At 65.6% G+C, this 57,671-nt stretch carries 43 protein-coding genes and 1 pseudogene (1 of these 44 running past the window's edge); 21 read left to right on the top strand and 23 right to left on the bottom strand.

Annotated elements, in window-relative coordinates; genetic code table 11:
* Window positions 1-287 carry the 3' portion of a VOC family protein gene (locus tag AB0T83_RS15570; RefSeq protein ID WP_366194140.1) on the top strand. Its footprint begins 136 nt before the window's first position, so the window shows 287 of its 423 coding nt (coding positions 137-423); its start codon lies off the left edge, out of view; the stop codon is at window positions 285-287.
* 408 nt (window positions 288-695) lie between these two features.
* On the opposite strand, the gene AB0T83_RS15565 is transcribed toward AB0T83_RS15570, so the two are convergent.
* The 4 genes from AB0T83_RS15565 to AB0T83_RS15550 all read right to left on the bottom strand — a co-directional run bounded on the left by AB0T83_RS15565 (window position 696) and on the right by AB0T83_RS15550 (window position 6,049).
* On the bottom strand, window positions 696-1,499 hold the full coding sequence (locus AB0T83_RS15565) for a glutathione S-transferase family protein (RefSeq protein WP_366194139.1): 804 nt from the start codon (window positions 1,497-1,499) through the stop codon (window positions 696-698).
* 355 nt (window positions 1,500-1,854) lie between these two features.
* A complete protein-coding gene (locus AB0T83_RS15560; RefSeq protein ID WP_366194138.1) occupies window positions 1,855-3,003 on the bottom strand; it encodes an acyltransferase family protein in 1,149 nt (382 codons plus the stop codon).
* A gap of 5 nt (window positions 3,004-3,008) precedes the next feature.
* Entirely contained in the window at window positions 3,009-4,562 is a 1,554-nt protein-coding gene (locus AB0T83_RS15555) for an O-antigen ligase family protein (protein WP_366194137.1), read from the bottom strand.
* A 65-nt stretch (window positions 4,563-4,627) separates the two neighbouring features.
* The gene (locus AB0T83_RS15550; RefSeq protein ID WP_366194136.1) at window positions 4,628-6,049 is read right to left on the bottom strand and encodes a mannose-1-phosphate guanylyltransferase/mannose-6-phosphate isomerase; all 1,422 of its coding nucleotides are present in this window, start codon (window positions 6,047-6,049) and stop codon (window positions 4,628-4,630) included.
* A 485-nt stretch (window positions 6,050-6,534) separates the two neighbouring features.
* On the opposite strand from AB0T83_RS15550, the gene AB0T83_RS15545 reads away from it, so the two are divergent.
* A complete protein-coding gene (locus tag AB0T83_RS15545) occupies window positions 6,535-8,988 on the top strand; it encodes a M10 family metallopeptidase C-terminal domain-containing protein (protein WP_366194135.1) in 2,454 nt (817 codons plus the stop codon).
* A gap of 16 nt (window positions 8,989-9,004) precedes the next feature.
* Here the strand turns inward: AB0T83_RS15545 and AB0T83_RS15540 are convergent, their stop codons facing one another.
* The 6 genes from AB0T83_RS15540 to AB0T83_RS15515 all read right to left on the bottom strand — a co-directional run bounded on the left by AB0T83_RS15540 (window position 9,005) and on the right by AB0T83_RS15515 (window position 15,555).
* A complete protein-coding gene (locus AB0T83_RS15540) occupies window positions 9,005-9,739 on the bottom strand; it encodes an SGNH/GDSL hydrolase family protein (protein ID WP_366194134.1) in 735 nt (244 codons plus the stop codon).
* The gene (locus AB0T83_RS15535; RefSeq protein ID WP_366194133.1) at window positions 9,736-11,046 is read right to left on the bottom strand and encodes a UDP-glucose dehydrogenase family protein; all 1,311 of its coding nucleotides are present in this window, start codon (window positions 11,044-11,046) and stop codon (window positions 9,736-9,738) included. The genes AB0T83_RS15540 and AB0T83_RS15535 overlap by 4 nt, the downstream gene beginning before the upstream one ends.
* A 62-nt stretch (window positions 11,047-11,108) precedes the next feature.
* Window positions 11,109-12,476, bottom strand: coding sequence for a phosphohexomutase domain-containing protein (locus AB0T83_RS15530; protein WP_366194132.1), 1,368 nt, complete (start codon window positions 12,474-12,476; stop codon window positions 11,109-11,111).
* 45 nt (window positions 12,477-12,521) lie between these two features.
* The gene (locus tag AB0T83_RS15525; RefSeq protein WP_366194131.1) at window positions 12,522-13,607 is read right to left on the bottom strand and encodes a glycosyltransferase family 2 protein; all 1,086 of its coding nucleotides are present in this window, start codon (window positions 13,605-13,607) and stop codon (window positions 12,522-12,524) included.
* Between the two features lie 228 nt (window positions 13,608-13,835).
* Window positions 13,836-14,762 carry a hypothetical protein gene (locus AB0T83_RS15520; protein ID WP_366194130.1) on the bottom strand — a complete coding sequence of 309 codons (927 nt, stop codon included), beginning with the start codon at window positions 14,760-14,762 and terminating at the stop codon, window positions 13,836-13,838.
* A 313-nt stretch (window positions 14,763-15,075) separates the two neighbouring features.
* The gene (locus AB0T83_RS15515; RefSeq protein ID WP_193143371.1) at window positions 15,076-15,555 is read right to left on the bottom strand and encodes a hypothetical protein; all 480 of its coding nucleotides are present in this window, start codon (window positions 15,553-15,555) and stop codon (window positions 15,076-15,078) included.
* Between the two features lie 207 nt (window positions 15,556-15,762).
* On the opposite strand from AB0T83_RS15515, the gene AB0T83_RS15510 reads away from it, so the two are divergent.
* Window positions 15,763-16,704 carry a glycosyltransferase family 2 protein gene (locus AB0T83_RS15510; protein WP_366194129.1) on the top strand — a complete coding sequence of 314 codons (942 nt, stop codon included), beginning with the start codon at window positions 15,763-15,765 and terminating at the stop codon, window positions 16,702-16,704.
* A gap of 20 nt (window positions 16,705-16,724) precedes the next feature.
* Here AB0T83_RS15510 and AB0T83_RS15505 read toward each other — a convergent pair whose 3' ends face one another.
* The 4 genes from AB0T83_RS15505 to AB0T83_RS15490 all read right to left on the bottom strand — a co-directional run bounded on the left by AB0T83_RS15505 (window position 16,725) and on the right by AB0T83_RS15490 (window position 23,042).
* On the bottom strand, window positions 16,725-18,458 hold the full coding sequence (locus AB0T83_RS15505) for a right-handed parallel beta-helix repeat-containing protein (RefSeq protein ID WP_366194128.1): 1,734 nt from the start codon (window positions 18,456-18,458) through the stop codon (window positions 16,725-16,727).
* Between the two features lie 162 nt (window positions 18,459-18,620).
* On the bottom strand, window positions 18,621-20,282 hold the full coding sequence (locus AB0T83_RS15500) for a right-handed parallel beta-helix repeat-containing protein (protein WP_366194127.1): 1,662 nt from the start codon (window positions 20,280-20,282) through the stop codon (window positions 18,621-18,623).
* Window positions 20,283-20,462: 180 nt separating this feature from the next.
* The gene (locus AB0T83_RS15495; protein WP_366194126.1) at window positions 20,463-22,205 is read right to left on the bottom strand and encodes a right-handed parallel beta-helix repeat-containing protein; all 1,743 of its coding nucleotides are present in this window, start codon (window positions 22,203-22,205) and stop codon (window positions 20,463-20,465) included.
* 321 nt (window positions 22,206-22,526) lie between these two features.
* Window positions 22,527-23,042: an acyltransferase gene (locus AB0T83_RS15490; RefSeq protein ID WP_366194125.1), complete on the bottom strand. Its 516-nt coding sequence runs from the start codon at window positions 23,040-23,042 to the stop codon at window positions 22,527-22,529.
* A gap of 214 nt (window positions 23,043-23,256) precedes the next feature.
* Between AB0T83_RS15490 and AB0T83_RS15485 the strand changes: the two genes are divergently transcribed.
* Both AB0T83_RS15485 and AB0T83_RS15480 read left to right on the top strand, forming a co-directional pair.
* The gene (locus tag AB0T83_RS15485; RefSeq protein WP_366194124.1) at window positions 23,257-24,525 is read left to right on the top strand and encodes a nucleotide sugar dehydrogenase; all 1,269 of its coding nucleotides are present in this window, start codon (window positions 23,257-23,259) and stop codon (window positions 24,523-24,525) included.
* Window positions 24,526-24,570: 45 nt separating this feature from the next.
* Window positions 24,571-25,812, top strand: a complete 1,242-nt coding sequence (locus AB0T83_RS15480; RefSeq protein WP_366194123.1) for a glycosyltransferase family 4 protein — start codon at window positions 24,571-24,573, stop codon at window positions 25,810-25,812.
* Between the two features lie 275 nt (window positions 25,813-26,087).
* Here AB0T83_RS15480 and AB0T83_RS15475 read toward each other — a convergent pair whose 3' ends face one another.
* Complete coding sequence (locus AB0T83_RS15475) at window positions 26,088-27,119, bottom strand: ParB N-terminal domain-containing protein (RefSeq protein WP_366194122.1); 1,032 nt, start codon at window positions 27,117-27,119, stop codon at window positions 26,088-26,090.
* Window positions 27,120-28,574 (bottom strand): AAA family ATPase, encoded by a 1,455-nt coding sequence (locus AB0T83_RS15470; RefSeq protein ID WP_366194121.1) that lies wholly within the window; start codon window positions 28,572-28,574, stop codon window positions 27,120-27,122.
* 400 nt (window positions 28,575-28,974) lie between these two features.
* Between AB0T83_RS15470 and AB0T83_RS15465 the strand changes: the two genes are divergently transcribed.
* The 3 genes from AB0T83_RS15465 (at window position 28,975) to AB0T83_RS15455 (ending at window position 32,522) form a co-directional block, all read left to right on the top strand.
* On the top strand, window positions 28,975-30,039 hold the full coding sequence (locus AB0T83_RS15465) for a replication initiator protein A (protein WP_366194120.1): 1,065 nt from the start codon (window positions 28,975-28,977) through the stop codon (window positions 30,037-30,039).
* A 486-nt stretch (window positions 30,040-30,525) separates the two neighbouring features.
* Complete coding sequence (gene galE / locus AB0T83_RS15460; RefSeq protein ID WP_366194119.1) at window positions 30,526-31,509, top strand: UDP-glucose 4-epimerase GalE; 984 nt, start codon at window positions 30,526-30,528, stop codon at window positions 31,507-31,509.
* A complete protein-coding gene (locus AB0T83_RS15455) occupies window positions 31,506-32,522 on the top strand; it encodes an SDR family NAD(P)-dependent oxidoreductase (RefSeq protein WP_366194118.1) in 1,017 nt (338 codons plus the stop codon). Before galE ends, AB0T83_RS15455 begins: the two co-directional genes overlap by 4 nt.
* On the opposite strand, the gene AB0T83_RS15450 is transcribed toward AB0T83_RS15455, so the two are convergent.
* Window positions 32,510-33,289 carry an alpha/beta fold hydrolase gene (locus AB0T83_RS15450; protein WP_366194117.1) on the bottom strand — a complete coding sequence of 260 codons (780 nt, stop codon included), beginning with the start codon at window positions 33,287-33,289 and terminating at the stop codon, window positions 32,510-32,512. The two genes, AB0T83_RS15455 and AB0T83_RS15450, sit on opposite strands and share 13 nt — an antisense overlap.
* Window positions 33,290-33,529: 240 nt before the next feature.
* Between AB0T83_RS15450 and AB0T83_RS15445 the strand changes: the two genes are divergently transcribed.
* Window positions 33,530-33,736, top strand: coding sequence for a cold-shock protein (locus tag AB0T83_RS15445; protein WP_366194116.1), 207 nt, complete (start codon window positions 33,530-33,532; stop codon window positions 33,734-33,736).
* Between the two features lie 342 nt (window positions 33,737-34,078).
* Here AB0T83_RS15445 and AB0T83_RS15440 read toward each other — a convergent pair whose 3' ends face one another.
* Window positions 34,079-34,648, bottom strand: a complete 570-nt coding sequence (locus AB0T83_RS15440) for a hypothetical protein (RefSeq protein WP_366194115.1) — start codon at window positions 34,646-34,648, stop codon at window positions 34,079-34,081.
* 237 nt (window positions 34,649-34,885) lie between these two features.
* Window positions 34,886-37,489 (bottom strand): right-handed parallel beta-helix repeat-containing protein, encoded by a 2,604-nt coding sequence (locus tag AB0T83_RS15435; RefSeq protein ID WP_366194114.1) that lies wholly within the window; start codon window positions 37,487-37,489, stop codon window positions 34,886-34,888.
* A gap of 1,075 nt (window positions 37,490-38,564) precedes the next feature.
* Here AB0T83_RS15435 and AB0T83_RS15430 point away from each other — a divergent pair.
* The 3 genes and pseudogenes from AB0T83_RS15430 to AB0T83_RS15420 all read left to right on the top strand — a co-directional run.
* Window positions 38,565-38,768 (top strand): annotated as a pseudogene (locus AB0T83_RS15430) (transposase); the annotation flags it as partial.
* A gap of 507 nt (window positions 38,769-39,275) precedes the next feature.
* A complete protein-coding gene (locus AB0T83_RS15425) occupies window positions 39,276-41,441 on the top strand; it encodes a glycosyltransferase family 4 protein (protein WP_366194113.1) in 2,166 nt (721 codons plus the stop codon).
* A complete protein-coding gene (locus AB0T83_RS15420; RefSeq protein WP_366194112.1) occupies window positions 41,434-42,120 on the top strand; it encodes a glycosyltransferase family 2 protein in 687 nt (228 codons plus the stop codon). The genes AB0T83_RS15425 and AB0T83_RS15420 overlap by 8 nt, the downstream gene beginning before the upstream one ends.
* Before the next feature lie 27 nt (window positions 42,121-42,147).
* Here the strand turns inward: AB0T83_RS15420 and AB0T83_RS15415 are convergent, their stop codons facing one another.
* From AB0T83_RS15415 to AB0T83_RS15405, 3 genes are all read right to left on the bottom strand, one after another.
* Window positions 42,148-43,086, bottom strand: a complete 939-nt coding sequence (locus tag AB0T83_RS15415) for an NAD-dependent epimerase/dehydratase family protein (RefSeq protein ID WP_366194111.1) — start codon at window positions 43,084-43,086, stop codon at window positions 42,148-42,150.
* Between the two features lie 25 nt (window positions 43,087-43,111).
* Window positions 43,112-43,765: a sulfotransferase family 2 domain-containing protein gene (locus AB0T83_RS15410; protein ID WP_366194110.1), complete on the bottom strand. Its 654-nt coding sequence runs from the start codon at window positions 43,763-43,765 to the stop codon at window positions 43,112-43,114.
* Window positions 43,766-43,989: 224 nt separating this feature from the next.
* Window positions 43,990-45,708, bottom strand: a complete 1,719-nt coding sequence (locus AB0T83_RS15405) for a bifunctional sulfate adenylyltransferase/adenylylsulfate kinase (RefSeq protein ID WP_366194109.1) — start codon at window positions 45,706-45,708, stop codon at window positions 43,990-43,992.
* Between the two features lie 194 nt (window positions 45,709-45,902).
* On the opposite strand from AB0T83_RS15405, the gene AB0T83_RS15400 reads away from it, so the two are divergent.
* The gene (locus AB0T83_RS15400) at window positions 45,903-47,309 is read left to right on the top strand and encodes an oligosaccharide flippase family protein (protein ID WP_366194108.1); all 1,407 of its coding nucleotides are present in this window, start codon (window positions 45,903-45,905) and stop codon (window positions 47,307-47,309) included.
* A 27-nt stretch (window positions 47,310-47,336) separates the two neighbouring features.
* Here the strand turns inward: AB0T83_RS15400 and AB0T83_RS15395 are convergent, their stop codons facing one another.
* Window positions 47,337-48,104 carry a sulfotransferase family 2 domain-containing protein gene (locus AB0T83_RS15395; protein ID WP_366194107.1) on the bottom strand — a complete coding sequence of 256 codons (768 nt, stop codon included), beginning with the start codon at window positions 48,102-48,104 and terminating at the stop codon, window positions 47,337-47,339.
* A 419-nt stretch (window positions 48,105-48,523) separates the two neighbouring features.
* Between AB0T83_RS15395 and AB0T83_RS15390 the strand changes: the two genes are divergently transcribed.
* The 8 genes from AB0T83_RS15390 to AB0T83_RS15355 all read left to right on the top strand — a co-directional run.
* On the top strand, window positions 48,524-50,836 hold the full coding sequence (locus AB0T83_RS15390; protein WP_366194106.1) for a hypothetical protein: 2,313 nt from the start codon (window positions 48,524-48,526) through the stop codon (window positions 50,834-50,836).
* A 213-nt stretch (window positions 50,837-51,049) separates the two neighbouring features.
* Complete coding sequence (locus tag AB0T83_RS15385) at window positions 51,050-51,433, top strand: hypothetical protein (protein WP_366194105.1); 384 nt, start codon at window positions 51,050-51,052, stop codon at window positions 51,431-51,433.
* Entirely contained in the window at window positions 51,430-52,494 is a 1,065-nt protein-coding gene (locus AB0T83_RS15380; protein ID WP_366194104.1) for a sulfotransferase, read from the top strand. Before AB0T83_RS15385 ends, AB0T83_RS15380 begins: the two co-directional genes overlap by 4 nt.
* Window positions 52,495-52,505: 11 nt before the next feature.
* Window positions 52,506-53,900, top strand: coding sequence for an aryl-sulfate sulfotransferase (locus AB0T83_RS15375; RefSeq protein WP_366194103.1), 1,395 nt, complete (start codon window positions 52,506-52,508; stop codon window positions 53,898-53,900).
* 78 nt (window positions 53,901-53,978) lie between these two features.
* Window positions 53,979-55,388, top strand: a complete 1,410-nt coding sequence (locus AB0T83_RS15370; RefSeq protein WP_366194102.1) for an arylsulfotransferase family protein — start codon at window positions 53,979-53,981, stop codon at window positions 55,386-55,388.
* 40 nt (window positions 55,389-55,428) lie between these two features.
* Window positions 55,429-55,662 carry a hypothetical protein gene (locus tag AB0T83_RS15365; RefSeq protein ID WP_366194101.1) on the top strand — a complete coding sequence of 78 codons (234 nt, stop codon included), beginning with the start codon at window positions 55,429-55,431 and terminating at the stop codon, window positions 55,660-55,662.
* Window positions 55,663-55,855: 193 nt separating this feature from the next.
* Entirely contained in the window at window positions 55,856-56,098 is a 243-nt protein-coding gene (locus AB0T83_RS15360) for an acyl carrier protein (RefSeq protein WP_366194100.1), read from the top strand.
* A 43-nt stretch (window positions 56,099-56,141) separates the two neighbouring features.
* Window positions 56,142-57,671: HAD-IIIC family phosphatase (locus AB0T83_RS15355; protein WP_366194099.1), on the top strand; the 1,530-nt coding region annotated here is incomplete at its 3' end.

Genomic DNA, 57,671 nt, shown 5'->3' with positions numbered 1-57,671 from the left:
TCGAATGCTGGTGCATCTTCCTGAAGGCCCCCGCCGGCACGGCGGCGGTGGAACTGGTGGTGCCCACCGGCGGGCCGCTGATGAAGTTCAACCGGGGCGCCGGGGGCCTGCATCACTATGCCTTCGAAACCCCCGACATCCGCGCCGTGCAGAAAGCGCTGGCCGAGCGCGACGTGCGGATGCTGGAAGACGAACCGGTGCAGGGCGCGGGCAATTTCCTGTGCAACTTCGTGCACCCGGTCTCGACCCGCGGGGTGATCATCGAATACGTCCAGCCGCTGGGCTGAGGGGGGCCGGTGCGGAGCGGGGCGGCATCCTGCGCGAACGGAATTCGAGGCTTCTGTCCCACCTGAACCTGCCGGGGAAATCCCCCGCAAGCCCTTGATCTGCCCGACAGCGGTTTTGGGCCCTGCAGACAGCCGTTCAACCGGGACACGCGAAGGTCGGCTGTGCGGGGCCTTGCCGACCTTCGACCGATCACCGCGAGCAACCGCTAACTGCGCGTTGCCGCCGTTCGGCGTATTCCGGCGGAGGTCTGGTGTGCGGACGAAGCAGCCACTCGCGAACTGCCGTCCGACCCTGCTCAGCGGACTGAGTTGCCGTTAAGGGGCAGAGGAAACTTCCAAAGTAACACAAACCGATTGAGCCGTTCTGACCCGAACCAATACTGCTCAGTTAGCATCCGAGACTAACGCTCAGATTGTAATTTCCAGCCCTAACTCACTGTCGGCGGCAATGCGGTCATACTTGTCTTTTGGGGGCATCGGTCTGGCAGACCAATCAGGATTGAACGTGAACGAAGAAACGTTTCGTCCTTCGGGTAGAGCACCGTTGCCGGACCCAACTGCATAGTCATAATAAAGCTTCACGATCTGCTCCGGGGTTACCTGCTGAGCAGCGGAATGAGCAAGGCACCCCTCTCTCCAACGAGCCACTCGATCGAACTCCGGACAATCGGGTAGGTGGAAGCTCTCGTAATAATCCAAAAACCAAAATCGCATCATTAGAGGCGTAAACACGACCTCCGCCAGTCCGAACTCATCAAACAACCATGTACCGTCCGGATTGTGACGCAACAAAAAGTCGTTGAGCCACTTGTAGTGCTCCAAGAGGGTTTCCCGCTTGTTGGCAATTTCGTCACGATTTCTGTTCATGACGTAGAAGTATCCGGCCATACCGAACGGACCCTCTCGGGTTATCATCAGCCTCTCAATGCCACGCTCAAATGGATCATTGCGAGCGACTTGCGTTTCTCCAAACCGCTCCTCGACGTAGTTCAGTATCACGAGGCTTTCCTTCAGTGCACGGTCTTGTTCGTCAACCAGAACCGGAAGCGCTGTGGAGCCGCCAGTGTAGTCTAAAAGCCATTTTGGGCGCGGCTTGGTGATGTCTATGACTTGGAAATCAACCGCCCGCTCCAACCCCTTCAACGCAAGGAGGATCTCGATCCTTTGTGAGAAGGGGCAAACCGGGATGTGGTAGACAGTAGGGTTCGACATATCAGCGACTACTCTCAAGGCAGATTCTTTGTCACGAGAGCATAGTCTATCGCTGCAATAGTTGTGAAAGCGATGACAGCATCGGGCTCGAAGCAGTCATCTGATAATTTCACTCAGATGTCTCCATGGTCGGCTTCCTGCCAGTTCGAGCTGACCGTAGCATTCGGTAGCATCGGGCTCAGAGCCGCCTTTTTCCGCACCGCAGAGTATGGGCGCGCTTGGCGCAGGATTTCGCCCCTCTCCGCAACCGCCCCCCTGAGGCGCGCCCGCGCCGTTTCCGGCCCGAAACCCCCGGTTCACAAAAAGGCCCGGTCCCCGTCAGGGGCCGGGCCTTGTGCCAGGGTTTGGGCGCGGCTCAGGTCTCGGGCGGTTTGGGGATATCCGCGCCGGTCGCCATGGGCACCGGCACCATGCCCGCTGCCTTCTTGCCGCCGGTCTCCTTGCGCCCTTCCAGCTTGCGCCCGAAGCGCATCATCGGCCCTTCGAAGATCTTGTACGAGATCATCGCCTGCGCATGGGTCAGCGCCAGCGCCGCGAGGGTCATGATCCAGAACGACGGCGGGGTTGCGAACAATTTGTGCACCACCGCGAACAGCGCGTAGACGTTGAAATAGTGGAACAGGTAGGTGAAGTAGGAATAGAAGCCGATATTGGCGATCACCTCGATCACCGCGTTGGAGTACATCCGCCAGCGGCCGCCATCGAACAGCGCGATGCAGAAGCAGGTGCCGAAGGTGGTGAGCGAATACAGGAAGGTGCGGTTCAGCACCGGGTTCTGCTGCACCAGCAGCGCCGCGATCACGGTCAGCCCGCCGAACCCCAGCAGCAGGTATTTCAGCGGCGTCTTGCGCACCATCAGCCAGGCCAGCACCCCGCCGGTGGCGATGGCGTCGATCCGGGCCAGCGGGAAATAATGGATCGCCGGGGTGTGGTTGCCGTTGGCGCTTTCCCAGTACAGGTACCAGCGCAGCAGCACCGGCAGGATGCTCACCGCGATCAGGAAGGCGGGCATGCTGCGGCGGCTGAACCAGGTCACCAGGCCGAAGACGATATAGGCGAATTCCTCGACCGACAGCGACCAGGTGATGGTGTAGGGCACCGTGGCCTCGCCCTGGAAGAAGATGATCCAGGCGGTCAGGAAGCTGTAGGGCACCCACATCCGGTCCAGCAGGTGCAGGTCGGTCTGCGTCACGATCATCGCCAGGGCGAACACCGTCACCGCCACGAAATACAGCGGCACGATGCGGAAGAAGCGGCGCAGGAAGAAGGTCTTCAGGAAGCCGGGATAGTCGCGGGTCAGCAGGAAGCTGGAAATCAGGTAGCCGCTGAGCGGGAAGAAGATCGCCACCCCCAGCAGCCCGTAGCGGCGCAGGAACAGGGCCGCCGTGTCCAGATCGGCGCGGGGGTATTCCAGCGCCACGTGGAAGCCGATGACCATGATGATCGCCACGGCGCGGATACAGTCCAGCAGGGCGGACCGGTTTTTCAGATGGGGCGGACGCACGACACTCAATCCTCGTTAAGACGCTTGCGGACCGGCTGCGCGGCGCGGGCAGAGCCGGGCCGGGCAGGACGGGCACCGCCTGCGGGAACACTTCCTTTGGGAAAACGGGTATAGACCGGCGCCGAGGATCCCGGCCCGGTCCCGGCCCCGCCACGGGGCGGCGGCACCGGATCGGCGGCCGCCGGCCGGCCGCCGCCGCGGCTGCGGGCGGCCCGCGGATCGGCCGCGGCCTGTGGCGCCTCGCCGGCCAGCGGCTGCAACAGGAACACCGAGGAGCCCAGCAGGAACATCACCATGCCCAGCACCTCGTTCCAGATCGTCACCGTGGCCAGGATCAGGAACATGGTGACCAGCAGGAAGGTCACCGCCACGCGGGCGTTGTAGGCGTCGGAACCGGGGATGAACTTGCCGCGCCCGGCCCGGATCATGATCGAGAAATAGACCGCGATCATGGCGAAACTGGCGGGGATGCCATAGAGGATCGCCAGTTGCAGCCAGTAGTTGTCGATGCTGCCCGACATCCAGACCGGGTGGTTCCACCAGTTGTGGCCGATGCCCAGGATCGGATGGTCCGCCACCTGCGCGGTGCCGTATTCCCACAGGGTCCGGCGGATCGAGGCGGTGTTGGAGTTGAAGGCCAGCCGCACCGCGACCGCGTACAGCCCGAAGGTGTCCGACCCGATCTCGATGATCGCATAGATGATGGCCAGCCCCCACAGCAGGATCGGCCATTGCTTGGGATGCCCGTCCAGCATCATGAAATAGCCGATCAGCCCGGTCTGGAAGATCGCCGACAGCAGCGGCCCCGAGGACACCGAGGTGAAACAGGCCGCCAGCATCAGCGCCACCGCCGTGCCGCGCGTGATGAAGGAGATCTTGTTGCGCAGCCCGATGAAGAACAGGCTGATCGGCATGGCGCAATACAGGCCGAAATGGATCGGGTGGCCGAAGACCACCTGCGCCCGGTCCAGCCCGAACCGGCGCGGATAGCCCTTGTCGGTCACATCCGTGACGCTGGTAAACCCCGGCAGCGAGGCGATGAAATCGGGGATCAGGAAGGCCGCGGTGATGGCCTCATGGACCGCCAGCGGCGCCATGCAGACCACGATGATCCCGAACAGCCGCGCCATCGCCTGCCAGTCGCCCAGGGTGCGGATCGAGGCCCGCCCGATCAGGTATCCGCCCAGCACCAGCGACATCTGCAGGGTGCCGAAGACCAGCACCACATCGGTGTTGAACAGCGCGATCGAGAGGTACATCCAGAAGGAATAGAACAGCATCAGATAGTCGGTCAGGACCACCTTGCCGAACTTGCCCATGAACAGCATCACCAGCAGGACCGGCAGGCAGGCCACGAACAGCACCCGGGTCGGCGCCAGCAGCACCCCGGCCACGTCGAGCCAGATCGGCGAGATCATCGCGATCATCGCCAGCAGCGCCAGTTTCGGCACGGGCGGGATCTTCCCCGGCACCATCTGTTCCGGGGGGAAGGTCTTGGGCGGCTCCGCCATGGCCGGCCGTCCGGTCGGGCGGGAGCGTGACAGCGCGGCGTCAGACACGGCGCCTCCTTTTCTGGTCCGGCAGGGGGGGCGCGGTCAGAAACCGCACCGGGTCCCCCCGAGTGTCACGCGCGATTATAAATATCTTCGTAGCGGATGATATCGTCTTCGCCGGTATAGGACCCGGTCTGGACCTCGATCAGGTGCAGATCCACCTTGCCGGGGTTTTCCAGCCGATGCACGGCCCCCAGCGGGATGTAGACCGACTGGTTCTCGGTGACCAGCTTGACCTCGTCATCGATGGTCACCGTGGCCGTGCCCTGCACCACCACCCAGTGTTCGGAGCGGTGCACATGGCTTTGCAGCGACAGCTTCTTGCCCGGCGGCACCATGATCTGCTTGACCTGGAAGCGGTCGCCCAGGGCCAGGGTCTCGTACCAGCCCCAGGGGCGGTAGGTGCGCGGCAGGATCTCGGCCTCGTCGGCGCCTTCGGCCTTCAGGGTCTGCACCGCGGTCTTCACCGCCTGCAGGTCGGACATGTCGGCCACCAGCACCGCGTCGCGCATGGCGATCACGGCAATATCCCTGAGGTTCACCCCCACCACCCGCGGCCCGTCGTCCTCGGACCGCAGCAGCACGTCGGCGCAATCGATCTGGGTCACCGCGCCCGAGGTGGCGACGCCCTGCTCGTCGGGCGACATCTCGCGCCAGACCGCGTCCCAGGCACCCAGGTCGGACCAGCCGCATTCCACCGGCACGGTGGCCACGGCGGCGGCCTTTTCCATGATCGCATAGTCGATGCTGTCTTCCGGCGCGCTGGCGAAGGCTTCCTCGTCCAGGCGCAGGAAGCCCAGGTCGTCGCGGGCCTTTTCCACCGCCAACCGGCAGGGCGGCACCATCTCGGGGGCCAGCGCCTCGAAGGCGGCGATCAGCGTGTCCACCTTGAACAGGAAGATGCCGGCGTTCCACAGGAAGCGGCCCTCGGCGAACATCGCCTCGGCGCGGTCGGCATCGGGTTTCTCGATGAAGCGGGTGACCGGCATCGCCTTGGGGGTGGCGGTGTCGGTGCTGCCCACTTCCAGGTAGCCATAGCCGGTCTCGGCGCGGTCGGGACGGATGCCGAAGGCCACCAGATCGCCCTTTTCCGCCGCCGCCGTCCCGGCTTCGACCGCCGTCAGGAAGGCCGGCACATCGCGGATCACATGGTCCGAGGGTGCCACCAGCATCAGGTCGTCGCCCTTGCCCTGGCCGGCCAGATACAGCGCCGCCGACAGGATCGCGGGGGCGGTGTTGCGGGCCTCGGGCTCCAGCAGGATGGCGGCCTTCTCCAGACCCACCGCCGAGATCTGCTCGGCGGCCAGAAACCGGAAATCCGCATGGCTCAGCACCACCGGGGCGCCGAAGCCGTCGCCCAGATAGCGGCGCAGGCAGGCCTGGAACAGGCTTTCGCGGCCGAACAGCGGCGTGAATTGCTTGGGATAGGCCTTCCGGGACAGGGGCCAAAGACGGGTCCCGGACCCGCCGCACAGAATTACTGGATGAATCATCACACTGCCTCTACCGAACTGTCAGCACTGCACAAAGTCATAGCCCACGGGGCCGGGCTTGTTAAGCGTGACACATCCTCTGTGCAGGCGGCGACTCGGGAAGGGTAAAGGAATCATTCAACCTAAGCGTGTATTTTAAGCACATTTTCCGAAAAGGCAGAGACTCCCGCTTATTAGCATTTTTTTAGGCAATTTCACGCCGATTCTCGCCCCAGGCGGTATCAAACGGCGGCTGCTGCGGCCCTGGCGGAGTCTGTTTGCGTTTCTTTTCAATGCCGATTCATGGTAACTGCTTCGTTATCTTCGAGTTCTTCCCGGGCGCGGCAGTCCTGTCGTCAACCCTTCCCAACGAAGCAAAATGTGGCGTGCGACGCGACCCAGCCTCGCGTTGTTAAGTGTTTTGGAGAAGTTTGATGTGTGACGTGTGCCTTGATCCGTGCTGCGAAGGTGTTTGCAGCGCGCCCAAGCCTGAAGGGTCCGGTCTTGTGACGACGACCAGCGCTGTCAACGGGTCCGCGACGCTGTCGACCGAACCCGACACCCCGCCGGGTGCAAGCGAGATCCAGGCCCTGCTCAGCCCCGCCGGGCCCTGGAGCACGGGCGACCTGAGCTATGGGTTTGCCAGCAGTGCCGCCGATTATCCCAGTTCCTATTCCGCCTACATGGAGCCGGGCCATTTCCTGAACTTCAGCGACGCCGGCAAGGATGTGCTGCGCGACGCCTTCTCGGCCTGGAACGCGGTCTCGGGCCTGAACATGACCGAGACCGGCAACGCCGCAAGCGCGGTGATCCGGGTCGGCGGGTCGAGCGTGCCGGACACCGCCTGGGCCTACAGCCCCGGCACCTATGACGCCAATGGCGACATCTGGTTCGGTCTCGACCAGGCCTATTTCGACAAGATGATCGCGCCCACCCCGGTCCCCTATATCGGCAGCTACGAATACCTGGTGTCGCTGCACGAGATCGGCCATTCCGTCGGCCTGAAGCACCCCCATGACAATCCGACCACGATGGATTCCGCCTATGACGGGCTGGAATACACGGTCATGTCCTACCGGTCCTACCTGGGCGGGCCGCGCAGCAGCTACACGGTGGAAAGCTGGGGCTACCCGCAATCGCTGATGATGCTGGACCTGCTGGCGATCCAGGAATTGTACGGCGCCAATTACGCCACCCTGTCGGGCAACACCGTCTATAGCTTCGATCCCGCCACCGGCGAGATGCTGATCGATGGCGTGTCCCAGGGCACCCCCGGCGCCAACCGCATTTTCCGCACCCTGTGGGATGGCAATGGCACCGACCTGATCGACCTGTCCAACTATACCACCGACCTCGAGATCGACCTGAACGCCGGGCGCGGCCTGGACCTGGACGTGGGCGGGCTGAGCCAGCGCGCGCAGCTGGTCGGCGGGTCCGCCCCGATCTACGCGGCGCGCCATGTCTACATGTCCCTGCTGCACCAGGGCGACACCCGGTCGCTGATCGAGAACGCCACCGGCGGTTCGGCCAATGACCTGATGATCGGCAACCAGCTGGACAACGTGCTGCGCGGCCGGGGCGGCAACGACTTCCTGACCGGCGGGCTGGGGGCGGACACCCTGGACCTGGGCAATGGCGCCAACACCGTCACCGACAGCCTTGTCGGGCTGGACGGCGACACCGTGATCGACTTCGACGGCGATGACACCGTGGTGATCAAGGGCACCGCCCTGGGCGCAGGCCAGGTCAGCTATGACGCCGCCAGCGGCGTGCTCAGCGTCGACCTGGATGGCGACGGCACCGCCGAGGCCAGCCTGACCTTCTCCGGCCTGGCCGCCACCGACAGTTTCGACGTGGCCACCGCGAACGGCAACACCCATCTGACCCTGACCGGCGGCTCGGCCGGAACCGGCGGCGGCACCGGGGGCACCGGCGGCGGAACCGGCGGCACGGGTGGCGGCACCGGGGGCACGGGCGGCGGCACCGGGGGCACCGGCGGCGCCGAGGTGGTCTATCTGTCCAACGCCACCGAGAAGCTGAAAAGCAGCGGCGCGGCGGCGGCGGTCATCATCGCCGGCGGCGGCCGCAACGATATCTTCGCGGGCTCGGGAGATGACGTTCTGGTGGGCGGCGCCGGGTCCGACCGGCTGGATGGCCGCAACGGCGATGACGTGTTGTTCGGCGGCGCCGGCAAGGACACGCTGACCGGCGGGCGCGGCAATGACCGCTTCCTCTTCACCTCCGATGACGAGCTGCATTCCTCCAGCGCCAAGAAGGACTACATCACCGATTTCACCCAGGGCGAGGACATCATCGACCTGTCGGGTTTCGGCTTTGCCAGCTTCAGCGACCTCGACCTGCGCAGCGATGCCGCCGGGGTGAAGATCATCGCCTCCAGCAAGCATTTCATCATCGTGCAGGGCCTGAACGTGGCGGATATGACCGCCAATGATTTCGTGCTGACCAACAGCCTGGTGGTGACCCTGCCCGGCGCCTCGGGCTCGACCGACACCGTGCTGGGCAGCACCGACGACCTGCTGCGCGTCACCGACAATGTCACGGCCACGGTCCATGGCGGCGGCGGCAACGATCGGCTGCTGTTTTCCTACGGGGCGCAGGATCTCTATGGCGGCGACGGCAAGGATTACATCAGCGGCGGGCGCGACAACGATCTGCTGGACGGCGGCCTGGGCGATGACACGCTGATCGGCGGCCGCGGCGCGGATGTCTTCGTGTTCCAGGACACGCTGGCACAGGCAGGTGACGTGGATACGATCCGCGACTTCGAACTGGGCAGCGACACGATCCGGCTGGAAGGCGTGGCCGCCACCACCCTGGCCGGGCTGAACCTGGTGCAGAATGGCAGCGATGCCGAGCTGACCCTGTCCAACGGCCAGACCATCGTGCTGCAGGACACCACCGCCAGCGCGCTCAACCTCTCGGACTTCGAATTCGTCTGATCCCGGCGGCGGGGGCTCAGCCCCCCGCCCCTGTCCCTTTTCCGGCCCCCGCCCCCGCCCCGCAGGCGGGCTGCCCGGCGGCGGCCCCGATCATCCGTGCCAGCACCGGCACCGCCAGCTGCGCCGTCTCCCCCGGCGCGGGGTGCAGCCCGTCGGGCAGATCCGCCGGGGCCACCCGCCAGCGCGGATAAAGATCGGCCAGACCGACCCCATGGTCCGCCGCCAGATCGCGGTAGATCCCGTAATAGGCCCCAAGCCACGGCCGCTGCAGATGCCGCACCACGCCGGCCACCGGGCTCATGGTCATCAGCAGCACCCGCGTGTCGGGCAGATCGCGGGCCAGGGCGTCCAGAAGCGCCGCGTGCCGGGCCCGGCTGGTACGCCGCGACACCCCGTCCAGCAGATCGGCGTCATTGATGGAAAACTCCAGCAGCACCAGGTCGGGGCGCGCCGCGACCACGCGGTCGAGCTGCGCCAGCGCCCAGGTCGAGCCCATGCCGTTCTGCGCCACGCGGGTCATCTGCACCGGATGGCCCAGACAGGCGGTCAGGGTGGCGGCCAGATCCTCGGGCCAGGACCCGCGGGCGGTCAGGCTGGTGCCGAACGCCAGGATGCGGGCGGGGCGCGCCGGATCCTCCCAAGGGGTCAGCGCGCGGTCGGCGGGATCCCCGGGCGGGCGCGGCCACAGCAGGACCGCCAGCCCCGCGGCCAGCGCCAGCGCGGCCAGTCCGGCCCCCGCCCCGGCCCTCATGCGGCGGGGCGGCCCACCGAAACATAGGCAAAGCCCGCCTCGCGCGCCGCTTCGGGGCTGAAGACATTGCGCAGGTCGGCCAGCCGCGGGGTCGCCATGACCCCGGCCAGACGGGCCAGATCCAGCCCCCGGAACTCGTTCCATTCGGTCAGCAGCACCACCGCCGCGGCATCGCGGGCGGCCTCATAGGGATCGTCGTCCCAGACCACGCCTGGCAGCAGCGCCGCGCCCTCGCGCTGGCCCTGCGGATCGACCACATGCACCCTGGCGCCGCGCCCGATCAGCGCCGGCACGATGGTCAGCGCCGGCGCGTCGCGCATGTCGTCGGTGTTGGGCTTGAAGGTCACCCCCAGCACCGCCACCTTCTGGCCCGCCACGCTGTCGCCGCACAGGTCCAGCACCTTGTCGACCATCGCCCGCTTGGTGGCCTCGTTCACCGCGATCACGGTTTCCACGATGCGCTGCGGGGCGGCATGTTCCTGGCCGATGCGGGCCAGCGCGCTGGTGTCCTTGGGAAAGCACGAACCGCCATAGCCCGGCCCCGCGTGCAGGAACTTGTTGCCGATGCGCCCGTCCATGCCCATGCCCTTGGCCACCGCCTGAACATCGGCGCCGGTCTTTTCGCACAGCGCCGCGATCTCGTTGATGAAGGTGATCTTCGTGGCCAGAAAGGCATTGGCCGCGTATTTGATCATCTCGGCGCTTTCCAGACCGGTCCAGACGATGGGCGCCTCGCGCAGCGACAGCGGGCGATAGATCTCGGCCATGACCTCCTGCGCGCGCTCGGATTCGACGCCGACGACGATGCGGTCGGGGCGCATGAAATCCTCGATCGCCGCGCCCTCGCGCAGGAACTCGGGGTTCGAGACCACGTCGAACTGCGCACCGGGCACCTCTTCGGCGATGATCCGGGCGACCTCGCGGTTGGTGCCCACCGGCACCGTCGATTTGGTCACCACCACCGTGTAGCCGTCCATGGCATGGGCGATCTCGCGGGCGGCGGCATAGACATAGGTCAGATCCGCATGGCCGTCGCCGCGCCGGGTCGGGGTGCCGACGCCGATGAAGACCGCATCGGCCCCCTTCAGCGCGGCGGCCAGATCCAGCGTGAAGGACAGCCGCCCGGCGGCCACGTTGCGCGCCAGCAGATCGTCCAGCCCCGGTTCATAGATCGGCACCTGGCCGGCATCCAGCGCGGTGATCTTGGCGGCCTGCTTGTCGACACAGGTGACCGCATGGCCGAAGTCGGAAAAACAGACCCCCGACACAAGCCCCACATAGCCGGTTCCGATCATTGCCAGTTTCATGGGCGGGGCTCCTTCTGCCAGACGCATCCGCCGCCGCGTAATTTCGGGGCGGACGCGGCACCTTAGGCCGAGGTGATCAGGCTGCGCAACTCATCGACGCGGGCGTCCAGCAGGGCGCGGTCGCCGCGGGTTTCCACGTTCAGGCGCAGCACCGGTTCGGTGTTGGACTTGCGCAGGTTCATGCGCCAGTCGTCAAAGCTCAGGCTCAGCCCGTCCAGCCGGTCGGTGCCGGTGGCTTTGGGCCCGAACCGCGCCTCGATGGCGGCCAGGGCGGCGTCGGGATCTTCCAGCCGGAAGTTGATCTCGCCCGACGAGGGGAAATTGGCCCGCATCTGCGCCACCAGCGCCGACAGGCTCTGGCCGGTCATCGCCATATGCTCGGCCACCTTCAGCCAGGGGATCATGCCGCTGTCGCAATACATGAAGTTGCGGAAATAGTGATGCGCCGACATCTCGCCGCCATAGACCGCGTCGACCTCGCGCATCCGCGCCTTGATCAGCGCGTGCCCGGTGCGCGACACCACCGCCGTGCCGCCGCCCGCCGCCACCACGTCCAGCGTGTTCCACATCACGCGGGGATCATGCACGATGCTGGCGCCGGGTTCCGTGGCCAGGAAGGCCGCGGCCAGCAGGCCGACGATATATTCGCCGTCGATGAAGGCCCCGGTTTCGTCGAACAGGAAGCAGCGGTCGAAATCGCCGTCCCAGGCCACCCCGAAATCGGCGCCATGGTCGCGCACCGCCTGCGCCGTCACCGGCTGGTTTTCCGGCAACAGCGGGTTGGGGATGCCATTGGGAAAGCTGCCGTCGGGATCATGGTGCATGCGCACGAACTCCAGCGGCGCGCCGAGCGCCTCCAGCCTGCCGGCGATGGCGTCGAAGGCCGGGCCGGCGGTGCCATTGCCGGCGTTGACCAGGATCTTCAGCGGTGTCAGCGCGCCGGGATCGATGAAGGACAACACCCGGTCGACGAAAGCGGCGCGCGGGTCTTCGACGCGCAGGCTGCCGGGGGTTTCGACCGGGGCGAAATCCTGACTGTAGGCCAGATCGCGGATGTCGTTCAGCCCGTTGTCGCCCGACACCGGGCGCGAGCCTTCGCGCACCATCTTGATGCCGTTGTAATCGATCGGGTTGTGGCTGGCCGTCACCATCAGCCCGCCGCCGGCGTCGTAATGGGTGGTGGCGAAATAGACCTCCTCGGTGCCGCACAGCCCGATGTCGATCACATCCGCCCCGCCGTCGCGCAGCCCGGCGATCAGCGCCTCTTGCAACTCGGCCGAGCTTTCGCGGATGTCGCGGCCGGTGACCACCAGGCCGGGCTGCATCACCTGCGCGAAGGCGCGCCCGATGCGGTGGCAGATGCCGGCATCCAGGTTCACGCCCAGCTGGCCGCGGACGTCATAGCTCTTGAAACAGGTCAGGGTCGACATGGGGTCTCTCTCGGGTCGGTTTCGGGGGGCGGCCCCCGGACAGGTTTACAGAAGGGCGGTGCGCTTTGGCGCAGCAAAGGCGATCTCGGCGGCCGGTCCGCTCAGCCGGGCGCGCACCGAGGCCGGCGGCCTCAGCCCGAAGGCGGCGGCCAGCACCGCATGTGCCTCTTCGGGGGCGCGGTGGCGCAGCAGCAGCCGCGCGGCATAGGCCAGCGTATAGCCATAGCCGGTCAGCAGGCTGCGTTTCGGCGCGAAGCGGCGCAGGAACATCATCCGCCCGCGATGCTTGAAATACAGCGAGAACGGCGACGCGAGGCGGCTGAGCGTCGGCGAGCCGATGGAGCTGCCCGCATGGTGATAGATCCGCAGCCCCTCGCAGAACAGCAGCGGCCGGTCGCCCCGGCGCATGGCCCAGTCGACCTCTTCGTAGTACAGGAAATACTCCTCGCGCATCGGGCCGACCTCTTCATAGAAGGCGCGCGAGGCGATCATGCTGGCGCCCATGATGAAATCCAGCTCGTCCGAGGCCGGCGGCGGGGTGTCGTTGTGCGACTGGCCCAGGTGGATGTTGGCGGTCACGCCGGTGGCCATGTTCACCTTGCCGCCGTCGATCTGGATCATGTCGGAGGGGTCCAGATAGGTCACCCGCCCGCCCATCAGCGCGTAATCCCCGGCCTTGGGCAGGGTCTCGACCAGCGCCGTCAGCGCCTCGGGCGGGACCACGCTGTCGGGGTTGAGCACCCAGAAATGCTCGATGTCGGAAAACTGCGCCAGATAGGCCAGCCCGACGTTCACCCCCCCGGCAAAACCACGGTTGGCGGCGTTGTGCAGCAGGGTCAGCCGGGCGCCGGGATCGGGGGCCAGATCGGCACCGCCCTCGCGCAGGTCCAGCGGCTTGGCGACAGGGCTCAGATCGAAGGGCAGGCCCACCGGCGCCGCATAGGGGGTTTCGCCCGAAGCCCAGCCGCGCAGCCGCGCCACGGTGTCGTCATCCGAGGCATTGTCCACCAGCGCCACCCGCAGCCGCACGCCCGCCGCCTGCGCCGCTGCCAGCAGGCTTTCGGCACAATCCACCGCCTCGCCACCGGAATTGAAGGTGACGATCACCACGCCCAGGGGAAAATCACGCATGCTACTCGCCCATATCTCGCGGAGCGCGCCGTCCCCGCCTGCACCATCTAACATACCACGCGGACCTGCAAAACACAGGACAGGCCCGGGTTGCACCTAACAGCAGAGTAACCCTTGGCGGCCAGAGGACGGATTGATGCAGTGAAAAGGGCATTGGCCGCTGGTGCCAATGCCCCGAAGACCGCCGCGCGAAAGACGAGAGGCGGCGGCCGTGCCGCGGGCCGGACCCTAGGCCGGACCGCAGACCTTGCGCCGGACCCGGCCCTGAAAGGCCAGCGCGGCAAGCGATCCCGCCAGCAGCACCAGCGAGGCCGGCAGGGGAACGGGCGCGTCCACGTATTGGGTCCGCACCGTCTGATCCAGATCCGAATACAGACCGGTGGCAAGCGCCCGGCCCGGTTCGTGCCTTGACCAGCGGCTCACCTGGATGGAGGCCCCGGGCGCCAGATTCCACGAGATATTTCCCAGCCCTTTCAGCACCACATTGGTGATGTCGTAGTGGCTGGAGGACAGGTTCTGGAAATCATAGGTATAGAGCCATCCATTCCCCTGCGGGGTCGCACTGCTGTCGACATTGAAATCATACACCAGCGGCTGCGAGAACATGTCGAAGTAGATGGTGGCGTTTTCTCCGGCATTCCCGGTTTGCGGGCTGCGGATCGACATGGCCTGGGTCTGAAGATCGAAGAAAAAGTACAGACCGCTCACCCCGCGAACGGGGTTGATATCGATCCGGTCATCCCGCCGGACGTCCTTGTCGCGAAGATGGATGCTGATGGGCACGGAATACCCGTAATTCTGGGTATAGACCCTGGGATCGATGGACCGAACGATGGACCAGTCCGGGTAGACGGTTCTGTTCTCCTTGGCCTTGAAAGTGCCTGTACGAAAACGCCCTGAAGTTCCGGAAAAAATACCTGAATACCCGATACTGCCAGAGGCATAGGCCTCTGCCGTATTGTCCCCTGGGCCGTCCATGTCTGCCGTGACTTTCAACTGCGGAATGCTGAGCGACACCTTCAGCGTCGCCGCCGCACCCGGCACGGGCTGGCCTGCCAGAAGGACCGAGGCAAGGGCAAGGGCACCGGCGCATCTGCACAGCCGACCCGATGCAGCGCGCCCGGTGGTGCGTTCATTTCCTGTGGTAATTTGCATTGCTGCTCCCCCCCGATCAGATCGTGTGGCACTCAGGCCAGACACGTATTCGGATGTTTGCATAACCTGCCGGAAAAGTCGTTGATGTGAATCATGGCATCGCCTGCCCCGGCCCGCGCCGTCACATCCCAACAAGATGTTTGCGCAGATCAGGCCGTGGGGGCGGAGGGCCTCTGACACGGCGCCCCCATGCGCATCCGGAAACCGGTCTGGGGCGCGCTGTGTGGCAGGCGATGCGGATACGGGGAGTTTTTCTGCGCCAGATCGGTAGTAGCACCGGGGCGTTCTATCACCGGGCAGATCCAGAAAGCGCCTATCTTATTCCCTTGGGCAGGTCCTGATGCAACGCATCCATGTCTCTCAGTCGCTTGGCGAGCTTGATGAAGTCGGCCCAATGAGTGCACTCGTCGCCAACCAGCTTCCCCCCAACGATTGCTTCTTGTGCCAACAGGTTATCGACCCTGTACGCAAACATGCTCGCAAATACCTCTGGGTTGAGTGACTTCTGCCTCATCAGCACTTCACACCGCTCAAGAAGCCCCATGTAGGCATCAACGGCTGCCCAGTCGTCTAGCGTACTAGGATCTTGATCACCCTTCTGCCAATCACCCGCCGGTCGAAGCTTGATATGAACCGCATCATGCTCCTTGAACATCTTGGTGAGTTCGAGAAGAAACTGACCTTCGGAAATTCGCGCATTCTTCCGAATTTGGATTGCCGCATAGATTAGGCCAATCCCTGCTACCACCACACCAATTATTGTGGCCAATTCAGCTGCTTGAGTGAGCGTCATGTGTCAAGGTTACGAAACCCCGCGGGGCAATACCAGCTTGGCATAGGAGCCTAGAACAGTCGTATTTGTCCCCACCCGGCGTGCAGGGTGGCGCGAGGGGCAAAGGGACCCCCCTGCCCCGCTCCCCGTGCCGCATCACCATGACCCTAGGCGCGCCCCGCGCAATTTGGCACAAGGGCGGCAGGTTCCGATCCCGAGGTGTTCCCAGTGTCCGAAGTTGTTCCCCCCACTCCTGAAACCGCCCCCGCTCCACAAACCGCCCCCGCCCCGCAAACCGCCCCCGCCCCGCCACGGCTGGCCGTCATCATCCCCCATTACAACGATCCCGAGCGTCTGGGCCGCTGCCTGGCGGCGCTGGCGCCGCAACTGGCCGCGCATCGGGACGTCGAAGCGGTGGTGGCCGACAACGCCAGCCCCTGCGACCTGGGCCCGCTGCAGGCCGCCCATCCGGGCGTGCGCTTTGTGACCGAGCCTGCCAAGGGCGCGGCGGCGGCGCGCAACCGCGGGGTGGCCGAGACCACGGCGCCGCTGATCGCCTTTCTGGACAGCGATTGCGTGCCCGCCCCCGACTGGCTGGAGACCGCCCTGCGGCTGGCGGGCAAGGCCGGGCTGACCGGCGGGCGGGTGGATACGTTTGACGAAACCCCGCCCCCCCGCTCGGGCGCCGAGGCCTTCGAGACGGTCTTTGCCTTCCACCAGCGCAGCTATGTGCAGGACAAGGGATTTTCCGTCACCGCCAACCTGCTGACCTCGCGCGCGGTCTTCGACGATGTCGGCCCGCTGATCGTCGGGCTGTCGGAAGACATGGACTGGTGCTTCCGCGCCACCGCCAGGGGGCACGATCTGGTCTATGCCGACGACCTGGCGGTCAGCCATCCGACCCGGCAGGACTGGGCCGCACTGGCCAAGAAATGGCAACGCACCACGCTGGAAGGGTTCCACCTGAACGGCACCTCCCCGGCGGCGCGGGCGAAATGGGCGCTGCGGGCCGGGGCCGTGCTGGTCTCGGGGCTGGCGCATCTGCCGAAAGTGCTGGGCTCGGACAAGCTGGCCTCGGGGATCGAACGCCGCCGCGGCGCGGCCACGCTGCTGCGGTTGCGCGCGGCGCGGGCGGGCTGGATGCTGGGACAGGCGCTGCGCGGCGGCTGAGCCCCGCCCTGCTCCCGGCCTCAGCCCAGGCCCAGGTCGCTCATCAGGATGCCCTGCAGTTCGATGGTCTTGTCCACCTCGTCATGGATCGTCAGCACCACCCCGGTGTCGGCGGCATTGGCGGCGATATCGACCGTGGCCCCGGCCTGCAGTTCCACCAGGTCGGCCAGGCTGCGCAGGGTGACGCTGGAGCCGTTCGGCGACACGATCATGTTGTTGGCCGGATCCAGATCGTCGCTGTAGCTGCCGGGCTGGTTGTTCATGATGCGCAGCCGGTCGCCTGCATTGAAATTCAGATCCATCACCAGGTCGTGCGAGACCTCGTCGCTGTTCTTGCGGTTGTCGAAGATGAAGAAATCCGCCCCCAGGCCGCCTTCCAGGATGTCGTCGCCGCCGGTGTCGGTCAGCTTGTCCTTCCCGTCCAGGCCCTGGAAATGGTTCACCGCGTCATGGCTGTAGGCCCGGTCCGTCAGATCGTCATTCGCCGCGGTGCCGGTGATCATGATGACATCCACAAGACCGCCGCCGCCGCCGGTGGGATCGCTGGGGTCCGTCCCCCCGCCACCGCCCGTGCCGGTACCGCCGCCGGTTCCCGTGCCGGGATCGGAATAGATATAGGGCAGGGTCGTGATCACCTGATCATAGGTGTGCTTCCAGTAATCCACATCCGTCGGGGTCGGCGACAGCAGGGTGTTGCCGCTTTCAGTGACATTCATCGCCGCCATCTCGGTGGCGTTCAGGTTCAGGATCTTGCCGTTGTTGCGCGGCAGCAGGGTGTTGCCGGTGATCTGCACGTTGTCCACGTTCAGCAGCGAGATCCGCGGATAGTCGCTGTAGGTCAGATCCTCGGCATTGGGCAGCAGGATGTTGTTCGAGATCTCCATGTTCATGACATCCGAGATCTTGATGGCATTGGCCGAGGCATTGATGATGGTGTTGCCGGTGATCAGGAAATCGCTGGCGGTGACCCCGGCCTGGGCCTTGTTGAGATGGCCGAAGATCGATTGCGACCGCGCCCCTTCCGGCTGGTAGAAGAAACTGTCGCGCACGGTGATGCCATGCACGCCGGTGGTGGAGTTCACCCCCCAGTACTGGATCATGTCCGGATGATCGCCAAATTTGCCATCGGGATCGTACCAGGGGTTCAGGTCGTGGAAATAGCTGTTCTGGATCACCATGTTGGTGACATCGTTGAAATTCACCCCCTCGCGGGTGTGATGCAGGTCCAGATCGTCGATGGTCACATCGGTGACGCCGTTCAGGCGCAGCCCGACGCGCAGGTCGGCCAGTTCGACGCCCTCCAGGACCAGCCCGTCCACATTCCGCGCCAGCACGCCGAATTCATAGCCATAGCCGGTCAGGGGAATATCCCGCGTCGCCGCGACGCTGTCGGGATCGGTGCCCTCGATGGCGTCGGGAACATGGCCCTCGATCGTCATGTCGCGCAGGGTGATGCCGCTGCTGTTGCGCAGTTCCACCCGGCTCCAGCTGTAGTTCGGCGCCAGGGTCGCGGCCTTCACGTCGATGCCCTCGAAGGTGATGCCGCTGCAATTCTCGATCTGCAGGGATTCCGTCAGCACCGCGCGAGCGTTGGGATCCGCCGAGGCGATGGTCAGGCCGGTGGCGAAATCCCGCCCCGCCAGGTTGACCGCGGCGGCGTAATCGCCGCCCGCCAGTTCGATCCGATCCCCGTCGGCCGCGGCCTGAAACGCCGCGTCCAGTTCGACCGTATCGGTCACCACGAAAGTCGCCATGGCACTACACCCCTTCAACAAACCGCACCGGAAACAGGCCCCGCCGCCGGGTCGAAAACCGCCGGAACACGTATACGGTTAAAAAATTCTCTGTCCCTTATACACGTATAGGGCGTTTTGTGACCCGGACCACCGCGAAAAAGTGATCGCGGGCCCTGCCGCTCAGGCCAGACCCAGATCGCTCATCAGGATGCCCAGCAGTTCGACCTCGTGATCGGCCGCGTCGTGCACCGTCAGCACCACGCCGCTGTCGTCGGCATTGGCGGCGATGGCGACGCTGGCCCCGGCCTGGAGTTCCACCAGGTCGGCCAGGCTGTTCAGCGTCACGCTGGTGCCGTTGCTGTTGACGTTCAGGGTGTTGGACGGATCCAGGGCATCGGAGAAACTGCCCGCCAGGCTGGTCAGGAAGCGCAGCGTGTCGCCGGCGGCGAAATCCAGGTCCATCACCACATCGGCCGAGGCCGCATCGCCGCTCTTGCGGTTGTCGAAGATGAAGCGGTCGGCGCCCAGCCCGCCTTCCAGCCAGTCGTCGCCGCCGGTGTCGGTGATCTTGTCGTTGCCCTCCAGCCCCTGGATATGGGTGACCTGGCCCTGGTCGGTGGCCCGGTCGGTCAGCACGTCGTTGTCGGTCGTGCCCGCCAGCACCACCGCATCGCCGGGCACGCCGGTGTCGGGCGGCCCCGGCTGGCCGGGCAGCGTGGCCAGCAGCTGGTCGTGCAGGATCTTCCAGTAATCCGGCGCCGCCGGGTCCAGCGACAGCAGGGTGTTGCCGCTTTCGGTGACATTCATCGCCGCCATTTCCGCCGCGTCCAGGTTCAGCACGCTGCCGTTCCAATAGGGCACCAGCGTGTTGCCGGTCACCACCGCCCCATCCACATCCGACAGGATGATCCTGGGGTATTCGGTATGGGTCAGATCCTCGCCGTTGGGCAGCACGATGTTGTCGGAGATCACCACGTTGGCGGTGTCATAGATCGAGATCGCGTTGGGCGAGCCGTTGATGATGGTGTTGCCGGTGATGGTGAAATCGCTGGAGGTCACCCCGGCGGGCGCCCCGTCCAGATGGCCGAAGATCGACTGCGACCGCGCGCCCTCGGGCTGGTAGAAGATGTTGTCGCGGATGGTGAGACCCTGCAGGCCGGTGGCCGAATTGGTGCCCCAGTACTGGATGAAATCCGGGTGGTCGCCGGTATTGCCGTCCGGGTCGCGCCAGGGCGTCAGGTCATGGAAATAGCTGTTCTCGATCACCAGGTTGCTGACATCGCTCAGGTTCACCCCCTCGCGGGTGTGATGCAGCTCCAGCCCGCTGACGGTGACATCCGCCGCCCCGTTCAGGCGCAGGGCGGTGCGCACGTCGGTGATCTCCACATCCTCGATCACCACGCCGTCGGTGTCGCGCACCAGCAGGCCGAATTCATAGCCATAGCCGGTCAGCGGGATGTTGCGGGTGGCCGCGGCGCTGTCGGGATCGGTGCCCTCGGTGGCGTCGGGCAGATGGCCGGTCAGGGTCATGTCGCGCAGGGTGATGTCGGCGCTGTCGCGCAACTGCACCCGGCTGGTGTTGCGGGTCGGGGCCAGGCTGGCGGCCTCCAGGTCGATGCCTTCGATGGTGATGCCGCTGGCGGCGCGGATCAGCAGCGTCTCGGTCAGCACCGCGCGGGCGTTGGGATCCGCCGAGGCGATGGTGATGTCCTGGGCGAAGGCCCGGTTCTTCAGAACCACGGCGCTGTAGTCGCCCGCGGCCAGTTCGATGCGGTCGCCATCGGCCGCACTCTGGAAGGCGGCCACAAGCCCGGCCGCCGTCGTCACCTGAAAAGTCGTCATGATGCAATGCCCCCAGTTGTACGAGATCGGCGCCCCACAGCCGATTCTCTTCCGGAACCGGATGCTGCCCGTACACGCATAGGAGTAATAGACGATTTGAGACGACTCGCACAGGTTGTGTTCCCGGTGCGGTTCGGGATCGGGCGGCGCACCGCCCGATCCCCGGATTTCGGGGGGCCGTCAGCCCAGGTCGCTCAGCTGGATGCCCAGCAGTTCGATGTAATGGGTGCCATCGTCCTGCAGCGCCAGCACCACGCCCGAGCCGTCGCCATTGGCGGTGACGCTGACTTCGGGCGCCAGCAGCAGCTCGGTCAGATCGGCCAGGCTGTCCAGGGTCACGCTGTGGCCGCCCGGCGACACATGCATCCGGTTGCCCGGATCCAGGGCGTCGGTGAAGTTGCCCGCCTGGTCGGTCATCAGGCGCAGGACATCGCCGTCGCGGAAGGTCAGATCCATCACCAGGTCATAGGTGTCCTCGCCCGTGGACTTGCGGAAATCGAACAGGAAATGGTCGGCGCCCTTGCCGCCCTCCAGGATGTCATGGCCGCCGGTGTCGGTCAGCTTGTCCTTGCCGTTCAACCCGCGCAGATGGCCGACCACATCCGGCGCCAGGTTGCGGTCGGTCAGCTTGTCGTTGCCGTTGGTGCCGTTCACGCGCACCGCGTTGTCGAAGATCGTGTCGGGGTCGATGGGATAGTTCGAGGCCGGCGGGGTGACGGTGCCGCCGCCCGTGCCGCCGCCGGTGCCGCCACCGCCTGTACCGCCGCCGGTCCAGCCCCCGCCGGACGGCAGGGTGGCGATGATCTGGTCATAGAGCGTGCCCCAGTAATTCGGCGAGGCCGGGTTTTCCGACAGCAGGGTATTGCCGCTTTCGGTGACGTTCTGGGCCGCCATCGCCCCCGCGTCCAGGTTCAGGATATCGCCGTTGTGGCGCGGCAGCAGGGTGTTGCCGGTGATCTGCACATTGTCCACGCCATTCAACGAGATCCGCGGGAAATTGCTGTAATGCAGCGTGTCGGAATTGGGCAGCAGGATGTTGTTCGAGATCTCCACGTCGGTGGTATGGGCCAGCTTGATGGCATTGGCCGAGCCGTTGATGATGGTGTTGCCGGTGATGGTGAAATCGCTGGCGGTGACCCCGGCGGGCGCCTTCTTCAGATGGCCGAAGATGGTCTGCGCGCGCGATCCCTCGGGCTGGTAGAAGATGTTGTCCTGAATGGTGATCCCGTTCACTCCGGTGGTCGAGTTCACGCCCCAGAACTGGATGAAATCCGGGTGATCGCCCGAGGTGCCGTCCGGGTCGTACCAGGGCTTGAGATCGTGGAAATAGCTGTCGGCGATCAGCAGGTCGGTGGCATCGTTGAAATTCACCCCCTCGCGGCAGTCGCGCAGCTCCATCCCGGTGATGGTGGTGTCCTGGGTGCCGTTCAGGCGCAGGGCCACGCGCAGGTTGGCGATCTCGACGTCCTCGATCACCACGCCCTGGGTGTTGCGCAGCAGCAGCCCGTTCTCATAGCCCATGCCGTCGAGAATGCTGTTGCGGGTCGCGGCGGCGGTCGTGGGATCCACCGCGCCATCGCCGGGGCCGGGAATATAGCCGTCGATCAGCATGTCGCGCAGGGTGATGTCGGAACTGGAGCGGATCTGCACCCGGTTCCAGCTGAAGTTCGGCGCCATGCCGGCGGCATCCACATCCAGCCCCTCGACGGTGACGCCGCTGCAGTTCTGGATCTCCAGCGAGGTGGCCAGCACCGCGCGGTCGTTGGGGTCGGCCGAGGTGATGGTCAGCCCCTGGGCGAAATCCCGTCCCTGCAGGTTGACGGCGGAATAATTTCCGCCTGCCAGTTCGATCCGGTCGCCGTCGGCGGCGCGGGCAAAGGCGGCGTGAAGCTGGGCGGCGGTGGTTACCACATGTGTGGCCATGGCAAGTCGTCCTCTCGTTACGCGACAACACATCTCCCTCCTGCGAATCCAAAGGCTTCGCAGGCGATGGAAATGTGCTCTTGGTGAATAATTCTTCCTCGGGGTGGATATGCCCCGATCGTCGCCGCGACGCGACCCCGCCCCCCGGTTAACCCTGGGTTCTGAGCGGAATTTTGCTTTCGTTCCGGCGGAATATGCCGGTGACGCACGGTAAGGTTGCGCGCAGCATTACCAACGCCGCACACAGACCGGGGCCGGTGCCCGATTTTTCGTCAGAACGGGGTTTTCCGGAACGATGTTCCGCAAGGGCAGGCGCGGGGCTCAGACCAGCCCCTGCTCCACCAGCTTGCTTTCGGTCTCATCGGCGCTGGCGAAGCGGCCATAGGCGCCGACCTCGATGCCTTCCTGCAGGATCCTGGCCGGGTTGCCGGCGACCACGCAGCGCGGCGGCACCGATTTGGTCACCACCGAGCCCGCGCCGACCACGCAATTGTCGCCGATCTCGACCCCGGGCAGGATCAGGCTGCGGCCGCCGATGAAGCAGTTCTCGCCGATGCGGGTGTGCAGGTACAGCCCGCGGGTGCGGTCATGGCACAGCAGGCGGCTTTCGAAGGCGACATAGGAATTCTTCCCCACATGCACCCCTTTGGGATAGGTGCGGTCGAACTTGGCCGACAGCGAAAACTGCGCCGAGGGATGAATGTCCATGCCCCAGACGCGGGTATAGTACCAGCGGTAGGCCTCGACGATCAGGTGCCGCACCCCGGCCAGCCGGTTCAGCCCGGTGCGCCGGGCCTTCTTGTAGTCCCCCTGGGGGGCGGTACGCACATCACTCATCCTCAGAACCTCTTTTCATGTCACACCCGTTTCGGGCCGGGCGACGGCGGCGGGTGGTGCGCCGGACAGTAGCGAGCCGCGCGGTTTTCTGTCCAGAGCCGGACCGCGCCATATTACCGCTGCGTGTCCTGCGCCTGCCCCGTCGCGTCAGCGCTCACAGTCTGATAGGCAATGCCCCGTATCTGGTTATCTTTGCGTGAAGGAACGAGTGTTCATGAAGGTCGTCATTTTCGGGCTGGGCTATGTGGGGTTCACCGCCGCCTGCTGCATCGCCAGCGAAGGGCACGAGGTTACAGGCATCGATGTCAGCCTGAAGAAGGTGCAGGCCATCCGCAACGGCATCCCGCCGATCCTGGAGCCGGGCGTCGAAGAGATGCTCAAGGACGGGCTGGCCAAGGGCCGGATCACCGCCGATACCGGCATCAACGGCCATCTGGATGACGCCGACCTGGCCATCGTCTGCGTCGGCACCCCCTCGGCGGCGGACGGCTCGCACAACATGGGGTTCATCGCCGATGTCTCGCATCAGATCGCCCAGGCGCTGGATCCGGGCCGCGCCAGGCCGCTGACCGTCGCCTACCGTTCGACCATCCGCCCCGGCTCGGTCGAGGAGTTGATCCACCCGATCTTCAAGGCGGTGCTGGGCGAGAAGACCGATGCGGCGGTGGCACTGGTCTACAACCCCGAATTCCTGCGCGAAAGCTCGGCGGTGAAGGATTACTTCGAACCGCCCAAGATCGTCATCGGCACCGCCGACGGCCAGCCCAACCCGCAGATGGAAGAGCTGAACCGCAACATCACCGCGCCGACCTTCCAGGTCGGCTACCGCGAGGCCGAGTTCACCAAGTTCGTGGACAACACCTGGCACGCGGTGAAGGTGGCCTATGCCAACGAGATCGGCCGGGTCTGCCTGAACCTCGGGATCAAGGCCTCCACGGTGCACGAGATCTTCAAATCCGACACCAAGCTGAACATCTCGGCCTATTACACCCGTCCGGGCGGCGCCTTCGGCGGCTCCTGCCTGCCCAAGGACGTGCGCGCCCTGCAATATATCGGCGTCGACAGCGGCTCGAACATGCCGCTGGTGGAAAGCCTGATCCGCTCGAACGAGGCCCACAAGCATCGCATGTACGAATACGCGGTGGAGGGGCTGGAACCGGGCGCCAGGGTGCTGCTGGCGGGTCTGGCGTTCAAGGCCGGCACCGACGATCTGCGCGAAAGCCCCAATGTCGACCTGGCGCGCAAGCTGCTGGCCTCGGGGTTCGACCTGGATATCTATGATCCGGGCGTCGATTCCGAAAAGCTGATGGGAACGAATCTGGGCTATGCCTTCTCGAAGCTGCCCAGAATCGAGGCATTGCTGGTGGACAAGCCCACCGCAGAGGGTACAGCCTATGCGCGTGTGATCGGCACCAATGCTACGGTGCAGGATCTGGATCTGCCCGAAGCAACGGACCTGCGCGACCTGGGCCGTTTGCCCTGAGCAGCCTGAACCCGGGGGGCGATCAGTGACGGAATGGAGTGTGTGATGGACGGTCAGTTTACCGAAATGCCCCGGATGGAAGCCGTCCGGGTCGACAAGCCCCTGGCAGGACGCAAGGTCCTGATCATCGTGGAAAACCTGCCCCTGCCCTTCGACCGCCGGGTCTGGCACGAATGCCGGACCCTGACGGCGGCGGGCGCGCAGGTCTGCGTGATCTGTCCCACCGGCAAGGGCTATGAAGCCCGGTATGAGGAACTGGACGGCGTCCATATCTACCGCCACAAGCTGCCGCTGGATGCCAAGGGCGCCTCGGGCTACCTGCTGGAATACGGCGCCGCGCTGTTCCACGAAACCCGGCTGGCGTGGAAGATCCTGCGCAAGCACGGCTTCGACACGCTGCAGGGCTGCAACCCGCCGGACCTGATCTTCCTGGTGGCCTGGCCGTTCAAGCTGCTGGGCAAGAAGTACATCTTCGACCATCACGACATCAATCCCGAGCTCTATGAAGCCAAGTTCAACAAGCGCGGCTTCTTCTGGAAGCTGATGGTGCTGTTCGAGAAGCTGAACTTCTGGTCCGCCGGCGTGGTGATCTCGACCAACCAGTCCTACCGCCAGATCGCGATGGAGCGCGGCGGCAAGAAATCCGAAGACATCTTCGTGGTCCGCTCGGGCCCCGACCTGAACCGGCTGCATGTGATGCCGCCCAACCCGGCCTGGAAGAACGGCCGCGCCGCCATGGTCGGCTATGTCGGCGTGATGGGCGACCAGGAGGGCATCGACCTGCTGCTGGAAGCGGCGCGCGAGATCGTCTTCGACCGCGGCCGCGACGTGCAATTCGTGCTGGTGGGCGGCGGCCCGGCGCTGGAGGACCTCAAGGCGCTGGCGCAGAAGCTGGGGCTGGCCGACCATGTGACCTTCACCGGCCGCGCCCCGGATGCGGAACTGTTCGAGGTGCTGTCGTCCGCCGATGTCTGCGTGAACCCGGACCGGGTGAACCCGATGAACGACAAATCGACCATGAACAAGATCCTCGAATACATGGCGTTTTCCAAACCCATCGTGCAGTTCGAGGTGACCGAGGGCCGCTACAGCGCGCAGGACGCCTCGCTCTATGCCGCGCCCAACGACACCACCGACATGGCCGACAAGATCCTGTCGCTGATCGACGATCCCGAGCGCGCCGCCGAAATGGGCCGCATCGGCCGCGACCGGGTCGAGACGGAACTGAGCTGGGACTACCAGGTCGACACGCTGATCGCCGCCTACCAGCGCGCCGCCAGCCGCTGAGGGTGCAAGGGGGCGCTGCCCCCTCCGGGCCTGCCGGCCCGTTCACCCCCGGAGTATTTGGGACAAGAAAAAGAATGAGCGCCGTCTCGGAAACGGGGCGGCAGATCAGAAAAGGCGCCAGTGGCGCGTTTTCCCGCCGAACGGGGATCGATTGAGGCGCGAACGGGCGGAGCCCTGGCCGATCGGCGAAGACGGATGTTTCGCGCGCGAAACATCGGCATGCGGGGGAAATGCCCGGCACTCTCTCTTTGGCGAAAATACGCCCGCCGGAGGTGTCAGCCCTGGCCGCCCTCCGCCGCCCGGATCGCCTGGCGCAGCCGGTCCAGCAGCGCGTCATCCACGCCGGGACCGCTGAGGGTCAGGGTGATCTTCTGACCCTTGCGGTCCGAGGCAAAGCGCAGCCCGTCGCGCAGCACCTCGCCGGAGTGTTTCGCGCGCGAAACATCCGTCTTCGGCGGTTGCGCCAGTTTCTCCAGCAGCGCCAGTTCGGCGGCCGCATTGGCCGGGCGCGCCCGGGTCAGGGCGGCGCGGATGGCGTTGCGGTCGCCCAGCCGCAGGCGCGACACCAGCGCCAGCCCCAGCCGTTCGGGGATCTCGGCGGGATAGTTCAGCAGATCGCCAAGCGCCTCGTGAATGTCGATGAAGCTGCCGATCTTCGACCGCTTGGCCCGGCTGGCGGTGGCAAACAGGCAACGCAGGGCTGCCGACTGGTCCGGGAACACCCCGCGCGCGGCGGCCTCGGCCACCACGCGGGCGCGTTCGTAATAGCTCAGCCCGACCCGGATCTCGTTTTCCTCGACCATGGCGACATAGCTGTCGGCGGCCTCTTCCGGCGGGCGGATCAGGGCGCGCAGGGTGGAGTACCGCGCCTCGCCGGTGTCTTCGTACAGCTCGCTCAGCGCCCGCAGGCGGCGCCAGCCCGAAATCAGGCCGAAGCGATAGGGCGGCGTGGCCTCGCCGGCCGCGGGCTCGGGCAGCGGCGTGATCTCGGCCGGGGTGCGCTGGCCATGGGCGGCGATCGAGGCCTTCAGCGCCGCGATCTCATCCCCGTCCAGGCTGATCCGGTCCCGCACCAGATGGCCCTGGGCGATGTCGGCCAGCGGCACCTCGACGATCATCCGGCCCTCGTCGCGGGCGGCCTGCAGGCTTTCGGTGATCTCGCGCAGGGCGGCGGCCTCGGCGGATTGGCCCGAGACCTGGGCGATGGGGGCCACGGCACGCGGCGTGGCCGCGGGGGCCGGCGCGGGGCGGCTCTGGGCCGGGGCAAGATAGCCGGGCTGGGCGGGGGTCAGGCGACGGCGGGCCATTTACGCGGCTCCTCTTCTGGGGCGGGGGTCAGGATGGCGCAGGGAAGGTGAAGACATCCCTGCCCCACCGTCCGTTGCCTGGGACGCTCCGGCCAGCTCATCCCGCCTCCAGGCGCCGATCAGCAGCCGCTTGAAGGCGGCATAGGTCTCGTCGAAGGTCTCGCGCCCGCGCATGTAGGTCTCGCGGTTGAAGTCGCGGTAATCGGCCTCGTAGATGCCGTTCACCTGCTCGCCGGCCTGCCCCACCAGCGCGGTGAAATCCTGCCGGTAAGGCGACATGTAGGGGGTGATATAGGCCTGCATCAAGTTGGCCATCTCCATCTGCTGGGCCGCATCGAAACGCGTCACCACCGCCCGCACCGCGTCCCATTCGAAGCGCAGCTCGGGCGTGCCAAGGGCCCGGGCGGCCAGGTTCTCGCCCTCCTCGATGGAACTGAAGGTGGCGTGCAGCATGTCGAAGAACCGCCCCGTGCTGTCGAACTCCAGAAACGACGCTCCCAGCGGCACCAGCAGGATGTCCGAGGCCGCCAGCGCGTTGATCGTCAGATACCCCAGCGCCGGGGGGGTATCGAGGATCACCACGTCATAGGCCTCCAGCATGCCGTCGGTCTCCAGCCGGTTCAGCAGCGCGTCCCACAGCTTCCAGCCCTTCAGCCCCATGCGCCAGACCGGCACCTGGAACTCGGCCCAATAGAGGTTCAGCTGCGCCCCGATCAGGTCGATGTTCGGCCAATGGGTCTTCTGCGCCAGATCGCGGGCCGAAACCTTCAGCGCCTCGGCCAGCAGATCGTCCAGCGGCAGCGGCGCCTCGCCCCGGCCCATGCGGGCGCGGTTCTCGGCCTGCAGGCTTTCGGCGTAATCGCGCGCCAGCAGCGGGAAGACCGTCTGCCATTCATCCGCCACCTGGCCGCCGAAGATCGAGGTCATCGAGCCCTGGCTGTCCAGGTCCAGCACCAGCACCCGGTAGCCGTCCAGCGCCGCCGACATCGCCAGATGCGCCGCCGTCGAGGTCTTGCCGACACCGCCCTTGAAGTTGGCCACCGCCACCACCTTGGCCGGCAGCCCCTTGGGCCGGTAGGGCAGGTATTCCTTGGTCTTGGAGCCTTCGGCGGCGAAATGGGCGCGCAGGCGCAGCACCTCGTCGAGGGTGAACCACTTGGCCCCGCCCTCGGTTTCCGAGGCGCCCTGGGGCAGATGCGGGTTGGCCTTCAGCACCCGGCGGAAATGCGGGGTGGCGACGGGGATCAGATACTTGGTGATTTCCCAGGTCGAGAACCGCCGCAGCCGCTTCGCGCCATCCGGGTTCAGCCCCCGCGACATCAGGTCGGCGCGTCCGCGCGAGGCCATTTCGGCGGCCTCGGCAAAGCCGGTGGTGTCCACGGGATCGCCCAGATCGGCCAGCGCCGCATCCGGAGAGATGTTGAAATACGGCGGATCCGCCGGGGTACTGCTCATGGAATGTCCTGCTCGACATGCGTTGTTTTCGCCAGACTACCATAAAACCCGGCATATCAAAGGAAAATGCGCATCCCATATGGTTTTCTATGAAAAATCAGAGGCTTGCCATCAGGTGCCCGAGCGGCCTTTGGGGCGCGGGTGCCGCAGGGTCTGTTAGAATATGTGTTAGATATCTGTTACGGCATCCTGTGGATTTCGCCAAGCTTCTGAGATCAAAGGACGATTCCACCCTTTTTCAGGCCGTAGCGACTCTGGAACCACGAAAGACCGACTCTGAACCCCCGATCCGCCGACTCCAGACCCCCGAAGATCCGCGCCCCTTCCGCTTGAGCCGCCCCGGGGGTCTTTCTACTCTGGGCGTAAATAAAACGACGAATCCGTCACGAGCAGTAAAACGATGTCCAGACCCGCCCCGCCCCCGTCCCGGGGGCCGGCTTCCGTATCCGAAGAACCCGGCCCCGCGCCGACCGCCGCCTTCGGCCCGCCCCCGGCGCCGGCCCTGGGGGATTTCTTCGTGTGCGATATCGTGGCCGCCATCCCCAAGGATGACATGGCGACGATGGAGCACCCGGTGTTCTCGCTGTCGACGCGCCCCGACCGGCGGGTGCTGGGCTATGAGCACAAGGGCATCTCGGTGCAGATCACCCCCTCGGTGAAAGGGCTGGCCACGATCCACGACAAGGACGTGCTGATCTATTGCATCAGCCAGCTGGTGGCGGCGCTGAACGCCGGCCGGCCCACGGCGCGGACGCTGGAGCTGACCGCCCACGACCTGCTGCTGGCCACCAACCGCGAGACCTCGGGCGACAGCTACCGCCGCCTGCGCGACGCCTTCGAGCGACTGTCGGGCACCCGCATCATCACCAACATCCCCACCGCCGAGATCACCACCACCGCCGGCTTCGGCCTGCTGGAAAGCTGGGAGATCGTGCGCCGCACCCGCACGGGGCGGATGGTCTCGGTCTCGGTGACGCTGTCGGACTGGCTCTATCGCGCGGTGCTGTCGAAATCGGTGCTGACCCTCAGCCGCGACTACTTCACCCTGCGCAAGCCGCTGGAGCGGCGGGTCTACGAGCTGGCCCGCAAGCATTGCGGGCGGCAGCCGCGCTGGCAGATCTCCATGGCGGTGCTCTGCGCCAAATCGGGCTCGGCCTCGCCGCTGCGGGTGTTCCGCAAGATGATCCGCGACATGGCCGCCGCCGACCTGCTGCCCGACTACAGCCTGGAGGTGATCGAGGGCGACCTGGTGCGCATCACCCCGCGCGCCGCCGTCATCGACCCCGGCGACGGCCCGGCGCTGCCCGCCGAGGCGCTGGAGGAAGCCCGCGCCGTGGCGCCGGGCTGGGATGTCTACGCGCTGGAGGCCGACTGGCGCCGCTACTGGGTGACCACCGGCCGCCCCCGCCTGCGCAGCCCGGCGCGCGCCTTCGTGGCCTATTGCGCGAAACGCGCATCGAAATAAGCAGATCGCGAAACGCGCATCGAAATAGGCTAAATGCGAAACGCGCCTCTGGTTCAGGTTGTTCCCTGTCTGTAGGGCCTCCGCCTCTGGCCGCTTCGGGAGCCTCCGGCGGGAGTATTTGTTCCAAGAAAAAGGCTTGCATGCCGAGAATGCGACTTGGGCGTCTTTCGGTCGCGCACGGGATGTTTCGCGCGCGAAACATCTGACCTGCGCGCCCCTCGGAGCCTTGTCTTTTCCGTCTCACCATTTGCGAGGCGGCTGGGGCTCCGCCCGTTCGCGCCTCAATCGATCCCCGTTCGGCGGGAAAACGCGCCACTGGCGCCTTTTCTGATCCACCTCACCATTTGCAAGGCGGCGCTCATTCTTTTTCTTGTCCCAAATACTCCGGGGGTGAACGGGCCGGCAGGCCCGGAGGGGGCAGCGCCCCCTTGCGCCCCTCGCAAGCCCTCGCTACCCCGAAGGCAGGCAAGACGAAGAGGCAGGCAGATGGCGCGTATTCTGGTGACCGGCGGCGGCGGGTATATTGGCAGCCACGCCTGCAAGGCGCTGGTGGCGGCGGGGCATGAGCCCGTCACCTTCGACAATTTCCACACCGGCTGGCACGACGCGGTGCAATTCGGCCCGAAGATCGCGGGCGACCTGCGCGACAGCAAAGCCATCGAGGCCGCCCTGAGCGACGTAAAGCCCGAGGCGGTTCTGCATTTCGCAGCCCTGATCGAGGTCGGCGCCTCGGTGCGCGATCCGGCGGGCTATTGGGACAACAACTTCCGTTCGGCCAAGGCGCTGTTCGACGCCATGGTGGCCACGGACACCCGCAAGCTGGTGTTTTCCTCGACCTGTGCGGTCAATGGCGATCTGGACGGGGTGGAGATCGACGAGACCTCGCCGCTGAACCCGATGTCGCCCTATGGTGCCACCAAGGCCGCGGTCGAGATGATGCTGGCGGGCTATGTGAAGGCCTATGGTCTGCGCGCCCTGACCTTCCGGTACTTCAACGTGGCCGGGGCCGACCCGGCGGCACAAGTGGGCGAGCATCACCAGCCCGAGACCCATCTGATCCCGCTGGTGATCCAGGCCATCCGCGGCAGCCGCAGCGCGCTGAAGGTCTTCGGCGACGACTACCCGACCCGTGACGGCACCTGCGTGCGCGACTATGTGCATGTGCTGGACCTGGTGAACGCCCATGTGGCGGCCATCGATTACCTGGACCGCGACACCCGCGTGCCGCTGCTGTGCCTGGGCACCGGGCGCGGCATGACCGTGCGCGAGATCATCGAGGCGGCGGAAGCGGTCACCGGCGAAAAAGTGCCCCATGACATCGCCCCGCGCCGTCCGGGCGACCCGGCCAGCCTGGTCTGCGGCTCGCATCTGGCGCGCGCCGAACTGGGCTGGGCGCCGGTGCATTCGACGCCCGAGCAGATGATCGGCGATGCCTGGCGATGGCACCAGAGAGCAGGATACACGACATGACACGACGCGCCCTGATCACCGGTTCGGCCGGTTTCATCGGCTCCCACCTGTGCGAGCGGCTGCTGGCGGCGGGCTGGCAGGTCACCGGCTATGACGCCCTGAGCGACTATTACGACGTCGCCCTCAAGGAGGCCCGCCATGCCCGGCTGGCCCGGCACCCCGGCTTCACCCCGATCATCGGGCGGCTGGAGGACATGGGCGCGCTGGAACGCGCCGGCGCCCAGGCCCGGCCCGAGGTGATCGTCCATCTCGCCGCCCAGGCGGGCGTGCGCTATTCCATCGAGAACCCGCGCGCCTATCTGGAGACCAACATCACCGGCAGCTTCAACGTCATGGCGCTGGCGCTGGAACACAAGGTCGATCACCTGCTGATGGCCTCGACCAGCTCGGTCTATGGCGCCAACACCAAGATGCCCTATGCCGAGACCGACAAGGTCGACACCCAGATGTCCTTCTATGCGGCCACCAAGAAGGCCGATGAGGCGATGGCCCATGCCTGGGCGCATATCCACGGGCTGCCGATCACCCTGTTTCGGTTCTTCACCGTCTATGGCCCCTGGGGCCGGCCCGACATGGCCTATTTCAAGTTCACCAGGTCGATCCTGAACGGCGACCCCATCGACGTCTACAACAACGGCGAGATGTGGCGCGACTTCACCTATGTGGAAGACCTGGTGCGCGGCATCGAGTTGCTGATCGACGCCAAACCGGTGCGCCCCGCCGCCCCCGAGGACATCGCGCCGGGCGACAGCCTGAGCCCGGTGGCACCCTGGCGGGTGGTCAACATCGGCAATTCCGAACAGGTCCGGCTGATGGATTTCATCGGCGCGCTGGAAGACGCGCTGGGACAGAAGGCCATCTGCAACTTCATGGAGATGCAGCCCGGCGACGTGCCCGCCACCTGGGCCGAGGCCAGCCTGCTGAAACGGCTGACCGGCTATGCGCCGAAGACCGACATGCGCGAGGGCATGCAGCGTTTCGTGGACTGGTACCGGGACTACTACAAGGTCTGAGGCGGGCCGGGCAGGGGCCGCCTTGCGGTGACGCGCAACGCCCGGGCAATCCCGTTGGCAAGCCTCTCGGGCTGATCGACACTTGCCCAATGGCTGGCGCCGTCGAGAACGATCCGATCCATCGGGTTCTCCGCAAGCCATCCGAGGGTGGTTTGCGGGCAGTTTTCGGGATTGTAGAGATAGATCGCCTGTGCGGCGTCCTGCAAAACCGCGCCGGGCACATGCTGGGCCGAGAAACGCCGGGCGTCAGCGCCAAGCTGCCAGAGTGCCACCGGATCGGCGTCTGAAACGGCCTGCCGGTACCGGCGCATGATCGGGTCCGTCGTCGACATCTGGTCCAGCCGATCGAGAAACGCTGTCCGGAATGATGCCGGATCCTCATGGTCGGCGGCGGTTCCCGAGAAATAGGCATCTTCTGCCGTGAGATTTCCCTCCAGCGACAGGATGGTCGTGAGCGGGCAGCCGGGTTTCGCGGCGGCCAGCGACGCGATGATCGACGCAACCGAATGGGCCAGGATGATTTTGGCCCCATGTTCTGTCGCCTGGTCGGCCACAAACCGGGCAAGGGCGTCCAGGGTGGTTTCCCCCCGGAGCGGTGGCGCCCCGAATCCGGGAAGGTTGACGGGCCGCAGGCGATAGTCCCTGGCGATAGGGGTGTCTGCCAGACCTTCGAACATGCGCGCGTTGTCGCCGAAGCCCGCAATGCAGAGAACGGTGGCGCGCGTGTCCACGGCCTGATCCGGTCGTTCCGATGCTGCGTCAACCATCCCGTTCTCCTGGCGTTCCGTGGGCGGAGTCTAGGGCAAGGCGGCAGCTTCAAACAAGTTGGGCCCCCGCGGACCCGGGGCCGGGGGAAATAAAGCTTGCTTGCTGTGGCGCAAGGCCCTACGAGGGCGGGGTTACGTTATCTCTATCGACGAATCTGCTCCTTACGGCTCAGTGTCCCGATCTAGCACTGACATAGCCGACCTGCCGCATGTCGCGGGCAGGAAACAAGGAGAACTACGATGGCCAAAGGCACCGTAAAATGGTTCAATTCCACCAAAGGTTTCGGATTTATCGCCCCTGAAGATGGCGGCCGCGATATCTTCGTGCACATCTCTGCAGTTGAGCGCGCCGGCCTGACCGGCCTGAATGACGACCAGAAGGTCACCTTCGATGTCGAAGCTGGCCGCGACGGTCGCGAAAGCGCCGCCAACCTCGCGCTGGTGTAAGGCTGTGCCCCTGAGGGGGTGAAGCTGACAGTTTTGAGCGGGCGTATCGGAAACGATGCGCCCGCTTTTGCATTCCGGTGCGGTGGACAGGGCGGTCTCGACGGGCGCCATGTAACGGAAGCCCTTGAGCGGTCTGGAGCCAAGGCCTTGCCGCCGGAGGGGGGCTGCGACGCGCTGATCTGTTCGTAGGCATCTCTGATCAAGGGAGGCTGTGGTTTCATCGGGGCACTGCCAAGGCTGCCATTCCCTGCAAAGATGTATGAAAGTCCACTCGGCTGGGTCAATCAGCTACTCCTCGGACGCGCCCCGATTGTTTCGCTCAATAAGCCAACCGCGTCGGATTCAGCCCATTTCGATGGTGATACGAACCTGGCTCGACTCGATGCCAAGTTCCTGGGCTACCAAGTCTCGATGTTTATCCAGGATCTGACCAAAGGTACGGGTGACTGAAGGTTGGGATCCCGGCCCCGGCCTTTGTTCCTGTTCCAGTGCTGGCGCGGAAGATGCCTCATCGCCCCGTCGAATTTCTTGCGCGGTTTCAAAAGGCACGTCCGGCATGGTTTCCCATGTTCCGATTTCGATCTGACCCAGCACGTCATCCGCATTCATGTATGTCACAGGGTTGCGGTATCCGGGCCAGTCGAAAGTATCACTGGTATCAGCGAACTCGTCGAACTGGATGAGGTACCGTCCGTCGTCGTCCTGTTTCAGATCTCGGATTGTGGCGATCATAAAGGATTGACCGTGGCGGCTTGGGTCGCCTGGTCGCCGTTTGTCATGGGCGTTGTGTACCAACAGAACATGTTTTGCACTTCGCGCCTTCGCCGCCGCGATCTTCCACCAGGCTGTTCCACCAAGGGCGATCACGTCGTCTCGTGTCTTGCTGGTCAGAATAACAATAACCGTGCTCATAGTTCATACCTTCCTTCTAGTGTTGTAGGTAATATATGGGTAAAAACTATATAGCTTTCAAGGCTATTTATATAAATTTTTATATAAATTTCCCGTTGGAGCAGTCGCTCACTTCGCCTTGGCGAAAGGGCGCTCTGGCTTTCAGCAGGCCTTGGGGTGGTGGAAGTCATCACGCTGAATGTTGCCCCGATCCACAACGCACCCCTTGCTGTTTCGCGCGCGAAACAGCCCTGTCGGTCAGGCCAGCAGCAGGTCGCCGGCTTCCGGCGGCAGGGCGTCCAGATCGGCGAGGATCAGCTGGTCGATCTCCACCGCCTGGGCCGCATCGCTCCAGCGGTTGCCCATGTGCCAGCCGCGCTCCCGCGCGGTGCTGGCGGCGAGGTCGAAGTCGATGCCGGTTTCGGCCAGCACAAGCAGCCCGTCCAGATGCGCCGTCAGCAGGTCGGCGCGGGCGTCAAGCTCCAGCGTCAGGCGATGCGGGCCGTCGGCCTTCAGGCCGGCCAGCTGCCCGCTGGTGACCGAGGCGGTGCCGCCCTCGGCGGTGCTGGCGGTGAGCTTCAGCCGGTCGCCCACCAGTTCCGCCTCGAAGCGCCGGTGGCTGGACAGCAGGGTGCTGCGCTCGGTGGCGTCCAGGTCCACCTGGAACAGGATCTCGGCGGCCAGATGCTGGCTGTGCAGGTCGCCGGGCAGGCCGGGCAGGTGCAGGGCGCCGCCGGTGCCAAGGCTCAGCTGGCCGTCGCCGTCCTCGCCGGTCAGCCGGGCATCGCCCATCAGGTTGGCCCCCAGCGCCGGGTCGTCCAGAAAGTCGAAACCCTCGGCCATCACCGCCTGCGCCAGCAGCGTGGCACTGTCGATCTCGGGCGGGAACACCGGCGGCACCGGGGCCGGGCTGAGGATCGGGTCGGAATGTTCCACCAGACCGGTCAGCGACAGATGGCGCAGCCCGCCCTGGGCATCCGCGTGCCAGGGTGAGCCCAGCATCAGCCCCTTGCGGGACATCTCGGGCAGCGGGCCTTCCTGCGCCACGGTCTGCTGCAGCACGCCGTCCAGCGTCAGGGTCAGCCCGGCGCCGCCGGCGCTGCCGTCATAGATCAGCGAGATGTCGTGCCAGCCGCCGTCGCCCAGGGGGCTGGCGGTCTGCACCCGCGCGGTATCGCCGGTGGCGGTGGTGAGCTGGGCCTCCAGGGCGCCGCCGGCGGTGACCGAGACCATCAGCACCCCCTTGAGCAGGAACACCACCCCCCGGTCCTGCCCCGGCTCCAGCCACAGGCCGGCGTCGAGCCGGAAGCCGGTGCCGCCGCCCAGCGGCGCCACCGCCGAGGCCGGGGTTTCGATCACCGCCGTGCCCAGGTCCAGCCCGGTGCCGCCGCTGTCCAGCGGCTGCAGCGCCGTCGAGGGCAGCAGCAGCGCCTGCATGGAGCCGTCTTCCAGCATGCTGAGCAGCCCGGTGCCGCTGTCATAGGCCAGCAGCGTGGCATCCACCGGGGTTTCGTCGGCCGGGTCATGGGAGATCGGGCTGACGATCCCCCCGACATAGCCCGGCGACCCCGGCCGCGCGCTTTGCGCCTTCACATTGCCCGAGACCGACCAGTCGGCCTGCCCGGAATAGCCCTTCACGTCGTAGGTGATGTTGTCCGAGATCACCACGTTGGTGGAATGCGGCGCCACCCGGATCCGCGGCTCCCCCGCGCCCTTGGCGGTGTCGGCATCGGGGGCCTCGCTGTAGACCAGGATGTTGTTGCGGATCACCGCCGCATCCACCGCGCCCAGCTTGATCCCCGACACCGTGCCCGAGACGATCACGTTGTTCTCGATCAGGATGTTGCGGTAGAAGATCGCCGGATCCGCATCGCGGTTCGACGCCCGGCTGTTGTCCATATAGATCATCTGGCTGCGGTCGCCGTCGGCGATGTCGAAATAATTGTTGCGGATGACCATGTTGCCGGGCTTGCGGGCGGGATCGTCCTGACCGCTCCAGACCTGGATCATGTCGGCGTGGTCGCCCGACAGCATCGACCGGCGGATCGAGTGGAACTGGTTGTCTTCCACCAGCACGTCGCGGGTGTCGATCAGGTTGAGCGCGTCCGAGCGGATCTCGTGCAGTTCGCTGCGCAGCAGTTGCGCCCCGTCCACCCGGGCCAGATAGATGCCCTTCCAGAAGCCGGTGATCTCGCTGTCCTCGATCACGATGTTCCGGCTGTCGCGGGCGCGCAGGCCGAAGCCGGTGAAATGATCGTCGAAGCTTTCCTTGCCGGTGCCCGAGGCCATGTCGCCGGTCAGCAGCACCCGGCGGAAGGTGAGGTCGCTGCTGTTGCGGACCGACAGCATCTCGGTCTTGAGCGTGTCGCCGTCCCGGAAGGTGTAATCGAAGGTCACATCCTCGAAGGTGATGCCTTGCACGCCCCGCAGCATGCCGCCGGTGAAGCTGGCGCTGCCCGGGCTTTCGGCCCTGAAGGTCAGGTTCGCGGCGGATGGGCCGGTCAGGTTCAGGCGGCCATAGTCGCCCGGCGCCAGCAGGAAGGTTTCCCCGCCCGACGCCTTGGCCAGGGCCGCGTTCAGCGCTTCGGCGCTGTCGACCGCAACGATCGTCGAATTGGACACGTTCAGACACCCCTTGACCGCCGGCCCGTCACAGGACGGATCGGCGCGGTGCCCCCATGGCTGGGCAACCTCGGGGGTGCGGGTGAAGAAAGCCTTAAGCGGGACCGCCGCGGCAGCAGGGGAATATCCCGTATTTTCCGCAGTTTGGACCGGGTCGGTCGCAGCCGCCGGCAGCATGGTCGCCACGGTGAGAAGCGCGCCCAGGGTCGCGCGCAGGGCAGGGGGGATCCAATGGGACATGAGAAAACCTCCGCAGTAGGGCTTCAGTCTAACGCAGCGTGATCGAAGCGCCACGACTATCCAGGAATGGGGGGTGGGGCGGGGCGCGATAAGCGCGGCTTATCGGGGGTGACGGGGCAGGGGCGAAGGGTGCGGGGGTAATGCGCGTTTGCCCGGCTTTCCAACCATAGCATTGTTCAGTGAGCCCAATCGGCTTGCAAAAATCGTCCCATGGGGGCGGGCTGCAATGACGCGCGCATGAGGGCGGGGGCACATGTCTCTCCGAAACTTCCAAAGGGCGCCCCCGGTTGCAAACCCCGGCCCGTGCAGGCCGACCTGTCGGGGAGGCGCGCGTACCCGGGCTGGAGACCGGCCCGTCTGGATCCTTTCGAGTGCCGGCCGGAGGACGCAATCGATTGGCGCTGAAGGCCTATGCATGGGTCCGGGCAGGTCCGGCGCAGGAGGCGGGGCAGGCCGGGTCCTGGATGCGCGCAGGACCCATTCAACCCGTGAACCCGACGGCTTGATCTTCCCGGGCAGCAACGCTCCGAGGGGCCGGAAATGGGAAAAGGCAGGATTCCGTTGTCTCTGACCGTCCTCTGAGACCGTGAAAACCCGCGTTCAGATCTGCAACATGGGTGCATCTGCTCCTCCCCGAAGGCCCGGAACAAGTCCTATCGTCAATGAATCAAGGGAATTCGGCCCCGGCGCCCCATTGCCCGAAAGTTCACCTCCAAGTGTCCTTACTTTTGCAGTTTCGTCTTTCCGCTGGTGGTCCATCCGAACCCACAGGTCATTTCATCGCACGGGAACTATACTTGGCGTTGGTATCCGAGCACGTGGTGTAGTTTTCGCGCCCTTACCGGTGTCATCCGGGTAGCCATCGAGGTGTATGGTCGAGGTGAAGTTTGGCGGCTTCAACCACGGACCACACGGAGACCCCCGATAGCCAGGGCCAACATGGACCTTTCCGATCGTCCTCAAATGCAGGACGGCGGCGATTTTTTTTGCGTGCCGTCGCCGAGGCTGTTCCGCAGCGGATCATGGAATTCGAGCGTGAAGCAATCGATCCGGGGGAACGATTGTAGTGAAGAATGATGCCGAAGGCCTGATCGGCGCCGGCAAGCATGAGCGCGCCGGCCAGCGCACGATGTGGCGCAACGGGTATCGCGAACAGGCGCTTGATACCCGCCTGGGCACGCTGAACCTGAAGGTTCCGAAGCTGCGCCAGGGCAGCTATTTCCCCGGCTTCCTGGAGCCGCGCAGGACCTCGGAGAAGGTCCTTGACACGGGACTACAAAGGCCCGAGTCGGCGCGGTGCGCTTCGAGCTGAACGATGAATGGCAGACCGCCAGTCGCGGTATGAGGGTCGCCGCCTTCGCAGAAATCGACGCAGAGGAGACTGATCCCATTTTCGGCCTCTCAACCCAAGCCGCCTGATCATGGCCTCAGGCCATATGGGAAATTACACCACCCTGGTGGACGTAACCCTGGCGATGCTTCCCCGAACGGGAGCGGCTCTCGAAGTTCCGTGGCAACCGGATTCACAAGAGCGCCCCCGTTGCAAATCCCGGCAAGGTTGGCCGGGGCTGCAGGGTCTCGGACCGGGGGTGTATGGCTGCAATTTCAGGCTTGCGCACAGGATTCCTGCATCCGGCGGAAAAGGCCAGCCAGCGACCTTTCGGCCATGCGCGAACGGTAGAAGTGCTTAGCGTTTCGCGGTATCAGTCGGCCAGGGACCGACCGGGCCCGGGGCCCGGTTTCCAGGGCAGGGCCGTGGAACAGTGCAGCGGTGGATATGGTATAGATGGTAAAGCTTTTTGGGACAGCCGGTTCGGAAGACCCGCTGCTTGGGCTGACACAGGATCAGCTTGAAAAACATTTCAACGCGGAAGAATACCTTGCCGACAACGCAGATGTCCAAGACAGTGGCATAGATCCGTTCCAGCACTACCTGAAGTTCGGCTGGAAAGAGGGGCGGCGCCCTTTCCGAAAGTTCGATGTCGGTCACTACACGGTACAACATCTGGACGGTGCCGCAGTCTGCCCGTTGGCCCACTATGTTGCAACCGGTTTGCCGCGGAACCTGTCGATCAATGACGAACAGAAGCGGTTCAGCGACTGGGTCCATTCACAGGATACGGCCTGGCAGAACGAGGTCTCGACCCTGCTGGCCTCGCTTGGCCATGACGCGGCCCGGTTGCGGGATCACGGCCTGGGGCAGCATCTGAAAGCGATGTTCTCGGCGGCCAGCTATCGTCGGGCCAAGGGGCTGACGCGGTCGGTGTCCGACAACGAGTGCTTCATCCGGTACGTCGTGTTCGACTTCCTGCAAGGGATGTCTCCGGGGCCGCTGTTCGACGAGGCCTGCTATCTGCAGAAAGCGACGGTTGCCGGATTGCCGCCGCTGACGGAAGGCACCACCGCCTTCGAGCACTGGATCGCTCATGGCCGGGCGGCGCGGATCGTGCCCAACGCCCTGTTCGAGGCCGAGGACTACCTTGCCCTGAACAAGGATCTGGAAGCCTATCCCGGACCCCTGTTCGAGCATTTCATCCTGCATGGCCAGCATGAGAAGCGGCAGTTCATGAGAGATGTCGTGATCTCTCCGGATGCCGATACGTCGACCCGGATCAGCCTCCGGGAATTCCTGGATCACGCCGGATCCTCTGCCGCCGCGCAGGAAGAACTGCAGGTCAACCGCCGGTTCCTGCGGTCGGGCAAGTTCGCCGATCTCGTCGACAAGGCTACGGCGCTGGAGCCGGATGTCGGCGGTCAGATCGACCGGCCCGCCTATCTGCCACCCTGGCACGATGCGGCCTATCAGGCTTTCAAGCGGCTGCTGGCGCAACTTCCCGAGGGCCAGTTCAAATCCGTGGTGCTGATCCCCTTCTGCAAGGTCGGCGGTGCGGATTACGTGGCCGGCATCCTGAGCCGGGCGCTTGGCGAGATCCGGGGCCCGGTGCTGGTTCTCCAGACCGATCAACCGGATTGGGCGCGCCCCGACTGGTTTGACGGGGTCGCCCATGCGGACCTGTCCCAGACCCTGACGCATGCGCCCGAGCAACTGCGCAGCCAGATGCTGTATGAAATCCTGCGCAAGATCCGGCCGGATCATATCTTCAACGTGAACAGCCGGTTGGCCTTTGAAACCTGCATCCGCTACGGCAAACGCCTGAACCGGTTTTCAAGGCTGCACGCCTATTACTTCTGCGCCGACCGCACCAAGGGTGGGGTCGAGGCGGGCTATCCGGTCTGGTATTTCGCGCGCGCCTTCCCGCATCTGGAGACCACGATCACCGACAGCAGGGATCTGGCCGACACGCTTGCCGAACGGTTCGGAGTTCCGCCGGGCATGACGCAGCGGCTGATGACGCTTTACACCCCTGCGGTAACACCGGTGTCTGCGGTTTCCGTGGCCGAGGCGCAGATCCGGTCCGCCCGGCGGCGCAAGCGTCCCTGCCTGATGTGGGCAGGCCGGTTCGATCGGCAGAAACGGTTCGACCTTCTGCTGGAGGTGGCCGAACGGCTGCCCCGGGTGGATTTCAAATGCTGGGGCAAGGCGGTGCTGGACCCGCCGCCGGATCTGTCGAAACTGCCCGAGAACGTGCAGATCCACGACCCGTTCAAATCCTATGACGAGCTGCCGCTCGAGGATGTGGACGGATTCTTCTACACCTCGGACTGGGACGGCATCCCGACCATCCTGATCGAACTGGGTGCCATGGGCATGCCCATCGTGGCCAGCGCCTCGGGCGGGGTTCCCGAGCTGATCGGAGACGCACGCGGCTGGCTGGTGCCGGTGGGCAGCGATCCGGAAGACTATGCCGCCGCAATCAAGGCGCTGCTGGCCGATCCCAAGGAACGGGTGCGCCGCGCGACGGCCCTGCAGACCTATGTTGGAGAAACCCACAGCGAAGCCGCCTATCTGTCGGCCCTGGGTGCGCGTTTGAATGAGGGCGAACATGACTGATATTTCGGCGATCGTGACCGCGCACCGCGAAGGACTTCTGGCCGGCGTTACCGCGCGCAGCGCGCTTGAGGCCATCGCACATGCGACGGCCACCGGGATCTCGACCGAGATCATCGTGGTTCTGGACCGGCCCGACGATCTGACTCGCGATGTTCTGGCCAACTGTCTGGACGCCGACATCCGGATTGTCGAAACGGACTTCGGGGATCCCGGGCTGGCCCGGAATGCCGGCATCGAGGCGGCCGGCGGTACCTGCGCCACCTTCCTGGACGGGGACGACCTGTGGTCGGAAAACTGGCTGACCGCCGCCTTCGCCCTGAGCACGGCGCGGCCCGAGGCGGTCATCCATTCCCAATGCAACATCGTCTTTGGCGGTGAGCGCAATGTCTGGTGGCACGTGGATTCCGAAGGCGATCTTTTCGACCCGGACTACCTGCGCTGGACGAACTACTGGGATGCGATGTCCTTCGCCCGCACCGCGACCTATCGTGACACGCCGTTCCGGGCCAACGATCTGAAGAACGGATTCGGTCATGAGGACTGGCACTGGAATGTCCAGACCGTGGCCAAGGGCATTCCGCACAAGCCAGCCCCCGGAACCCTGCATTTCAAACGTCGCCGGAGCGACTCACAGATGGCCAATGTCGCCAAGCACGACGCCTCGATCTGGCCGGACTGACCACCGTCGACGCGGCGCCGACGATGGCTATAGACTCAGCCACCAGTCGGCGGTGCGCTGGAGCCCGGTGGCAAGATCGACCTGCGGATGCCAGCCCAGCAGGTCGCGGGCCCGGGTCGTGTCGAGGACATTCTTGCGGACATCGATGGCCCGGCCCGGCTCGAAGGCGATGTCGATGTCGCGCCCCAGAGCGGCCTGGATCAGGTCGAGAATCTGCACCAGGGACACGCCCTGGCCCGAGCCGATGTTGACGACCTCGGGCGGGGTCGGCACGGCGCCGGCCAAGACGAAGGCGCGGGCCACGTCCGAAATATGCAGGAAATCCCGGATCACCGATCCGTCGCCCCAGATCGGCAGCGTCTGGCCCCTGACCGCATGCTGCATGGCGGCGGCCACGAAGCCCTGGTTGCGGACGGCGCGCTGGCCCTCGCCATAGGGATTGGAAATGCGCAGGGCGACGCATTGCATCTCGCGCAGGCTGGTGATGATGCGCAGGTAATGCTCGATCGACAGTTTTGAGACGCCATAGGCGTTTTTCGGGGCGGTATGCCGCTCTTCGGTCAGGGGCGTGTCCGAGGAATACCCGTAGACGGTGCCGCCCGACGAGGCGAAGAGGAACCGTTCCACCCCGAGGCTGGCGCAGATCTCGGCCGCCTTGACCGTGGTCTCCACATGGGCGCGCACCTCGGACGACAGGTCGGAATTGGCCGATCCGGGCAGGGAGCTGTTGGCCAGGAAGACCACGATGTGGGCGCCCGAGGCCGCCGAAGCCATCAGCGTGGGATCGGCGACCGACCCAATGACCTGATCCAGCGCCGCGAATTCCGCCGGAGCGGGTGCGGTGTCCATGATTGCCACCTGCGCCCCGGCGTCCAGAAAGGCGCGCACCACGTGCCGACCGATGAAACCGTTGCCGCCGACAACGAGCACGCGGCGATCCGATACGGGCGCGGAATTCTCAATCATGCCGGGGTCTTCTTCAGAGATGCTGTCAGCCAAGGAACTTTCCGTATATCTCAGAATCCCTGGCATAGAATGCACGGACTTTTTCAAGTCGCTTCTCGGACAATACGTCGGATTTTATCTTGGGGCCGCCGGTCTGGAGGTGCGGGGTTTCGAAATGCCGTCCGATATGCTCCGAAACCGTTGCGTCAAACGCCTTGATTTCCGACATGTCAAAGACATGATCATAGTACCCTGGGTCGTCTCCCAGAAAATCGATGATCGGGTCGGTGTGCAGACGGATGGATCTGGAGATACGGCGGTACACTTCCAGATGGTCTATGAATTCCTCTATGTCCGGGTTGACCGGAACACCCTCTTCCTTCGCAGCATCCCCGATATATCTTTGCGAGAGTTCCCCATAGTGCACGACACGGTTTGAAAAGGCCGACAGGAAGCGTTTGACTGGGTCGCGCACTATGGTCAGCTTCAGACATGGCGCGGCGCGGTCCTGAGGAATGCGTTCGAACTTGATGGCCGGATAGATGGCCGGATCGTGGATGTGGCGCAAGATCCCGTTGGCGTGGAAATTCTGGAACTTGAAGCGGTTCTCGACCTCGAACAGCGCCTCCTTGATGGAAGTGCAGGCAATCTTCGGAGTGGAGACGAAAAGCAGCTTCTCCTTTTCGATCAAAACAGTCATTTGGTGTCCTCTTTTCCCGGGCTGCGGAAATTCGAGCGTGGACCCCACAAGCGGCAGATGCGGAAAGCAGCCTTCACCCGCCGTGCGGTTCCTTCAGTAGCTTTCATAGAGAACCTTTAAGGTCAACGCATTACAGGGCTTCCGCAGCGGACTCTGACAGCCAGAAAACCCCCTACCGATCCCGCCGGCGGGGGGTTTCCTTGTCTTTCAGACCTGTGGCCGTCTTACGACTCCGAGCCGATCAGCCCCATGCTTTCCAGCTTCAGCAGCACCTGCTGGGCGCAGAAATCCACGTCGGTGCCTTCGGTGTCCAGGCGCAGTTCGGGGTTCTCGGGCACGTCGTAGGGATCCGAGATGCCGGTGAACTCCTTGATCTTGCCTTCGCGGGCCAGCTTGTAGAGCCCCTTGCGGTCGCGGCGTTCGCATTCCTCGATCGAGGTGGCGACATGCACTTCCACATAGGCGCCGAACTGCTCGATCTCCTCGCGCACGGCGCGGCGGGTGGTGGCGTAGGGCGCGATCGGGGCACAGATGGCGATGCCGCCGTTCTTGGTGATCTCGGAGGCGACATAGCCGATGCGGCGGATGTTCAGGTCGCGGTGTTCCTTGCTGAAGCCCAGCTCGGACGACAGGTTCTTACGCACCAGGTCGCCGTCCAGAAGCGTGGTCGGGCGGCCGCCCATTTCCATCAGCTTGACCATCAGCGCGTTGGCGATGGTGGATTTTCCCGAGCCCGAGAAGCCGGTGAAGAACACGGTGAAGCCCTGCTTGGCGCGCGGCGGCTTGGTCTTGCGCAGCTCGGCCACAACCTCGGGGAAGGAGAACCACTCGGGGATCTCCAGGCCTTCGGACAGGCGGCGGCGCAATTCGGTGCCGCTGATGTTCAGGATGGTGACGTCGTTCTTGTCGGCGATCTCGTCGGCGGGCTCGTACTGGGCGCGGTCCTGCACATAGACCATGTGTTTGAACGGCACCATCTCGATGCCCATCTCGTCCTGGTATTCCCGGAACATGTCCTGGGCGTCATAGGGGCCGTAGAAATCCTCGCCGGCCGAATTGCTGCCGGGGCCGGCGTGGTCGCGGCCGACGATGAAATGGGTCAGGCCGTGGTTCTTGCGGATCAGCCCGTGCCAGACCGCTTCGCGCGGGCCGGCCATGCGCATGGCCAGCGGCAGCAGCGACATATGGGTGGTGGCCGCCGGGTATTTGTCCAGCACCGCCTCGTAGCAGCGCACGCGGGTGAAATGGTCCACGTCGCCGGGTTTGGTCATGCCCACCACCGGGTGGATCAGCAGGTTGGCCTGGCTTTCCTTGGCGGCGCGGAAGGTCAGTTCCTGGTGCGCGCGGTGCAGCGGGTTGCGGGTCTGGAAGGCGACGATCTTGCGCCAGCCCATCTTGCGGAAATAGGCGCGCAATTCGTTCGGCGTGTCGCGGCGGGCGCGGAAATCATAGTGGATCGGCGCCTGCAGGCCGGTGATCGGGCCGCCCAGGTAGACCGGGCCGGCGGTATTGTGCAGGTAGTTCACCGCCGGATGCGCCACATCGTCGGCGCCGAAGACCTTCTCGGCCTCGCGGGCCTTGTTCGGGGTGTATTTGTCGGTGACGTTCAGGATCGCCAGGATCACGCCCTCGGGGTCGCGCAGGGCGATGTCCTGGCCGGGCGCGATCCCTTCGGCGAATTTCTCGCTGACATCCAGGGTGATCGGCATCGGCCAGAGGCTGCCGTCGGCCAGGCGCATGTTTTCCACGACGCCGTTGTAGTCTGCCTCGCTCAGGAAGCCCTTGAGCGGGTTGAAGCCGCCGTTCATCAGCAGTTCCAGATCGCAGATCTGGCGGGCGGTCAGATCCCAGGACGGCATCTCGCCGGCTTCGATCTTCAGTTTCTGGGCGCTTTCGGCGGAGACATAGAGTTCGGTAATGGGCGAATGCAACGTCGCTGTCATGGGATTGAACTTTCAACTGGTACGCGTTGGGGGCGCGTTTAGCAGGCACCCCGGTGCCGGGCAAAGCGACAAATCGGCTGTCATTGCCGCTGTGACAAGATTGCAAAGGGGAAAACAATTGCCATTTCCCCCCGGCTGCCGTCATACCCGGTCCGGTAGAGCCGGGTCCGCAGCAAAGGCGCAGGTGGCGAGTGATGGTGAAGAAGATCGTGCTGCTTCTGTCGGGCAACGTGATGACCTCGGTCATCCTGTTCCTGCGCACGATCCTGATCGCGCGGCTGATCAGCGTGGCCGATTACGGCATCGCGGCCACCTTCATGATCTCGGTCACGATCATGCAGCTGCTGTCGAACCTGGGCCTGAACCAGATGATCATCCAGGACAACGACGGCGACGATCCGGATTTCCAGGCCTCGTTGCAGGGGTTCCAGCTGTTGCGCGGCTTCGTCTCGGGGGCGCTGCTGTTCGCGCTGGCGGCGCCGATGGCGCGCTTCCTGGGCCAGCCGCAGATCACCTGGGCCTATCAGCTGCTGGCGGTGGTGCCGGTGCTGAACGGGCTGGCGCATTTCGACGTCTTCCGCCTGCAGCGGCGCATGGCCTATGGGCCGTTCATCGCCACGCAATTGCTGCCGCCGCTGATCTCGGTGCTGGCGATCTGGCCGCTGTACATGATGTACGGCGACTACCGGGTGATGCTGGGGGCGATCCTGGCACAATGGCTGCTGTACCTGCTGCTCACCCATCTGGTGAAAGAGCGCCGCTATGCGCTGGCCTTCCGGCGCGACATCCTGATGCGCGGGGTGCGCTTCGGCTGGCCGCTGCTGGCCAACGGGGTGATGCTGTTCATCATCTACCAGGGCGAGCGGCTGGTGGTCGGGCGCGAGCTGGGCATGGCGACGCTGGCGATCTTTTCCATGACCCTGTCGCTGGTGCAGACCCCGATGGGGGCGGTGACCCGCGCCGTGCACCAGTTCCTGCTGCCGCAACTGTCGGCGGCCAAGGCCGATGACGGCGAGTTCAACCGCATGGCGGTGGTGATGGTGCAGGCCTCGGCGCTGGCGATGGCGGTGCTGGCTCTGGGCATCGCGCTGGCCGGGCCGCCGCTGGTGCTACTGGCCCTGGGCGAGAAATACGCGCCAGTGCTGGATTTCCTGCTGCTGATGGCGGTGGTCGAGCTGCTGCGGGCGGTGCGCTCGGGGTTGAGCCAGGTGGCGCTGGCCCGCGCCCGGACCCTGAACGGCGTGGTGTCGAACCTGCCGCGGGTGCTGGCCATCGCGGTGGCCTGGGCGTTGCTGATCCGCGGCGCCGGCCTGCCGGCGGTTCTGGGTGTGGCGGTTCTGGGCGAGGCCCTGGGCTTCCTCGTGGCGCTGGTGCTGGCGCATCGCTGGGCCGGCATGGCGGTGGCGCTGCAGGCGCCCTGCCTGATCGCGCTGGCGCTGTTCACCGCGGCCTTGGCGCTGGCCAGCCCGCTGCTGCCCTGGACCCTGCCGCCGCTGGCCGAGGCCGGGCTGCTGGCGCTGACCGGCGGGGCGCTGCTGGCCACGCTGCGGCCGCTCTGGCGCTACCTGCGGGATCGCCGGATGACCGCCTATGGCGGCTGACCGGCGGCTGGTTTTCCAGACGGACGTCTAGCGCCCCATGCGCCGGGTGATCTTGCGGGTGAACTTGGCCATCGGGCTGTTGAAGGCCTTCAGCGCCGCGTCGCGTTCGGCGATCTGGGCGGCGGTCAGCGCGGGGGCCGGGCTTTTGGGGGCCTTCGATCCGATCTCATAGCCGAAGCGGCTGAAATCCCCGGCATAGATCTCGGCGATCCGTTCCAGGTCCCAATCCGTGGGCCGGGCCCGTTCCACCGCCACCTTGGCGTAATTGCCGCGCTCGTTGATCTTGGGCAGGGCGCGCGGGGCGGCCGCGGTGCCGGTGAGCGCGTCGAACCAGGGCACCAGCGCATCCAGCCCGTGTTCCATGTGAAAGACCTGGGCGCCCTCGGGGACGATCTCGGTCATCGGGCGGACGTGGTTGTCGTGCACGAAGGGATCCTCGGCCCGGCGGTCGGTCAGATCCTCCAGCCAGTCCGAGAAGCTGACCTGGGTCGAGATGCTCTGCTCGACCTCCAGCTGGAAGTGATAGGCGCTGACCAGCCGCGCCACCGGGTGCCGCACGATGGTGAACATCGCGTCGAAGAACCCGTCGGGAAACAGCCGCGACAGGCTGGTGCGGTCGATGTGCTGCGGCGAGGTGCGCGACCACAGGCTGCGCGGATCATGCCGCGTGTGACGGCTGTCATGGAAGGCCACCTGTCCGAAACGTTCGGTCAGGTACCACGACACGGCCGACCCCCCGCATTTGGGGACATGGGCATAGAGCACGAGCTTCTCGCCGGCCTTGAAGATGGGCATGAACTGGAATCCTTACTCACTGGTACGCGCGCAGTATACGAAGCCGGCGGGCGGAGACAGCAGGGACGAGATGACGCAAGAGGCCGCAGGAGCGGGGCCGGGTGGCCGCGTGTGTTGGGGGGGGTGTGCTCTGTGCGCCTTCGGCACGGGAACGCTCTGTGCGCGTCTCGCGAGTACGCTCTGTGTGCCTCTGGCGCAACGCCCCCGCCCCCCAAGCTAGCCTGAGCCCTCATTTGCCGTTCCCGGAGGCCGGGGCGGGACGGATGGGCCGTGCAACCGGGAGAGGATCCGCCTTGATCCCGGCGCGCGGGGGCTGCCAGTAAGGGAAACCCCTTGCATCAGGACCCCTGCCCATGGCCGCCATCCTTTCCGCTCTGACCGCCCGATCCCGGCGCTGCCACAGAAGGAGCCTGCTTGCCATGATGATCCAGGTCGCGCTTGCCATCGGTCTGCCCAGCCCCATGTCCTCCGCCCCACAGGCGGGACCCGCCGCCACCGCCAGTGTCGCCGAGTTCTCCCGCGATCTGACGCTGTTCGACAGCGGTGCTGCGCGCGGCGGCAACAGCGCCGACATCCCGCTGTCGGGCAGCACCGATGCCCCCGACGGCACCCGCATCATGGCCGAGATCCTGCGCGCCGACACCGGCGCCGTGCTCTTTCCCGCCCAGCCCGTGGCCACCGCATCGGGCGGCAGCTGGACCGGCGCCTATCCCGGCACCGCGCGCAGCGCCCATTGGCTGCGCCCGCGGGTCTGGGTCGAGGGCCATGCAAGCGCCAAGGCCAGCACCACCAGCCGCTTCGGCGTGGGCCATATCGTCGGGCTGATCGGCCAGTCGGAAGATGCCCGGATGTTTGCCGACAATTTCAGCCAGACCGCGCCGATTGCCGTGACCGACGACAGCGCCGTGCAGGTGATCCGCCAGCAGGAGGGCGGCACCAAGCCCTGGCCGATCACCATCGAGTCGGTCACCGCCGCCAGCCCGGTCACGGCGTCCATTGCGGCGCTGGCCGATGTGCTGATCCGCAACGCGCCGGGCGAGAAGTTCCTGATCCTCGACCTGGCCCATTCCGGCACCAGCCGGGGCAACCTGGCCAATGACAGCGATTTCTCCCGCGACTGGGTGGATTTCGCGGCGATCGTGGGGCAGGCCCGCGCCGACGGGTCCGACCTGGGGCTGATCCTGGACACCTGGACCGCCGCCGACAGCGCCGCCGCCGACATGTTCCGCCAGCGCTTCTATCCCTTCTACGCCGGGATCACCGCGACCGGCGCCGATTACACGCTGGGCACCGCGCATCAGGCGCGCACCTTCGATCATATCCTGTGGGATCTGTCGGCCACCGGCGGACGCGGGATCTTCGACGCCGCGCGCACGCCGCTGCTGATGTTCGGCCCGCACCGCTTCGAGGTCGGCCAGGACATGCGCGACGCGGTGACCCGCGCCGATGGCACCCCCGACAGCATCTCGAACAAGCAGGACACCCGGCTGTCGATCCGCAACATGCTGGACGATACCGCCCTGGCGCCGATCCTGGCGCCGCGCGGCAAGGGGCCCGAGATCCTGCTCTACCAGAACGGCTATCGCGCGGTCAGCGCCACCGACAGCTCGCCCTCGCTCACCGGCACCTATTGGGACGATGCCTCGCACCCCGCGGCGATGACCGACGACGGGCTTCCGGCCCGCGCCCGCCATGTGGCGGTGACCGCGCTGCACGGGCTGGGGCTGGCGCCGATCGAGGTGCCGCGCTTCAACCGCGCCCATTGGGAACCCTCGGGCGCCTGGGTCGAGCTGTGGTTCGAAGACAGCAGCGGCGCCACGCCGCCGGTCACCACCACCCGCGCGGCGCGCGGCCTGCCGGCGATGCCCGCCACCTACCCGCATCGCACCGAGGTGCTGGGCTTCGAGATCAACGGCGTCCCGGCGGAGAACGCCACGCTGGTGGGGGGCCGGGTGCGGATCGCGCCCAATGGCGGCGGCCTGTTCACCTTCGCGGATTCGGTGCAGTTCGGCCGCGGCGGCGCCTCGGGCGTGCTGAAATGGCCCGAGGACAAGTTCGACGGTGACTGGATGAACCTGCCGATGGTCGACCTGGGGCTTGCGGGCGTCGAAGGCGTGGCGGTGGAGCCGCTGCCCCTGGACACCGAGATCGCCAACACCCTGCCCGCACCCGCGACCTTCACCACCACCGCCACCGGGCCGTATTTCAACGATCCGGGCAATCTGGGCTCCAATCCGGGCCTGCTGACCATGGCGGCGCGGATCCGCTTTGCCCCCGGCGCCCCCAATGGCGGCATCTTTGCCCAGTCCGGCGGCGGGTTCGAGGTCAGCCGGCTGGCCTCGAACAGCGCCCTGCGGATCAACCTGGACGACAGCAGCGGCACGGCGCTTCTGGCCAGCCATCAGCCCGGCCTCTCGATCCCCGAGAACGTCTGGGTCACGCTGCTTCTGGCCATCGATCTGCCGGGGCAGACCCTGACCCTGTGGAAGGACGGGGTGGAAACCCAGGTGGCGCTGCCGGCCAACACCGGCCAGCTGGTGCCCGGCCGCTTCCTGACCTTCCTGAACCGCAACGGCAACGGCGGCTACCAGTTCGTGGGCGAGGTCGAATACCTGCGGGTCTGGAAAGGGCTGGCCAGTGCGGACGCCAATGAACCCGCCGCCGCGCCAAGCGCCGAGATCACCGGCCCCGACAGCGCCCTTGCCGGGCACCCCTGGCATCAGGGCGGCTGAGGGGCATTCCCGGGCGGTCCGGTCAACCGGGCCGCGACAAAGCGCCTTCCAGAAAGCCCAGCCGAAGTGTGCCATCTTCCGCTTTGTATTTGTGTGATCCGCAAGGCGGTCCCCCCCTGAGGATTCGGTCAGGCGGAACGCCGACAGAGTGATGTTACGAAAGGCGGGACGAATGGCGTTTTTCCGGGGCAATCTGCTGTGGAGCCTCTCCACATGACGGTGATCATTGTCGGACTTTCGGTCCTGTGTTTCATCGCGGCCTTCCAGGTTCTGAACCTCGTGCCACGGGCGCGCACGGCCATCGCCACCTCGCGCGCGACAGCGGCCGTGATGGGCGACAAGAGCCTTGATGAAGACGCCAAGGAAGCGGCGGTGCAGAAAGCCGCGCTGTCGCTGATGAAGAATTTCCTCGATCTGCTGGTCCGCGGAATTCTGACCCTGGTCGCCGCCTGGGTGCCGATCCAGGCCGCCGACATGATCGGCCTCAAGCCCGCCGATGAAACCCTGGCCTTCATGCTGCGGCTGGACGTGATCCTGATCACCAGCGTGATCGTCACCGTGGCCGTGATCATCGGACTGCGGGTCGCGAAGAAATGAGCGCCTATTCCAAGCTGGACCAGCGGGTTCACAAGGTCGCCTTTTCCAGCCGCATGTTGCAGATGTCCATGGCCGACATGGAAGACAGCATGTTTTCCAAGGATCTCAAGGGCATCACCGGGGCGCGGCCGATCTTCATCACCTCGCTGCCACGGGCCGGCACCACCATCCTGCTGACGGCGCTGGCGCATGTGCCCGGCCTGGCCACGCATCTGTACCGCGACATGCCCTTCCTGATGGCGCCGATGCTGTGGAACCGCCTGTCGAAAGGCTTCCGCAAGGACAGCACCCTGGCCGAACGCGCCCATGGCGACGGCATCCAGGTCGGCTATGACAGCCCCGAGGCTTTTGAAGAAGTGATCTGGAAAGCCTTCTGGCCCGATCACTACAAGGGCGATGGCATCACGCTGTGGACCGGCGCCGATCGCAACGCCGAGGCCGAAGAGTTCCTGCGCAAGCACCTGTGCAAGATCATCGCCCTGCGCTGCGGCCCCAATGCGGCAGAGGGGCGCTATATCTCCAAGAACAACGGCAATGTGGCGCGCATCCCGCTGCTGCGGGCGATCTTTCCCGATGCCGACATCGTGGTGCCGGTGCGCGATCCGGTCACCCATGCGGCCTCGCTGTGGCGTCAGCACAAGAATTTCCTGACCCAGCACGCCGAGGATCCCTTCGTCAAACGCTACATGGGCGACATCGGCCATTACGAGTTCGGGCAATTGCACCGTCCGATCCAGTTTCCGACGCTGGCCGCCCGCACCGACGGCACCACGCCCGAAGATCTGGACTATTGGCTGGGCTACTGGATCGCCGCCTTCGAGCATCTGCAAGGCCTCGACGACGGCATCCTCTTTGTCAGCCACGAGGCGCAGCGCAACGACGGTCTGGGCGAGATGACCCGCCTGTGCGACCAGCTGGGCCTTGAGCCCGGCGCGCACCTGGCCGAGGTGGCCGGGGAATTCACTCCGCTGCCCGACCGCCCCATTGCCCATGAATTGCCCGCGGATCGCGTGGATCATGCCCGCGCCCTGTACCAGAGCCTGACCGGGACCTCCTTGTAATGTCAAAGATCATGCCGTTTCTCACGTTCCTCATCGGCGCGGTGATCGTGGCCTTCGGGGCCGGCATCGCCGTGAACGAGTTCAAGCTGCCGCCCTATCCGACCATCGCCAGCGGCGCCAAGACCCTGCTCTATACCTACAAGGGGCTCAGCGCACCGCCCTACCTGGGGCAATTCGTGGGCCCGGCTCCCGATGTGCCCCCCGCCGAGGCTGCCGAAAACCGCTTCGAGGCGCTCGATCCCGCCGAGGCCGCGCTGCCCGAAACCCTGCTGATCACCGGCGGGCTGAACGAGTTCCTGGAGCATTGCCCCGAGGATGGCTGCCTGGCGGTGGAGGTTGACCGCGCCGGCACGGTCACCCATGCGATCCCCTATCGCCCCGACGAGATCTTCGCCGCCGATATCACCGACGGCAGCTTCTACCGCGAGGGCGTGCCGCCGGATCCGCGCCTGATCAAGCGCCCGATCGGCCTGAAACCCTATGCCAACGGCGACTACCTGGTCAGCTTCCAGACCACCGGCAACATGTTCCCCTTCTCGGGCGGGCTGGCGCGCATCGACCGCGACGGCCATCCGCGCTGGTACCGGTTCGACTATTCCCACCACTGGGTGAACGTGATGCCCGACGGGCGCATCATCATTCCCGACCTGGTGCTGGAAGAGGGCGACTGGGAGGTCGAAATCGGCACCCGCGGCCGCATCTACGACCAGTATTGCGAAACCGGCCGGCCGCAGGTGGACGGCATTCACATCCTGGATGGCGATGGCGCGGTGCTGCAGCGCATCGATGTCGACAAGGCCCTGCGCGAAAGCCGCTGGGCGCCCTTGATGTCCCAGACCCCGGTGCCCTGCGACCCGCTGCACATCAACTATGTGGATGTGCTGGATTATTCCGCGCCGGGCGGGGTGCTGGAGCCGGGCAACCTGGTGGTCTCGCTGCGCAACCTCAGCATGGTCGCGATCATGGATCCCGACACCGGCGAAGTGCTGGACGTGGTGCGCGGCAGCTTCATGCAGCAGCACGCGGTGCAGCAGCTGCGCGGCTCCAAGGCGCTGGTCTTCGACAACTGGGGCGGCGCCGGCAACGGCCACGGCTCGCGCCTGCTGGAAATCGACCTGGCCGGCGGGCCCGAGCGGCAGATCTTTCCCGACCCCGACGCCCTGCAGACCGGGCGGCCGCTGTTTTCCTTCCGCGCCGGGCATCTGAGCATCTCGCCCGAGACCGACCGGGCGCTGGTCAGCTTCACCGAGGATTCGGTGGGGGTCGAGGTCGATCTGGCCAGCGGCGCGCCGCTGATGACCTGGACCAGCCTGCATGACCTCAGCGGCCTGGAACAGGCCACCGAGGCGCAGAAATCCGCGGCAACGCGGGCGAAACTGTTTGGCATGTACTATCTGCAGCCGTGACCGTAAGACCCCGGGGGCCGGAGGCCTCCGGCCCAGTTACCGGTCCCGTCGCGGGCCGTGCGTGGAGTTGAGCCGAGTATGTCGAGAATCCTGCCGATCCTGATGCCGGTCGTGTCGCTGGTGCTGCTGGTCTTCGGGGCCGGGGTGTTCGTGGGCGAGTATCAGATCCCCCCCTATCGCACCATTGCCGATGGCGCCAAGACGATCCTGTACACCTATCGCGGCATCAGCGCGCCGCCCTACCTGGGCCAGTTCCACGCCCATTCGCGGGAACGGGTGGCGCTGGAAGACGCGGTCTCCAGCCGCTTCACCCCCGGCCCCCGCGCGGCCGAGCCGCAAGGCCGGCTGCTGATCAACGGCGGGCTGAACGAATACCTGGAATTGTGCCCCGAACACGGCTGCCTGGCGGTGGAAATCGACCGCAGCGGCGCGCTGGTCCATGCCACCCCCTTCCGCCCCGACGAGATCTTCGCCGCCGACATGACCGGTGGCAGCTTCGGCCACCAGGGCGTGCCCGGCGATCCGGCGCTGATCTTCCGGCCGCTGGGGCTGCAGCGCTATGACAACGGCGACCTGCTGGTCAGCTTCCAGTCCACCGGCAACATGTTCCCCTTCGCCGCCGGCGCGGCGCGGGTGGATCGCGACGGCCATCCGGTCTGGTTCCGCTTCGACTTCTCGCATCACTGGGCGACGCTGCTGCCCGACGGGCGCGCGCTGGTGCCCGATCTGGACATCGCGACCGGCGACTGGGTGGTGCCGGTGGGGCCGCGCGGCTCACGCGAGAAACTGAAATGCGACACCGGCAAGCCGCAGGTGGACGGGGTCCAGATCCTGCGCGCCGATGGCAGCGTCGAACGCCGCATCGATGTCTCGGCGGCGCTGTTGGCCTCGCCCTGGTCGGCGATGCTGGCGGAAACCACCAATGCCTGCGATCCGCTGCACATCAACTATGTGGACGTGCTGGACTATACCGCGCCGGGCGGCGCGCTGCAGCCGGGCAACCTGCTGATATCGCTGCGCAACCTCAGCGCCGTCGCGGTGCTGGACCCGGCCACCGACACCATCACCGACGTGCTGCGCGGCAGCTTCGTGCAGCAGCATTCGGTGCATCACCTGACCGGATCGAAGATGGTGATGTTCGACAACTGGGGCGGCGACGCCGAGGTCGGCCGCGTCTCGCGCCTGCTGGAAAAGGATCTTGTCACCGGCGCCGAACGGCGGATCTTTCCGCAGCCCGGCACGCCGCAGGCCGCCGAACAGCTGTTCTCGGATCGCGGCAGCCACCTGAGCCTGTCTCCCGACCGCCGCCGCGCCCTGGTCAGCTATTCCGGCGAGGGCCGCGGGTACGAGGTCGACGTGGCCACCGGTGAGGTCTATCTGCAATATGACAGCCTGCATGACCTGAGCGCCGTGCCCGGCGCCAACGCCGCGCAAAAGAGCCACGCTGCGCGTGCATCGTTGTTCGGGATGCTTTATACAGGCGAATGAAAATGAACTGGTCTGAGTTGAGAATTGGAAAGGTAATACGATGAAACGGGATCTCACGGTACCCCTGGCGCTGGCCGCCATGCTGCTGCCGACCCTGGCCCATGCCTATATCGGCCCGGGCGCCGGCGTTTCGGCCATCGGTGCAGCCCTGGCCCTGGTGGCCGCGGTGTTCTTCGCCATCGTGGGCTTCGTCTGGTATCCGGTCAAACGCATGATGCGCAAGCGCAAGGCCGCGGCCGAGCAGTCCTCGGACACCCCGCCGTCGGCCGAGTGACCGGGCGCTGTCACGGCCCCCGCCGCGACATCAAAGCCCCTTGAGTTGAAGGGGTCCGACCCCCAAAGCTGCGACCGCACAACCGGCGGGACCACCTCGCGTGCGCCCGCTCCGGTTGCGTCATGGCCGCAGCCGTTTTCCGTCCGCGCGCGCCTCGCGCCGGGCAAGACACGCAGCAGGTGAGTGCAGAAGCATGGATTACGCGTCGATCAAGGAAGAACTCGTCGACATCTTCGAGGATGTCATGGATGCCGATGACGTCGAGCTGACCGATGAGACCACCGCCAATGATGTCGAGGAATGGGACAGCCTGAGTCATGTCCGCCTGATCATCGCCATCGAGCGGCAGTACGGCATCAAGTTTTCCAATGCCGAGATCGAAGGCCTTAAGAAGTTTGGTGACATCATCACCCTGATTCAGACCAAGGCCGGCTGACGGCCCGCGGTGATGTAGTTTCGGTGCGCGTGGAGTATGCACAATGTTCGACCTGTCCTCCGGAAAGCTTCCCTGGCTGGTTCCGGCCGCCGCTGATTTCCGCGCCTCGCTGAAGGCGCTGGTCGCGGCCCCCGGCCCGGTGCCGGCGCAGGACCTGGTGGCGCTGGCCGCCCGGGACCTGGATCTCAACAAGCTGACCAGCCTCGACAAGGCCGTGACCAAACTGGCCGATCGTATCGACGGCCCGGCATTGAGCCCGCTGAAGCTGGCACTGCTGGCCCAGGCCACCACCGATTACATCGCCCCCGCGATCCGCGCCTCGGCCCTGCGCCATGGCGTGCGCATCGAAACCTATGTGCCCGCCTATGGCCAGGCCATGGCCGAGGTCATGGATCCCGGCAGCGCCCTGCGCGGCTTCGGCGCCGAGATGGCGCTGATCGCCGAAACCCCGCAAAGCCTTGGCCTGACCCGGTCGTTCATCGATGCGGCCAGCGGTGAGGCCGCCGTGGCCTCGGCCACCGCCACGCTGACGGCGCTGGTCGAAGGGCTGCAGGGCGCGGGCATCAAGACGGTGATCCTGCAGACCCTGCCGCTGCCCGCCGATCCCTGGGCCGGGCAATACGACCGCCGCGCCAAGGGCGCGCTGGCGGCCCAGATCGCCGCGGTGAACGACGCCATGGTGGATCTGTGCGACAGCCATGCCGCGGTGCTCTTCGATGCCGAGGCGCTCTCGGCGCTGGTGGGCCGGGCCAACTGGCACGACGCCGGGCTGTGGCATCGCGCCAAGGTGCCTTTCGCGCTGGATTACGTGCCGCTTTACGCGGAAAAATTCGCCCAGGTGCTGCGCGCCCTGCGCGGCAAGGCCTCCAAATGCCTGGTGCTGGACCTGGACAACACCTGCTGGGGCGGCATCATCGGCGACGACGGGCTGGAGGGCATCGAGATCGGCCAGGGCTCGGCCCAGGGCGAAGCCTTCCTGGCGATCCAGAACTACGCCCTGTCGCTGAAGGAACGCGGCGTGGTGCTGGCGGTCTGTTCCAAGAACGAGGAGGCCAACGGCAAGCTGCCCTTCGAACAGCACCCGGACATGGCCCTGCGGCTGGACGACATCGCGGTCTTCGTCGCCAACTGGACCGACAAGGCCTCCAACATCCAGCATATCGCCAAGGTGCTGAACATCGGCACCGACGCGCTGGTGTTCCTCGATGACAACCCCGCCGAACGCGCCCGCGTGCGGATGGAGCTGCCGATGGTCGGCGTGCCCGAGGTCGGCGACGATCCCAGCCTTTACCCGGCGATGCTGGCCCAGGGCGGCTATTTCGAAACCGTCGGCCTGTCGGCGGATGACGCCCAGCGGGCCGAGCAGTACCGCGCCAACGCGCAGCGCGCCGTGGCGATGGAAACCATCGGCAATTACGACGACTACCTGCGCTCGCTGGACATGGCCTGCACCATCGCGCCCTTCGACGCGGTGGGCCGCACCCGCACCGCCCAGCTGATCAACAAGTCCAACCAGTTCAACCTGACCACGCGGCGCTATACCGAGGCCGAGGTGGCGGCGATGCAAGACGAT

This window comes from Meridianimarinicoccus marinus (assembly GCF_040689105.1).
Lineage (GTDB): Bacteria > Pseudomonadota > Alphaproteobacteria > Rhodobacterales > Rhodobacteraceae > Meridianimarinicoccus > Meridianimarinicoccus marinus.
Note: the sequence above shows the minus strand (reverse complement) of the source record. Positions and strands in the feature narration are given on the sequence as shown.

Excerpts from the sequence above, each read along its gene's own strand:
- AB0T83_RS15470 (WP_366194121.1), bottom strand. The coding sequence starts at position 28,574 with ATGAGCAGTACCCCGGCGGATCCGCCGTATTTCAACATCTCTCCGGAT.
- AB0T83_RS15540 (WP_366194134.1), bottom strand. The coding sequence starts at position 9,739 with ATGAGGGCCGGGGCGGGGGCCGGACTGGCCGCGCTGGCGCTGGCCGCG.
- AB0T83_RS15405 (WP_366194109.1), bottom strand. The coding sequence starts at position 45,708 with ATGACAGCGACGTTGCATTCGCCCATTACCGAACTCTATGTCTCCGCC.
- AB0T83_RS15445 (WP_366194116.1), top strand. The coding sequence starts at position 33,530 with ATGGCCAAAGGCACCGTAAAATGGTTCAATTCCACCAAAGGTTTCGGA.
- AB0T83_RS15495 (WP_366194126.1), bottom strand. The coding sequence starts at position 22,205 with ATGGCCACACATGTGGTAACCACCGCCGCCCAGCTTCACGCCGCCTTT.
- AB0T83_RS15475 (WP_366194122.1), bottom strand. The coding sequence starts at position 27,119 with ATGGCCCGCCGTCGCCTGACCCCCGCCCAGCCCGGCTATCTTGCCCCG.
- AB0T83_RS15515 (WP_193143371.1), bottom strand. The coding sequence starts at position 15,555 with ATGACGCTCACTCAAGCAGCTGAATTGGCCACAATAATTGGTGTGGTG.
- AB0T83_RS15455 (WP_366194118.1), top strand. The coding sequence starts at position 31,506 with ATGACACGACGCGCCCTGATCACCGGTTCGGCCGGTTTCATCGGCTCC.
- AB0T83_RS15435 (WP_366194114.1), bottom strand. The coding sequence starts at position 37,489 with ATGTCCCATTGGATCCCCCCTGCCCTGCGCGCGACCCTGGGCGCGCTT.
- AB0T83_RS15480 (WP_366194123.1), top strand. The coding sequence starts at position 24,571 with ATGGACGGTCAGTTTACCGAAATGCCCCGGATGGAAGCCGTCCGGGTC.
- AB0T83_RS15505 (WP_366194128.1), bottom strand. The coding sequence starts at position 18,458 with ATGGCGACTTTCGTGGTGACCGATACGGTCGAACTGGACGCGGCGTTT.
- AB0T83_RS15525 (WP_366194131.1), bottom strand. The coding sequence starts at position 13,607 with ATGCGTGATTTTCCCCTGGGCGTGGTGATCGTCACCTTCAATTCCGGT.
- AB0T83_RS15400 (WP_366194108.1), top strand. The coding sequence starts at position 45,903 with ATGGTGAAGAAGATCGTGCTGCTTCTGTCGGGCAACGTGATGACCTCG.
- AB0T83_RS15380 (WP_366194104.1), top strand. The coding sequence starts at position 51,430 with ATGAGCGCCTATTCCAAGCTGGACCAGCGGGTTCACAAGGTCGCCTTT.
- AB0T83_RS15420 (WP_366194112.1), top strand. The coding sequence starts at position 41,434 with ATGACTGATATTTCGGCGATCGTGACCGCGCACCGCGAAGGACTTCTG.
- AB0T83_RS15550 (WP_366194136.1), bottom strand. The coding sequence starts at position 6,049 with ATGATTCATCCAGTAATTCTGTGCGGCGGGTCCGGGACCCGTCTTTGG.
- AB0T83_RS15530 (WP_366194132.1), bottom strand. The coding sequence starts at position 12,476 with ATGTCGACCCTGACCTGTTTCAAGAGCTATGACGTCCGCGGCCAGCTG.
- AB0T83_RS15375 (WP_366194103.1), top strand. The coding sequence starts at position 52,506 with ATGCCGTTTCTCACGTTCCTCATCGGCGCGGTGATCGTGGCCTTCGGG.
- AB0T83_RS15385 (WP_366194105.1), top strand. The coding sequence starts at position 51,050 with ATGACGGTGATCATTGTCGGACTTTCGGTCCTGTGTTTCATCGCGGCC.
- AB0T83_RS15425 (WP_366194113.1), top strand. The coding sequence starts at position 39,276 with ATGGTAAAGCTTTTTGGGACAGCCGGTTCGGAAGACCCGCTGCTTGGG.
- galE (WP_366194119.1), top strand. The coding sequence starts at position 30,526 with ATGGCGCGTATTCTGGTGACCGGCGGCGGCGGGTATATTGGCAGCCAC.
- AB0T83_RS15500 (WP_366194127.1), bottom strand. The coding sequence starts at position 20,282 with ATGACGACTTTTCAGGTGACGACGGCGGCCGGGCTTGTGGCCGCCTTC.
- AB0T83_RS15415 (WP_366194111.1), bottom strand. The coding sequence starts at position 43,086 with ATGATTGAGAATTCCGCGCCCGTATCGGATCGCCGCGTGCTCGTTGTC.
- AB0T83_RS15485 (WP_366194124.1), top strand. The coding sequence starts at position 23,257 with ATGAAGGTCGTCATTTTCGGGCTGGGCTATGTGGGGTTCACCGCCGCC.
- AB0T83_RS15520 (WP_366194130.1), bottom strand. The coding sequence starts at position 14,762 with ATGCAAATTACCACAGGAAATGAACGCACCACCGGGCGCGCTGCATCG.
- AB0T83_RS15370 (WP_366194102.1), top strand. The coding sequence starts at position 53,979 with ATGTCGAGAATCCTGCCGATCCTGATGCCGGTCGTGTCGCTGGTGCTG.
- AB0T83_RS15440 (WP_366194115.1), bottom strand. The coding sequence starts at position 34,648 with ATGAGCACGGTTATTGTTATTCTGACCAGCAAGACACGAGACGACGTG.
- AB0T83_RS15390 (WP_366194106.1), top strand. The coding sequence starts at position 48,524 with ATGATGATCCAGGTCGCGCTTGCCATCGGTCTGCCCAGCCCCATGTCC.
- AB0T83_RS15395 (WP_366194107.1), bottom strand. The coding sequence starts at position 48,104 with ATGCCCATCTTCAAGGCCGGCGAGAAGCTCGTGCTCTATGCCCATGTC.
- AB0T83_RS15535 (WP_366194133.1), bottom strand. The coding sequence starts at position 11,046 with ATGAAACTGGCAATGATCGGAACCGGCTATGTGGGGCTTGTGTCGGGG.
- AB0T83_RS15410 (WP_366194110.1), bottom strand. The coding sequence starts at position 43,765 with ATGACTGTTTTGATCGAAAAGGAGAAGCTGCTTTTCGTCTCCACTCCG.
- AB0T83_RS15490 (WP_366194125.1), bottom strand. The coding sequence starts at position 23,042 with ATGAGTGATGTGCGTACCGCCCCCCAGGGGGACTACAAGAAGGCCCGG.
- AB0T83_RS15365 (WP_366194101.1), top strand. The coding sequence starts at position 55,429 with ATGAAACGGGATCTCACGGTACCCCTGGCGCTGGCCGCCATGCTGCTG.
- AB0T83_RS15465 (WP_366194120.1), top strand. The coding sequence starts at position 28,975 with ATGTCCAGACCCGCCCCGCCCCCGTCCCGGGGGCCGGCTTCCGTATCC.
- AB0T83_RS15565 (WP_366194139.1), bottom strand. The coding sequence starts at position 1,499 with ATGTCGAACCCTACTGTCTACCACATCCCGGTTTGCCCCTTCTCACAA.
- AB0T83_RS15360 (WP_366194100.1), top strand. The coding sequence starts at position 55,856 with ATGGATTACGCGTCGATCAAGGAAGAACTCGTCGACATCTTCGAGGAT.
- AB0T83_RS15450 (WP_366194117.1), bottom strand. The coding sequence starts at position 33,289 with ATGGTTGACGCAGCATCGGAACGACCGGATCAGGCCGTGGACACGCGC.